Here is a 57671-nt window from a genome sequence, read left to right on the forward strand (position 1 = left end):
GGCCGCGAGTTAGCCGCCGTTGCGCATGCGCGAAGCGCGAGCAACGGTGGCTAACTCGCGGCCCTCCAGGGGCCGCGCTCGAGCGCGCCAGCGCTCCAAAAATACAGCCCAATACCCCCGTGGTGCACAAAACACCAAGGCAGTTCCACACGGCTGGAACCCCGCCGCACAGCGCCCCCAGAAACGGCAAAGGCCGGTAGCTCTAGCGCTACCGGCCTCCACCGTCGTTCAGGGCATGCTCACTGCCCGCCTAGGCATCAGTTCGTGCGAACCGCCAGGCCGGGGTTGTCCGACAGGACCACGCTCAGCGGCTGTGCGAAGAGCTGGGGGGTGTCGCCGGTGATGGCGCCGATGATGTTGGGGATTTCGCAGATCGGGTAGTCGGCGACCGACGAGGCGCTGGAGATGCCGAGGGCCATGCGGCCGGTGACGATCGCACCGCCGGAATCGCCGGGCAGCGCGCAGATGTTGGCGGAGAAGCTCTGGGTGAGCTGGCGATCGCCGACCTGCACGGTCTGGTCGACACCGTTGACGATGCCGCAGCTGAACCCGGTCCGCGAACCCGACTTGCACACGGGGGCGCCGACGACGGGCACACCGACGCCGTCGACGGCGATGGGTGCCGCGCCGGGGACGGTGACGAGGTTGTTCTCGAAGCGGGCGCGCGCGTTGTCGTTCACGCGGATGATCGAGTAGTCCTGCTCGCCGAGGATGGACTTCTGGAAGGTGCCGAGCTGGGCGCCCGCGCGGTCGCCGTTCATCTCGTAGACGGCGGCGGCGGAACCGGTGCCCGCCGACTCGAGGTCGGGGTTGCAGTGGCCCGCGGAGATGTTCACGACGTTGCCGGAGCGATCGGTGCCGTTGAAGCCGAACGAGCAGCGCAGCGAGCTGTTGCCCGCGATGGCGGCGTAGCCCTCGCCACCGGCGATCGGGCCGGTGCCGTTGCCCGCCACGGGAGTGGCTTCCAGGTCGACCTTCTCACCGGCCACGGGCGGCGCGGTGACGACGACGCGGGCCGGGTCGATGAAGCTGGGCAGCGGCAGCCCGGCCTGCTCGACGCGCACGGCGATCGCGTTGTTCACGGTGTCGATGACGACGCCACGCACCAGGTTGGCGATCTCCGGCGGCGCGGCGGCCAGCCAGTTCTCGAACGCGGTCTTCTCACCGCGCAGCATGGATTCGCTCTTGGCGACGTTGCGGACCTCGAAACCGGCCGATTCGGCGGCGGCACGGGCTTCGTCGGCACCGGGGCCCTGGGACAGCGCGACAACGGCGTTGCCCTGGTCGTTGAGCCAGGAGCCGGCGAACACCTGCGGGAACTGACGCTGGGCGGTGGTGGCGAACGCGGCGACCTGCTGGGCCTCGTCGGCACGGCGCAGGTATTCCTGCGGGGAAAGCTTCAGGTCACGGCTCACGGCCTCGATCAGCTGGGCAGGCAGATCGACCGCGGGTTCGGCGTCGGCCACTGCCATCGTGGGGCCGAACAGCAGAATCGCCGCCGAAGCGGCGATCACGGACTTGCGAGCTCGTCTCGAGCTTCGTGCGAGGGGGGCGCGACCCATACGTGGCAGGAGCATGATCGAACTATATGGGCTCGGACCGGTTATGCCTACTCGGACCGGGCAAGAGATTTCACTCACCCGGTCCGTTCGGTGATTCGTCCGGTACTAACCCGCGTTGGGGTTGGTACGCACCATGATTCCGCTGCCGAGACCGCCACCGGAATTGGCCTCGATATCGGCCAGGATCGGCCGGATCGGCACTCCGAGGGTGGCGGTGCCACCGAAGGGCGCGAGCTGGGTGTTGGCCTCGGTGCAGTTGGGTGCCTCGGCGGCATTGGAGCCGCTGGTGATGCCGAGCGCGAGGGTGCCCGACACGATCGCGCCGCCGCTGTCACCACCGAGGGTGCAGGCGCTGGTGGCGAAACCACGGATCGTCTTGCTGATGCCCTCGGCGGTGAACAACTGGGTTTCCACGTGATCGGCCGAGACGAAACCGCAGGTGAAGGTGGACGACTGACCAGTTTTGCAGACCGGCGCACCGGTCACCGGATCGGCGGTGCCGGTGATGGCGAGGGTGGTGCCGTTGGCGCCACGCACCCGGGCCTGGTCCATGCCCGCGTTCACCGCACGCTCGTTGAGCTTGATGACCGAGTAGTCCAGCGCGCCCGGTCCGCCGAGCACGGACATGGCGAACTGACCGACCTCGGGACTGTTGGGGATGTCGCGCACGTTCGGCACGTACACCTTGGCGGGCGTGCCGTGGTCGACATTCGGATTGCAGTGGCCCGCAGAGATGTTCAGCGCGTTGCCCGCCGCGTCGGTGCTGTTGAAACCGAACGAGCACACGTCGACACCGCGCAGGTCGGCATCGTGCAGGTCCTTGGCGGCGGTGATGTAGGTGTCGCCACCCATCGGCCGGTTCACCACCTCGCCACCGCCACCCGGCGTGATGACCACCTTGATGGTGGCGATCAGGGTCGGCAGGTTCAGCAGATGGCCGGTGCTGGAATTGGCGACGCTCAAAACGATCTGGCTGTTGAGCACGTCGATGGCGATCGAGCTGATCGGCGCGGAGATCTCGCGCGGCAGGCTCGAGATCCACTGACTCAATTGCAGCAGAGCGCCTTCCAGGCCGCTGGCCGAGATGGGCGCGAGGTGGGTCTGGTAGCCGTCGGCGGCGGCGAGGCGGCCGGTCTCGGCATCGGTCACCGCGACAACGGCTTTGCCCTCGGGCGTGAGCCAGGCACCGGCGAAGGTGTCGGGGTTCTCGGCGCGGAAGTCGGCGGCGTAGGCGCGCAGCTCCTGGGCGCGCGCGGCGCGGTCGAGGTATTCGTTCGGGGTCATGCCCAGATCGCGCGAGATGGCTGTCACCAGTTCGGCGGGTAGGGCGTCAGCCGAAAGCTGCTGCGGCGCAGCGGGTTGCGCGCTAGCGACACCGGAGCCGAGCAGAGGGGCGAGAAGAACGGTCGCGGCGAACCCGGCGGAGGCTGCCTTGACCGCGGCGCGACGCGCCACCAACTTGCGCATGAAATCCCTTCGTCACCGAACGAGTGACCGAGACCACCGCCGGCGGCGGGTATGTCGGTCAGCGCATCACTCTAAGGCACGCCCGGCGATGGGGTGCGGTTACCCGCTACCAGCTTCGGTTTTGCGCCAGCCGGGGATCTCGAGCGGCGGCGGTAGCTCGCCGGGCTCGCGGGGTTGGAACGGGAACGGCCGGGTGGTCGTGGTGCGACCGGGCGTCGTCGGCGTGGTGGTCGTCGGTGCCGGCGTGGTTGTGGTCGGAGCCTCGGTGGTGGTCGGCTCTTCGGTGGTGGTCGTCGGTTCCGGGGTGGTCGTGACGACCGGTTCCTCGGTGGTCGTCTCCGGCGGCGGCGGAGCGAGCACGGGAGTGGGAGCCGGTTGCTGGGTCGTTTCCGAGTGCGCGTCCGAGATGGTCGGCGGCTCGGTCGGCTCGGTGCCGCGCAGCAGCACCGACACCGCGATGCCACCGAGCACCAGGCCGATCAGCGCGGCCCCGGCGATCAACAGCGGCGTCTTGGTCCGAGCAGGCGCCGGTGTAGGGGCCGGGGCGGGCGACGGCACGGTGACAGCCATCGCCTTGGTCGGGTGTTGCACCGGAATCGCCGCCGAGTACGCCTGCGCGACCACGACCGGCGGTTCGACGGCGGGCATCACATCGGTCTTCACCAAAGAGTTCTCGGTGACGATCGGATCGGGCGGTGTCGCACCGGCCGGGGTCGCCAGCACCGCGACCAGCGCGGCCTCGGCGGCCGACGATGCGAACGCCTTGCCTGCATCGGCGCCCTCGGCGGGCTGGGGCAGCTCGTCCTCGCCGAGCAACGCCACCGATTTCAGACCCAGATAGTCCAGTGCCTCACGGACGCCGCGCACCACCTCCGGCGACCACTGCGCCGGATGCGTGGCGTAGAACTCGGCCGGGCCGCTCAGATGCTCGGTGGTGAGATCGATGAGGCAGAACATGGCCGTGGCCAGCAGATCCTCGGCCCGGTAGGCCTCGCCGCCGTCGACATCGACGCCGGCCGGATCGCCGATCGCGCGGACGAAACCGGAGATCGCGTGCGCGTGCCCGGACAGCGGTGCGTCGCCGAGGGCCGCGTCACCGTCGTCGGACATGTGCAGTACCGACGACCGCTCGACGAAATGCTTCGCCCCGTCGTCGGTGACCACCGCGGCGACACACTCGTCGTCGGCGATACGCAAGCCGACTCCAGTGGCCATCCGGTTACCTCGCTTCGACGTCCGTGGTGTTGGGCGGCGAGTCCGGCGGTCACACCAGGAGTGAGCCGTGTCCCATCGCGCGCAGCATCGACAATAATTCCGATCGTGAACGTGCGCCTATCCGGCGTCGGATACGCGCCACGTGATGCTCCACGGTCTTGGCGGAAATGTACAGCCGGGCGCCGATCTCCCGGTAGGTGAGACCGAGTAGCACCAGCTCGGCGACCTCGCGTTCACGGTCGCTCAGCGCGCGCTGCTCGATAGCGGGCTGCGGTGCCGAGGTCTCGTCGCCGTTCTTGGGCGCCTCGAGCCGGGCGGGGATGCGCACCGAACGGGCCAGCTTCAGCAGGGCGCTGGCGGCGGCGGGGTCGTCGATCATGCGCGCGGTGTCGCCGGCGAGGCGGGCGCCGTCGAAGGTGTGGCCCTGGTGGGCGAGGGCGAGGACCGCGCTGTGCACGGCGGGCAGGTCGACCTGACCGCGCAGCACCAGCAACCAGGTGCGGCCCGCGTCGGCCAGGACGGCGGCGTGCGGGTCGCCGTCGGCGGCGGCGTTCTTCAGTGCGTGCGCGTGCGGCAGCAACTGCTGGGGCGAGGACTTGGCGATCGCCGCCTGCACCCCGTACCAGTGGAAGGCGTTGGTCCAGGCGGGTGCGCGCCCGAGGCGGCGCAGCAGTGCGGTGGCGGCCTCGACGAGGGGCTGGATGCGGCCCTCGTCGCGCAATTGGATTCCGGCCAACCACAATTCGCCGATCGGGAGCAGGCTCAGCAGGTCGACGTCGACCTCGTCGAACAGCGGGAAGGCGGCGGTCCACGCGGCATGCAGCGCCTGCGCGTCACCGCTGCGGCGGGCCAGGCCGACCGCCAGGGCGTGCGCGAGCAAGCGATCGCGCGGGGCCAGGGACGCGATATCGATGCCGGTCATGGTCTCGGCGGCCTTGCATTCGTCACCGATGCGCAGCGCGGTCCAGGCCGCGAGCACGCCGAGCTGTTTGCCTTCGCCGTCGGCGGCGCGGATCGCGTCGTCGGCGCGGCGTGGTTCGCCCGCGCTCAGACTCAGCAGGGCGCCGACGGTCACCGCGCTGCACGGACTGGTGCCGGTTCCGTTGGTCCGCGCGGCCTGGACCAGGGCCGAGATCGCGGCCGCGGTGGCCGCGCCGTGTGGGTCGAGGGAGGTGAGCAGGGCGTTCGCGATCAGCCGGGCACCGGCACCCGCCTGGGTGGGCGGCCAGTGTTCGGCGTCGGCCGCAGCCTCCGCGGCGGCGGCGCTGTCACCGGCCAGGGCGTGCACGGTCGCCGCGATCGCCCAGTCGGCACCGACCCGGTTCGGGCCGAGCCAGCGGTAGAGGGCGGCGGCCCGGCTGACCAGGCCGCGCCGGGTGAGCGCGCTCGCGCAGACGCGGACGGCGGCCGCGAGTTCGGCGGTGTCGACATCGGTGCCGTCGAGCAGGGGTTCGGCCAGGCGCAGGGCGGTGTCGTCGTCGCCTGCCTTCGCGGCGGCCTCGGCCCAGGCCAGGGTGACGCGGCGCGGATCGGTGCCCGCCGCGACGGCTGCCGCGTAGTAGCGGGCGGCATCGGGACGCTGCTGTCGGGCTGCCGCGCAGAGGAATTCGGCGAGGCGATGGTCGCGCACACCGGACTCGGCCAGCAGCAGGCCGGTGTGGTCGCGCAGCAGGCCCGCCTCGAGCCGGGTGTCGAGGAGCCTGCGCTGCACCGCGACGAAGCGGCGATCGCCGAGCAGCAGCCGCAGTTGCGGTACGGCCGCGCTCAGCAACAGGTCGGCATCGGTGACCAGCGCGCTCGCCCGCGCCCGATCCAGCAGGTCATGGGCGACAGGCAATTCCACCCCGAGCACCTCGGCGAGCTCACCGGCGTCGAGGCCGGTTCCGGTCGCCGCGACGACGAGGGTGTCGAGCAGCGGGGGATCGAAAGCCGCCAATTGCGCACGGGCCCAAGCGGACAGGGCCGCGTCGACGGCAGGCAGGCCCGCGTCGAGCTTGGCCTGACCCGCCGCCCGCAGAGCCGCGACGACACCGCCGTGGATGCCCGCGGTCCTGGTGTGGATGTGGTTGACCAGCGGGCGCGGCACCGACACCCCGAGTTCGCGGGCGAAGGAACCGATCTCACCGCAACCGAGTGCGCGGATCTCGATCAGGCGGCCCTGCCTGCCGATCGCGTCGCACAGGGCGCGCAGTTCGGGATGCTGGGGGCGTGGCTGGGTGGCGCAGATCAGGGAGCGGGCGCCCGATTCCACCTCGGTGCGCAGGACATCGAGCTGGGCGGGGGTCATGTCGTGCAGGTCGTCGGCGATCACGACGGCGCCGTTGTCGGTGGGCTCGGGGGTCCGGCCGATCACGGCGACGCCCCGGCCGCGCAGCCGACGGCGCACAGCGTCGAGCAACACCGACTTGCCGGTACCGGAGCGACCCGTCAGCAACAGCACCACCGGCTGGTCGTCGGGATTGTCTACGGCTCGCAGAATCTCACGGGCGTGTGGGACTGTGTCGAGCGCGATGGGGCTCAATTGCCGCCTCCGAGTAGTTCACCGGGGAGTTTCGTGACGCCGCCGACGGTCCCTTCGACCACCTCGCCCGCGCCGTCGAGCACTTGGCCGGGTACGGCGCCGACATTCGGCACATTCGGAGCCTGGGGGACCGGCGGGGTGTAGGGCGCCGGTTGCTGTGGGGCGGGCTGTTGGGGAGCGGGCTGCTGGGGTGCCGGTTGCTGGGGGGCCGGCTGTTGGGGCGCGGGCTGTTGCGGTGCGGGTTGCTGCGGGGCAGGTGCTCCGCCGCCGGACTGGACCTGCTGCTGAGTCGCCGGGGACTGGGCGGTGCCGCCCGGCTGTGGTGTCCCGCCGGCGGAGTTCACCGGTGCGGCCGGGGTGACGGTGCCGGGGATCGGCTGACCCGTCGAGTCGAGCAGGGGAGCGCCCGGGACCGGCTGACCGTTCGCGTCGACGGTCGGCGTTCCGACCACCGGCTTGCCGTCGGCGTCGAACGTGGCGATCGGTGCGACCGCCTGTCCGGGGCCGCTGTTCTTCGGCGCGTTCTCGGTGGGGTTCACGGTGGACGCGTCGGGCTTGCTCGGCGTCGCGAACTGGGGTGACATGGCCAGAGTTCCCGCGGTGAGCGCGCCGAAGACGGCGACTGCCGCGCCGACGACCGCCAGGCGCTTGCCGGTGACGACCTTCTTCGCCGGGGCTTCGTCGTCGACGACGGGCAGGGCTTTCGCGAGTGAGACCGGGGCGATGTCCGTCGGCTCGTCGAACTCCTCGAGAGGAAGGACGAGCGGAGTGGACTCCGCCGCCCGCAGATCCGCGGCCAGCTCGGCCGCGCCCGCCGCGCTCGCGGTGGCCGGATCGGCACACGCGACGACGGGCAGCGCGAACTCCGCGGACACCAATTCCGCGACCAAGGGCATCTGCGCGCCGCCGCCGGTCAGCAGGACGGCGGTGATGTCGCCGAGCCGGACGCCCGCGCGCTCGACAGCCTCGCGCACCAGGGTGAGTGAATCCTGCACGCAGCCGCGCAGCAGGTCCTCGAGTTCGTGACGGACGAGACGAACGGTCGCGGCCTCGCCGAGGGCGCCGACCTCCACCACCGTCGCGGTGTCGAGTGACAGTTCTTCTCTGGCGAGGCGTGCGCGTTCGCGCAGGGCCGCGAGTTCGGTTTCCACGGCCGGATCGAACGGGTCGAATTCCCGGTCACCCAGCGCGTGCGACAGCACGTAGCGCATTGTCAGCAAATCGAATTCCGAGCCGGCGATCTCGGTGTCGTGCAGCGGGGTGGCCAGCAGGCCCGACTGCTCCCCGGTGCGGACCACCGAGACGGTCAGACCGCTCGCGCCGAGGTCGTAGACCACCAGCGCGCCTTCGTCGAACAGTCCGCGCTCGACCTCGTAGCGGCGGACCACCGCGACCGGTTCCGGGACGAGGACGACCGCGTTGGCGCCCGCGTTGTCGAGAGACGAACGCACCGCCTGCACTTGGTCATCCGTCCACCAGCCGGGGTGGCAGGACACCACCGTCGGCTCGCCCTCGACCCGGTCGCGGACCTCGTCGATCAGCTGAGTGGTCGCTGCGGCCACCAGATCGGCCGCGACATGCGACGAACCGTCCTCGGCGAGCATCCGCACCGGATCGCCGACCCGGGCCAGGAAGCCCTCGATCATTACCGCCGGGCCGGCCGTGGCTACTTCTACTGCACTGGGTCGCCGAACGACCGCGATCGGTTCACCACCGTCGATCGCCGTCGCTACGGCAACTGAACGGGATGCACCGACGGTGACGCCGAGCGCGAGACGGTCTGTCATGGGGAACCTCTGCAGATACGTGAGCGACGGAAATCATCGAGAGAGCTATCCCGATTGTCGGTTGCTGACGGTCTGCTGTTACCGGCGAACAGGCCGATAACGGGGCCGATCCCCTAACGGCCCTCGATCCCCTAACGGGCACCCCATGCGACGAATAGGGATTTGCCCCGTTACGAGGGGGTGCCCCTCGGCCATAGCTTCGAAACATCTTGCCGATCCCGGAGGAGCTGATTCCGATGACCACACCCTTGGAGAACGCGATCCTGCAGTTCATTCTCGATTTGCTGCGCGATCCTAAGGCCGCGGCGGCGTACTGCAACGCGCCGGACAAGGTCATCGAGGAGGCGCAGCTGTGCGCGACCCCCGAATACATCGCCGCCTGCGCGCCGATGGTGGCGCGCGGCGTGTGCGATGCGGGGAGTGCGCCGTTGCGAGGCATCGTCGGGTGCGGCGGGGGAGGTCATGGGTTCGGAGGTGGTGGTCATGGTGCCGGGTTCTATGGTGCCGGTGCCGGGCCGTCGATGTTCTTCGGGCCGGGGCGTTGGTTCGGGCCGGGGCAGGGTGGGTTCGGGCCCGGTGGAGGCGGTGGCCGTGGGGGTAACGGCGGTGGCGGGAACGGTGGGCCCGGCGGTGGTGGGCCCGGTGGGCCCGGCGGCGGTGGCGGGGGCGGCCGGCCCGGTGGTCCCGGTGGGCCGGGTGGGCCCGGAGGACCCGGCGGTGGTCCCGGTGGACCCGGAGGGCCCGGGGGACCTGGCGGAGGTACCGGCGGTAATACCACCAACAACAACAGTGGCAACACCACCAACACCAACAGTGGCAACACGACGAACAATCAGGGCAACGGGGACAACGAGATTTTCAGCCCCGACATTCTCACCGGCGATGTGCTCAACAATCCCGTGAGCAATGTGCTCAACGGTAATCCGCTCAGCAACGTGCTCAACGGGACAAATCTGGGCGGCGTGAATCTCGGTGATATCGCGAATGTCGGCAACGTGGGCGAGGTGCTGAGCAATGTCGGCAATCTCGGCGACACCCTGAGCAATATCGGCAGCCTCGGTGACACGCTCAACGACGTGGGCAACCTGACCAACTCGGTCGGCGACATCAGCGGTCTCGGCGACGTGACCAACACCGTCGGAAACCTCGGCGACATCACTGGGATCGGCGATGTGATCGGCGGCGGCAACACGATCGGCGATGTCACCAACCTCATCAGTGGTGCCAACGTCGGAGATCTGCTGAGCGGCAACACGGTCGGTGATGTCACCAACCTGGTCAGCGGTGCGAACATCGGCGATATCGCCAACGGCAGCACTCTCGGTGACATCACCGGCATCAACGCGCTCAACCAAGCTGCCCAAATCGCGACCGAAATGACCGACGCCTTCAACGCCGTGCAAATCGGCGACGCCTTCCTCGGCAACCTCAGCGCCCCCGTCACGGTGGTATCCGGTTCCCTCGGCGGCGTGAGCGGCGTCCTCAACGGCATCAGCCCGATCAGCAATATCTTCAACGATTTCAGTGATATCGGCGATGTGGGTCATGTGCTCGAGGAGCTGGCCATCGGCAATTTCGTTTCCGCGCTCAACAATGTGGGGAATGTGGGTGACGTGATCGGATCCGCCGGGGATATCAGCGGAATCGGTTCCGTGGGTGATGTGAGCAATGTGGTGGGGAATGTGGTCACCGATGTCGGTTCCGTCGGAGATGTGCTCGGTGATGTGACGAATACCGGTGATGTGGTCGGCGGCGTGCTCAACGGTGCCGGCTCGATCGGCGATGTGACCAATGTGGTGAATCAGGTTGTGGGCGACCAGAACCTGAGCAATGTGCTCAACGGGGCCGGGTCTGTGGGTGACGTGATCGGGGATGTCACGAATGTGGGGTCGGTGTCGGAGGTGCTGAACGAGGTGGGCTCGGTCGGCGAGGTGACCAACACGGTGGGTGATGTGAGCAATGTTGTCGGGTCGGTTGCGGGTGACATCGGGTCGATCGGTGAGGTGAGTGAGGTTGTCGGTGGGGTCGGCAACGTGAGCAACGTGGTCGGGGATCTCACCGAGGTGGGCAATATCGGCAGCGTGGTCGGCTCTGTCGGCGACGTCACCCAGAACATCGGTGATGTCACCGGGATCGGCGGGTCTGTGGGTGATGTGCTGTCCGACATCGGAAGTGTCGGCGGGGATGTGGGTTCCATCGGTGATGTGAGCACTGTGGTCGGTGACGTGGTCGGCGGGGATGTCGGCAACGTGATCGGCGGCGACGTGACCGACGTGGGCGGCGATGTGAGCAATGTCGTCAACGACGTGGTCGATGGCGATGTCCTCGGCTCCGTCGTTTCCGTGGGTGACGTGACCGATGTGGCCGGCTCTGTCATCGGCGGCGATGTGCTCGGTTCGGTCGGCGACATCGGTTCCGTCGGTGACGTTCTCGAGGGCGGCATCGGCAACGTGACCCAGTCGGTGGGCGACCTCACCGGCATCGCCGGTTCGGTCGGCGAGGTAACCGGCATCGCAGGCGACTTCACCGGTGTAGCAGGCGATCTCGTCGGTGGTGACGTCTCCGGTGTCGCCGGAGACGTGATCGGCTCGGTCGGTGATGTTTCCGGTATCGCCGGCGACGTGAGCGGTATCGCGGGCGACGTAACCGGCGTGGCCGGCGATGTCATCGGTACCGCGGGCGACATCGGATCGGTGAGCAATGTGGTCGGCGATGTCGTCGGCGGCGATGTGTCCGGCGTAGCGGGCGACCTCACCAACACTTTCGGCGACGTGACGAACACTGTTGGTTCCGTAGGTGACATCACCGGTGTCGCAGGCGATCTCGTCGGTTCCGTCAGCGAAGTGTCCGGCGTAGCCGGGGATGTGACCGGCGTGGCAGGCGATATCGGTTCCGTCGGCGACGTCGTCGGTGGTGATGTGATCGGCTCGATCGGCGACGTCACCGGCATCGGTTCGATCGGCGACCTGACCGGTGCGGCAGGCGACCTCACCAACACCGTCGGTTCCGTCGGCGACGTGACGAACGTGGTGGGCGACGTCGCTTCAGTCGGCGGCGACTTGACCAACACCATCGGCTCCGTCGGCGATCTCACCGACATCGGTTCGGTCGGCGATCTGACCGGCGTGGCAGGGGACCTCACCAACACAGTCGGTTCGATCAGCGAGGTCACCGGGGTAGCCGGCGATCTGACCGGCATCGCGGGCGATCTGACCGGCGTCGCTGGTGACGTGAGCGGTGTTGCCGGCGACCTGACGAATACGGTCGGCTTTGTCGGTGATGTGGCGAACAACCTGACCGGCGTCGCGGGCGACGTAACGGGTGTGGCGGGCGACCTCACCAACACGGTCGGCTCGGTCGGCGACGTCGCGAACGACTTCACCGGCGTTGCAGGCGATCTCACTCAGTCGATCGGCGACGTGAGCGGTGTGGCAGGCGACCTGTCCGGAGTGGCAGGTGACCTCACCGGGGTGGCCGGCGACTTCACCGGTATCGCGGGTGACCTCACCAACACCGTGGGCTCGGTCGGAGACCTGACCGGTGTGGCAGGCGACGTACTCGGCAACTCGGGCGACATCACCGGAGTCGCGGGCGATGTAGTCGGTTCGGTGGGCGACGTGACGCAGACCGTCGGCGACGTCTCGGGCATCGCGGGCGAGATCGGCGACGTAACCGGCGTCGGCGGCGACATCTTCGGCACCGTCGGCTCCATCAGCGACGTCACCAACACGGTCGGCGATATCTCCGGTGTAGCAGGCGATCTCACTTCGACCGTCGGTGATGTGACCGGTATGGCCGGCGATATCTCGGGTGTCGCAGGCGATCTTACGAACACCGTTGCCTCAGTCGGTGATTGGACGAACACCGTCGGTGACATCACCGGCGTCGGCGGTGACCTGCTCAGCGACGTGACCGGTACGGTCGGCTCCGTCGGCGACGTCACGGGTGTGGCGGGCGACTTGACCCAAACTGTCGGTGACGTGTCGGGCGTGGCGGGTGACCTTACGAACTCGGTCGGCGACATCACGGGTGTGGCAGGCGATCTCACCCAGTCCGTCGGCGGCGTGACCGGCGTGGCCGGCGACCTGACGAACACCGTTGGCTCGGTGGGCGATTGGACCAATACGATCGGTGATGTCACCGGCATCGCGGGCAGCGTGGTCGGCGATGTGACCGGCGTTGCAGGCGACCTCACTCAGAGCATCGGCGACGTGAGCGGAGTCGCCGGCGACCTCACCCAGACCGTGGGCGACGTGAGCGGCGTTGCGGGCGATGTGTCCGGCGTGGCGGGCGATCTGACTCAGACCGCGGGCGACGTAAGTGGAATCGCCGGAGACGTCACCGGCGTGGCAGGGGATCTCACCAACACTGTCGGCTCGGTCGGCGATCTCACCAGCACGGTCGGAGATCTGACCGGTGTGGCCGGAGACGTGTCGGGGGTCGCAGGCGATCTGACCGGCGTGGCAGGGGACCTGACGCAGACGGTCGGTTCTATCGGCGACCTCACCGGTGTCGCGGGGGACCTCACCAACACGATTGGCGATCTGACCGGCATCGCGGGTGATGTGTCCGGTGTCGCGGGCGACCTGACGAACACGGTCGGCGATGTGAGCGGCACCGTGGGCTCCGTCGGCGACTGGACCAACACCGTGGGCGACTTGACCGGTGTGGCCGGTGACCTCACCAACACCGTCGGCTCCGTCGGCGACCTGATCGGCTCGGTCGGCGACGTGAGCGGCGTGGCAGGCGATCTGACCAACACCGTAGGCAACATCAGCGACGTGACCGGTGTCGCTGGCGATCTCACCAACTCGGTAACCGGTGTCGCAGGGGATGCGGGCAGCGTGGTCGGTTCGGTCGGCGACGTCACCGGTGTCGCGGGCGACCTCACCAACACTGTTGGCTCCGTGGGTGATTGGACGAACACGGTCGGCAACCTCACCCAGTCCGTGGGCGACGTGACGGGCGTAGCGGGCGACCTCACTCAGTCGGTCGGCGACATCAGCGGGGTCACGGGAGACCTGACCGGAGTGGCGGGCGATCTCACCAACACCGTCGGATCCATCAGCGACGTGACGGGCGTCGCGGGCGACATCGTCGGCTCCGTGGGTGATGTGTCCGGTGTGGCGGGCGACCTGACGCAGACGGTCGGTTCCATCAGCGATGTGACCGGAGTCGCCGGCGACGTCGTCGGCTCGGTAGGCGACGTGAGCGGCGTAGCAGGTGACCTGACCGGAGTGGCGGGCGATCTGACCCAGACCGTCGGCAGCGTCGGTGACATCACCGGAGTGGCGGGTGACCTGACCGGAGTGGCCGGGGACCTGACGCAGACGGTCGGCAACATCAGCGATGTCACGGGCATCGCGGGTGGCCTCACCGGTGTCGCCGGGGATCTGACGAACACAGTCGGTTCGATCAGCGACGTGACCGGGGTCGCGGGTGATCTCACCAATACGGTCGGCTCGGTGGGTGACGTGACCGGTGTTGCGGGCGACCTCACGCAAACGGTAGGCGATGTGACCGGAACCGTTGGCTCCGTTGGTGATTGGACCAACACGGTCGGCAATCTGACCCAGTCGATCGGCGATGTCTCTGGGGTCGCGGGTGATCTGACCGGTGTGGCCGGTGACCTCACCAACACAGTCGGCTCGGTCGGCGATATCGCGGGTGTGGCCGGCGATCTGACGCAAAACGTCGGCGACATCACCGGTATGACCGGCGATCTCACCGGCGTCGCAGGGGATCTGACCCAGACCGTCGGCTCGGTCGGCGACGTGACCGGAGTGGCGGGCGATCTCGCGCAGACGGTCGGCAACATCGGTGACGTGACGGGTGTCGCCGGCGATGTCCTCGGCTCCGTCGGCGACGTGACCAATACGGTGGGCGACCTGACCGGCGTCGCGGGCGATCTCACCCAGACCGTCGGCAACATCAGCGACGTGACCGGCGTCGCCGGAGATCTCACGCAGACCGTTGGATCCGTCGGCGACGTGACGGGCGTGGCCGGCGATCTCACCAACACGATCAGCGATGTGACCGGCACCGTCGGATCCGTCGGCGACATCACCGGCGTGGCCGGAGATCTCACCGGCGTCGGCGGCGACCTACTCAGCGATATCACCGGCAACACAGGCGATCTCACCGGTGTGGCGGGCGACCTGACGCAGACGGTCGGTTCGATCAGCGACGTGACCGGTGTCGGTGGCGACCTCGTCGGGGACGTGACTGAAATCGCGGGCGATTTGACCGGCAACTCCGGTGACCTGACCGGCATTGCAGGTGACCTCACCGGGGTGGCGGGCGACCTGACCGGGACCGTCGGTTCGATCGGCAACGTGACCGGCGTCGGCGGCGACCTCCTCAGCGACCTCACCGGCAATTCGGGCGACCTGACCAACACGGTCGGCGACATCACCGGTGTCGCCGGTGATCTACTCACCAACTCGGGCGACATCAGCGGTGTTGCAGGCGATTTGACCAACACTGTCGGTGATGTGAACGGTGTCGCAGGTGGCTTGGTCAACAATGCCGGTGACATCACAGGCGTGGCGGGTGATCTGGTCGGCTCGGTCAGCGACATCACCGGCAATACAGGCGATTTGACTGGCATCGCTGGTGACATCACCGGCGTGGCGGGCGGTCTCGTCAACGGAGACGTGACGGGTGATCTGATCGACGGCACGGTCGGTGACATCACCGGCGGCCTGGTGAACGGGGACGTGACCGGCACCGCGGGCGATCTGACCGGCGTGGCGGGCGGCCTCGTCAACGGGGATGTGACCGGCGATCTCATCGACAACGCGGGCACCGTCACCGGCGTCGCGGGCGACCTGGTCAACACCGGCGATATCAGCGGAATCGCGGGCGATCTCGTCGGCTCGGTCGGCGACATCGGCAACAGCGGTGACCTGACCGGCGTCGCGGGCGACGTGATCGGCAACAGCGGCACCATCGCAGGCGACCTGGTCGACAACTCCGGCGACATCATCGGGACCGTCGGAGACATCTCCGGAGTCGCGGGGGATCTCACCGGCGTGGCGGGGGATCTCACCGGAAACACCGGGGACCTCACCGGCGTCGCCGGCGATCTGACCGGAGTGGCGGGCGGCCTGGTCAATGGCGACGTGACCGGCGATCTCATCGACAACACCGGCGATATCACCGGTGGTCTCATCAATGGTGACGTGACCGGCGACCTGATCGACGGCACCGTCGGCGACCTCACGAACGTCGGCAACATCAGCGACATCACCGGCGACCTCATGGACGTGACTGGCGTGGCGGGCGGCCTCGTCAACGGCGACGTGCTCAGCGACATCACCGGCAATACCGGTGACCTGACCGGCGTGGTCGGCGATATCACCGACAACGGCGACATCGGTGGCGTGATCGGTTCGGTCGGTGACATCACCGGCAACAGCGGCGACCTCACAGGCGATCTGCTGGACAACACGGGCGACATCGGCGGTGCGGTCGGTGACATCACCAACTCGGGTGACATCGGCGGCCTCATCGGCTCGGTAGGCGACATCACCAACAACGGCGATATCGCCGGCCTAGCAGGAGGACTCGTGAACAACACCGGAGACGTGGTCGGTGACATCACCGGCAACAGCGGAGATCTGACAGGCATCGCGGGCGGCTTGGTGAACGGCGACATCACCGGCGACCTGCTCGACAACTCGGGCACCGTGGTCGGCGATCTGGTCGACAACTCGGGCGCGATCGGCGGCGTCGTCGGCGACATCACCAACACGGGCGAGCTCATCGGGGACCTCACCGGCAACAGCGGTGACCTGACCGGCGTCGCGGGCGACCTGGTCGACAACTCCGGCGGGATCCTGAGCGACATCACGAACAACGGTGATATCGCCGGTGTCGCAGGAGGTTTGGTGAACGGCGACCTCACGGGTGTGGCCGGCGATCTCGCCGCAGGCCTGGTCAACGGCGATATCACCGGTGTAGCAGGCGATCTCACCGGCGACCTGCTCGACAACAGCGGTGACATCGGTGGCCTCATCGGCTCGGTCGGTGACATCACCGGTGCGGGCGATGTCACCGGAGTCGCGGGCGATCTGACCGGCGTGGCAGGCGGCCTGGTGAACAACACCGGTGACATCACCGGTGACCTGCTCGACAATTCGGGTGCCATCGGTGGCGTGGTCGGCGACCTCACGAACACGGGCGACCTCACTGGCGGCCTTGTCGACGGCGACCTCACCGGTGACCTGATCGACGGCGATTTCAATGGCGCTGCAAGCGATCTCATCGATAACACCGGTGACATCGGCAGCCTCATCGGCTCCGTCGGCGACATCACTGGCAACACGGGTGATCTCACCGGTGTGGCGGGCGACCTGACCGGCGGCCTTGTCAACGGCGATCTCACCGGCGATCTGGTCGACGGCGATCTGACAGGTATCGCCGGCGGCCTCGTCAACGGCGATGTGACGGGTGATCTGGTCGACGGCGACGTCACCGGCATCGCGGGCGGGCTGGTCTCGAACACCGGTGACATCACCGGCGGACTGGTGAACGGCGATCTGACCGGTGTTGCGGGTGACCTCACCGCAGGCCTGGTGAACGGGGATGTAACCGGCGATCTCGTCGACAACTCGGGCGCGATCGGCGGCCTGGTGGGTTCGATCACCGACAACGACATCACCGGCGGTTTGGTGGGTGGCGACGTGGTCGGCGACATCACCGGCGGCCTCGTGAACGGCGACATCACCAACGGTGACTTGACCGGCGTCGCAGGCGATCTCACCGCAGGGCTGGTCAATGGCGATCTCGTCGATGGTGATCTGACCGGTGTCGCGGGCGGAATCCTCAACGGGGACATCGGGGATGTGACCGGTGATCTGGTCGACGGTGACGTCACCGGCGGTCTGGTCAACGGCGACATCGTCAACAACATCAGCGACATCAGCGGTGCCGCAGGCGGACTCGTGAACGGCGATGTGGTCGGCGATATCGTCGACGCGGGCGACATCACCGGCGACCTCGTCGACGGCGATCTGACCGGCATCGCGGGCGGAATCGTCAACGGGGACATCGTCGGTGACATCACCGACAGCGACGTCCTCACCGGCGACTTCCTCAACGATCTGTCCGCGGTCACCGGTGGCGTGGTCAACGGGGATGTGCTCAGCGACATCACCGGTGCCGCGGGTGGCGTGGTGAACGGCGATATCACCGACAACGACATCGTCGACGGTCTGGTGAACGGCGACGTGCTCAGCGGCATCACCGACAACGACATCACCGGTGACCTGGCCGACAACGTGGGCAACGTGACCAACACCGGCGACGTAGCCAACCTGATCGGCCTCACCGGCTTGGCCGCCGCGGTCACCGGCATCGCGGGCGACGTCGGCACCGGCGACCTCATCGGCAACTTCGACCTCGCCGGCCTGGCGAGCGACCTCTTCGACAACTCCGGTGACATCACCGGCGTCGCAGGCGGTCTCGTCAATGGCGACGTTGTCGGTGACATCACCGACAACGGCCTGGTCGGCGGCATCCTCAACGGCGACATCACCAATACGGGCGACATCGGCGGCCTGGTCGGCGACGTCACCAACACAGGTGACATCGGTGGCCTGGTCGGCGACATCACGAACACCGGCGATCTGGTCGGCGACATCACCGACGTCGGCAACGTCACGGGCGAGCTCCTCGACGGAGATCTCACCGGCATCGGCGCCATCGGCGACGCGACCGGCGACCTCGTCGACGGCTCCCTCGGGGACGTGACCGGCGACCTGATCGACGGTTCGATCGGCGACCTGGTCGATGGCGGCCTGGTCGGCGACCTCACCGGAGTCGGCGCCATCGGTGATGTGACGGGCGACCTGATCGACGGTTCGGTCGGTGACATCACGGGTGATCTGGTCGATGGCGGCGTCGTCGGCGATCTGACGGACGTCGGCAACATCACCGGCGACCTGATCGACGGAGGCCTGGTCGGCGATCTGACGAACGTCGGTTCGATCGGCGATATCACCGGCGACCTGACCGATGTCGGTTCGGTCGGTGACATCACCGGCGATCTCATCGACGGCGACATCGTCGGCGACCTGACGGGAGTTGCCGGGGACCTCAACGGAATCGGTGACGTCACTGGCGATCTGGTCGACGGTTCGGTGGGCGACATCACCGGTGACCTCGTTGACGGCGGTGTGGTCGGTGACCTGACCGGAGTCGCGGGCGATCTCACGGGCATCGGCGACATTGCCGGTGACTTGGTCGACGGTGACATCGGCGGTGATCTCACCGGCGTCGCAGGCGACCTGACCGGTGTCGCAGGCGACATCACCGGCATCGGCGCCATCGGTGACGTGACGGGTGATCTGGTCGACGGTTCGGTCGGCGACATCACCGGCGGTCTCGTAGGCGACCTGACCGACGTGGGCAATGTCGGCGACGTGACCGGCGATCTGATCGACGGAAACCTGGTCGGCGATGTCACCGGCGTCGCCGGAGACCTCACGGGCGTCGGCGCCATCGGGGACATCACCGGCGACCTTGTAGACGGTGGCATCGTCGGCGACCTGATCGACGTCGGTTCTGTCGGTGACATCACCGGTGACTTGGTCGACGGCGGCATCACCGGTGACCTGATCGACGGTGACCTCACCAACATCGGGTCGATCGGTGACGTGACCGGTGACCTGATCGACGGTGACCTCACCAACATCGGATCGATCGGCGACGTGACGGGCGACCTCATCGACGGTGACGTCACAGGCGATCTGATCGACGGCGACCTCGTCGGCGATATCACCGGCGACCTGCTCGACGGCGATATCACGGGCGACCTCATCGACATCACCGACAACGACCTCATCTCCAACCTGACCGACATCGACGTGACCGGCATCGCCGGTGACCTGACCAGCACGGTGGGCGACATGACCGGACCTTTGAGCGGTAACGACATCTCGGGCACGATCGGCGACATCCTCAGCGGCAATGGCGGCGGGGGAGGTGGCGGCGGGACCGGTGACGTCACCTGGGTCGGCGACCTGGTGAGCATCACCGACTCGTTCAGCGATATCACGAATGTGTTCGGTGATTGGTCGAACATGATCGGCGACATCAGTGGCTCCTTCGGCGACCTGTCCGGCGCGTTCGAGAACCTGAACGTGAGCGACGTCTTCGGCGACGTGACCGGGGTCTCGGGCGACTGGTCCGCCATGATCGCCGGCATCAGCGACAACGCCCTCGAGATCACCGGCTTCGGCAGCGGCGTGGTGAGCGAGCTGGTGAACGTGTCCGGCGACTGGAACAACACGGTCGTGGGCATCTCCGGCAGCTTCGGCGACGTGGTCGGCATCGGCGGTGACGTGGTGAACGTCGGCGGCGACCTGGTCGGCTCGGTCGCGGGCGTGGGCGGTTCGGTCGGCGATATCACGGGCTCGCTCACCGGCATCGGCGGTTCGGTCGGCGACATCACGGGCTCGCTTACCGGCGTGGCGGGCGATCTCACCGGCGTGGCGGGCGACCTCACCGGCGTCGCGGGCAACCTCACCGGCATCGGCGGCAACCTGTCCGACGTGTTCGGCGACGTGACCGGCTCCTTCGGCGACCTCACCGGTTTCGGTGGAGACGTCACCGGTTTCGTCGCCGACCTGACCGGCATCGGCGGTGACCTGACCGGCTCGGTCGGCGACCTCACCGCCTTCTTCGGAGACTTCACCGGTATCGCCGGTGACGTGGCCGCTTTCACGGGCGACCTGACCGGCACCTTCATCGGTGTCGGTGGCGACCTGATCGGCTCGGTCGGTGACCTCACCGGCGTCGGCGTGACCGGCGTGGTCGGCGATGTGACCGGCTCGTTCGGTGACATCACCGGCGCGACCGGACTGATCGGTGATCTGGATCTGGCGAACACGATCGGCGACGTGACCGGCTCGGTCGACGTCGGCGATATCGGTGGTGATGTGACCGGCGTCTTCGGTGACATCGCGGGAGATGTGACCGGAGTCGTCGGCGCAGTCGGCGACGTGACCGGGGTGGTAGGCGACCTTGACCTTTCTGGAATTGGGGATGTGAGTGACATGGGTGACATCAATATCGGCGGCGAGAACAACATTTTCGGTGCGGGCCTCAACGATGTGAACGGCATCGGCGACAACTTCGGCGGCATCGCCGACAACTGGGAAGACGTGCAGATCCAGGGCATCGGCGGCCAGGTCGACGAATCGCTGAACAACTTCGGCGGCCTCGGCAACGGCGTGTTGGCAGGCGCTCTCGGCGAGGGCCTGGTCGGCGGCGACCTCACCGGAATCGGCGCCCACGATGTCACCGACGCGGTGGACGTGAACGACGTGTTCGACGGCGGTGTCGCCGGCGTGGCAGGCGGCCTCCTGAACGGCGAGGGCGGCCTGGCCGGCGCGGGCGGTCTGCTCAGCGGCAACGACGTCACCGATTTCGCCGACTTCACCGACATCACCACCAACGGCATCGGTGCCGCGATCGACGAGAGCTCTGTCCTCAACGACGTGGTCGACGGCGGCGTCGCCGGTGTGGCAGGCGGTGTCCTGAACGGCGAGGGCGGTCTGGCCGGTGCGGGCGGCGTCTTCAACGGCAACACCTTCGAAGACATCACCGCCAACGGCGTCGGCGCCGCGGTGGACGACGTGTCCGATGTGGTCGACGGTGGCATCCTGTCCGGCAACACCTTCGAGGACATCACCACCAGCGGCATCGGCGCGGCGATCGATGAGAGCTCGGTCCTCAACGACCTGGCGGCGGGCGGCGGTATCGGCAACGGCAACGTGGTCGGCGGCATCGTCGGCGCGGTGACCGGCGACGGCGACGGCGGCCTGCTCGGCACCGGCGGCGTGCTCAACGGCGACGGTGGACTGGCCGGTGCGGGCGGCGTGCTCAACGGCGACGGCGGCCTGCTCGGCGCGACAGGCGTCGGCAACGACCTGCTGGCAGCGGGCGGTGACGGCGGTCTGTTCGGCGGCGCCGAGGACACCACCATCAACGGCATCGGCGCGGCGATCGACGAAAGCGCGATCCTCAACAACGTGAACGTCGAGGACATCACCGGCATCGGCGGAAATGTCGACGACATGGGCGGCGTCCTCAACGGTGACGGCGGCCTGGCCGGCGCGGGCGGCGTCCTCAACGGCGGCCTGCTCGGCGGCGGTGACGGTGGCCTGCTCGGTGGTGTCACCAACACCGGCGACGTCACCGGTGTCGGCGATCTGGTCGACGGCGGCGTGGCCGGAGTGGACGACGGCATCCTCAACGGCGCGGTGTTCGAGGACATCACCACCAATGGCATCGGTGCCGCGATCGACGAGTCCAACGTGCTCAACAACATCAACGACGGTGGCATCGGCGGCCTCGTGAACGGTGACGGTGGGCTGGCCGGCGGTCTCGCCAACGACGCCGACGTGACCGGTCTGGCCGGCGGTGTGCTGAGCGGCGACTTCGAAGACATCACCACCAACGGCATCGGTGCGGCGATCGACGAGAGCCCGATTCTCAACGACGCGGTCGACGACGGTGTGGTGGACGTTCTCAACGGCGCCGCCTTCCAGGACATCACCGCGAACGGCATCGGCGCCGCGATCGACCAGAGCCCGATCGGCAACGACCTGGTCGACGGCCTGATCAACGGTTCCAACTTCGAGGACATCACCGGTGTCGGCGGCAATGTCGACAGTGTCGGCGGCGTCATGAACGGCATGACCGACGTGCTGAACCCGACCGCGGTGGCGGGCCTGTTCAGCAGCGGTCTGACGGGCAGCACCCACGAGAACACCGGTTCGACGAACTCCTCGCCGTACAGCAACGCCACCTCGGCGGCCTCGGACGGTGCGGCATCGGCAGCCAACGCGGCCAGCGCGTTCACCGGCGCGGCGGCCTCGACCGCGGGCCTGGCCGGCCTCAGCGACGATGACCTCGGCTTCGACCTGGGCAACACCTTCGACAACGCGGGCCTCACCGGCATCGCACCCGGTGAACCGAACCCCTCGGGCACCGGCCTGGAGACCGGCTTCGGCCCCCTCGACGCGGTGACCGGCGCGATCACCGGCGACGCGACCGGTGCCGGCCTCGACGACGCGACCGGCGGACTCCTCGGCGGAGTGCTCCCCGACGGCGACCCGGGCGAGGTCCTCCCCGGTGGCGACGTGGCAAACGACCTGGTCGACGAGGTGCTGCCGACCATGCACACCATGCCGTACGAGGACGGGAACCTGGTGGGCTCGGGCCTGGAGACCGGCTTCGGCGCGGTGGAAGGCCTCACCGGCGGCGGCCTCCTGGGCGACGTGCCCACCGAGGTGGTCGGTACGGGCGAACCGTTCGACACCCTCACCGGCGCCGGCTCGGCGGTCGGCGACGCGGTCGAAGCCCCGGTCCCCGGCTACGACTACACGCCGATGCCCACCACGGCACCGGACACCTCCGACACCACCGGCGCGGCGACGGGCGGCCTGTCCGACACCACCGAAGCGGCGACCGGCGGGGTCTACGACACCACCGAGGCGGCCACCGGCGGCGTCACCGAAACCCTGGACAGCGTGGATGTGGGCGGCGCCTTCGGCCCGGGCCTCGGTGCGACCGACACCGGCCTGCTGGGCGACTCGTCGAGCACGACCATCCCGGAGGCCGACGACGGTGGCCTCCTCGGCGGCGGCCTCCTCTGAGGATCGTCATGACGACTCCGGCGAAGACGTCGGCCGCACCGTCAGCAGCCACCCCGCTGCTGACGGTGCTCGGCGACACGATCGAGGCGGCGCGCGCCGCCGACCGCGACGACCTGGTCGTCCGGTTGGAGGCGGTCGCGCAACGGGTCAGGGATCCGCGCAGGCGGATCGTGGTGACCGGTCAGCTGGAACAGGGCAAGAGCCGTTTCGTCAACGCGCTGCTCGGGCTGGATGTGTGCCGGGTCGGCGACGACCAGACCACCACCATCCCCTTGCAGCTCGAGTACGGTACCGTCCCGCGCGCCGAGCTGGTGCTCACCGCGCCCGGCGCGAGCGACATTCGCGTGGAGGTGCCGTTCGACGAAATCGGTTCCCTCGACGCCCGCAGCCCGTACGCGCAGGGCCGCCAGATCGCGCGGATCGAGGCGGCGGTGCCGAATCAGTTGCTCGGCGAGGGCATCGTGTTGGTCGACACCCCCGGCGTCGGCGGCCACAGCAGCGCGTATTCGGCGGCCGTGCTCGGCATGGTTCCGGCCGCCGACGCGGTGCTGCTGCTGAGCGACGCCTCCACCGAACTCACTGAGCCCGAGCTGTCGTTCCTGCGGCAGGTGAAGGAACTGTGTCCGACGGTCGCGGTGCTGCTCACCAAGGTGGACATGTATCCGCATTGGCGTCAGGTCGCCGAGGCCGATCGCGGGCACATCGCGCGCTCGGGCCTCGATATCCCGATGCTTCCGGTGTCGTCGCTGCTGCGCGCGCACGCGTTGCGTACCAGCAATGCCCAGCTCGGTCGCGAGTCCGGTTTCGGTGCGCTGTTCGCGTTCCTGAAGGAACAGGTCGTCGCCCGCGACCAGGTGTCGACCAGGGCCGCGGTGGCACGCGAACTGCATTCGGCGGCCGAACATCTGGCCCTGGTCCTCGGCAGCGAACTGATCGCCCTGCGCGACCCGGAACGTTCCGACGGCGCGATCCGCGAACTGCAACGCGCCCGCACCGCCGCCGAGGACCTGCGCCGCAGCTCCGGCTACTGGCAGCAGACCCTGCAGGACGGCATCACCGACCTGATGAGCGATATCGACCACGACCTGCGCGAACGTCTGCGCGCGGTGGCCCACACGGCCGAGGACTGGATCGACGAACACGATCCGGGCAGGCACTGGCAGGCCATCGCCGAATGGCTCACCGGCACGGTCGACACCGCCCTCGGCGACAACCTCCTGTGGACGCACACCAGGGCCGAAACCCTGGCCGAGCGGGTCGCCGAGCATTTCGGCAAGGCCAGCGCCGTCGACCTGCCCGATGTGGACAACGCGATGGACGCCGAGGGCACGGGCGCGGCGGCGGGCACCCTGGCCGGTCTCGAACCCGATATCAGCGTCACCAGCAAGGTCCTCGTCGGATTGCGCGGCTCCTATGGTGGCGTGCTGATGGTCGGTCTCGCCTCCACTCTGGCCGGCCTGGCGCTGTTGAATCCGCTGTCGATCGGCGCGGGTGTGCTGGTCGGCGGCAAGGCCTACAAGGACGACAAACAGTTGCGCCTGGCTCGCAAACGCGCCGAGGCCAAGGCGGCGGTGCGGCGTTTCGTCGACGATGTGGCGTTCCAGGCGGGCAAGGAGGCCAAGGACCGCATGCACCGCATCCACCGGGCCCTGCGCGACCACTTCACCGGTGTCGCCGAACGCAGCCTGCGCTCGATCGACGCCTCACTGAAGGCCGCTCAGGATGCGGCGAATTCGGCGGTGAACAGCCGGTCGGGTCGGCGCGGCGAGCTCGAACACCAGCTGGTGCGGGTCGCCGAGTTGCGTCGCTACGCCGACGGCATGCTCGAGCTCACCTCGACGCCGGGCAGGCAGCGTTCGTATTCGGCGCCGTCGCCCGGTGTGCGGCCGGTGCCCGCCGAGGACGGACGCAGGTGAACGTCGTGTTCGCCCCGGCGCGCGAGGGTGTGTTTAAGTGAACGAATGATGCTCGCCGCGCCCGAAGTGGAGGCCGCGCGCCGATGAGACACTATCGGCCCGAATCCCCGCTTCCCGGCGGCGGACCCACCGCGTCCACGACCGGCGCGGGCGAGGCGCACCGGCTCGTCGAGGCCGCCGCGCGGGAACTGCGCGACCCCGGCGCCCGGCAGTTGATCGACGAATGCGCCGAGCGGTTGCGTCAGCCGTTGCGGGTCGCGCTGGCCGGTTCGATCAAGGCGGGCAAGTCGACGCTGCTCAACGCGCTGGTGGGGCAGAGCATCGCCCCCACCGACGCCACCGAGTGCACCCGCGTGGTCACCTGGTACCGCAGCGGAACCACCCCGACGGTGACGGCGTTCGCGGCGGACGGTGCGTCGGCGAACGTGGCGGTTCGTCGAGGTGCCGGCGCGCACGGTCTCACCTTCGAGCTGTCGGGTCTGCGCTGGCAGCCACCGGGTGCGCACGCTGTCGACCACCTGGAAGTGCGCTGGCCGACGGCCGAGTTGTCGCGCACCACCATCATCGACACGCCGGGCACGTCGTCGCTGTCGCACGAGGTGTCCGAGCGAACCATGCGCCTGCTCACCCCCGCCGATATCGAACCCGACGCCCTGCGCATCCCCGGCGCCGACGCCGTGGTCTACCTGCTGCGTCGCCTCGACGCCACCGACGTCCATTTTCTCGAGCAGATCGGTTCGGGCGGTCCGGCCGGTCCGCTCGGTGTGGTCGGGGTGGTGTCGCGAGCCGACGAGATCAGCGCCGGCCACATCAATGCCCTGAATTCGGCGCGCGATGTGGCGTCCCGCTTCGCCACCGAGCTGGAACGCACCGGGTTGTGCCAGGCGGTGATCCCCGTGGCGGGCCTGCTCGCTTTCGCCGCCGCCACCCTCACCCAGCCCGAGTACGCCGCGTTCGCAGCCCTGGCCGGGTTGCCTGCCGACACCCTCGAACTGGCCCTGCTCTCGGCCGACCGGTTCTCGCGCCCCGATATCGAGTTGCCGGTATCGCCGCTGGTCCGCGCCCAATTGCTGGACCGGTTCGGCATGTTCGGTGTGCGGATGGCCACCGAACTCGTGCGGACCGGCGTGCGCGACGCGGCGTCGCTGTCGGCCGAGCTCGGTGCCCGCAGCGGCATCGACGAGCTGCGCCGGGTCCTCGACGTGCAGTTCGGTCAGCGTGCCGAACAGCTCAAGGCCCATTCCGCGCTCACCACCCTCGACCGGGTCATCACCGCCCACCCCGGCACCCCCGCCGACGAACTGCTGCCGCGCGTGCGCACTCTGCTCGCCGACGTCCACGGTTTCGCCGAGTTGCGCCTGCTCGGCCGGTTGCGCGCCGACGAGTTGCCGCTGCCGCCCGACGACCTCGCCGAACTGTTCCGCCTGGTCGGCGGCGCCGGCGTCGCCCCGCATGTGCGCCTGGGCGTACCCGCCGACACCGACCCCGCGACGATGCGCGCCCACGCGCTCGAAGCGGCGCGCAAGTGGCGCACCAGATCCCGGCATCCGCTCATCGACAAGACGACAGTCGAGGCGTGTCTGACCGCCGTACGCAGTGTCGAGGGAGCACTCTCCCAGCTACCGGGCTGATCCTGTCTCCCAATTATTTCGCCGATCGATTGGGCTTGTCGCTGCTCGATACGGCATGATTCCGCCGTGACCACGACGATCGGCGACCCCGTCCGGGTATTGACGGACGCGCAATGGGCGCTGCTCGAAATGCTGCTGCCTACCTCGGCGGGCCGTGCCGGCCGTGACTTCGCCAACAACCGTCTCGTGATCGAGGGGATGCTGTTCTGGCTGCGTAGCGGGATCGTGTGGCGTGAGCTGCCCGCCGAATTCGGTCCGTGGCAGACGGTCTGGAAACGTCAGCGCCGCTACCAGGCCGACGGCACATGGGACCGTCTGCTCACCGCCTTGGCCGCCATGGCCGACGACGCGGGCAACCTCGCCTGGATGCGGCGAGATATTTAGGAGACACCGATTTTTCGGCTCCGAAAAGGTCACACTCTTCATCGGTAACGATTTCGTTGCGGAATCGGACTAGCTTTCCGAACACTCGCATGGCCAAGCGTGAAAAGCACCCACCGACAGACGAGTACGGATCGCAGCGCTTGCGCCGATCTGGAGGAGCTGACCCGAATGAACCCCACCGCGATCCTCGAGTTCATCCTGAACCTGCTGCGCGATCCCCAAGCCGCAGCAAACTATTGCGCCAACCCCGTCCACATCCTCTGCGAAGCCGACATCGCCGCCACCCCCGCCGAGATCGCGGCCGCCGCCCCCTCCATCGCCGCCACCCTCTCCACCGACTGCACCACCACCCTCACCGCCCTCAACACCGCCGCCGCCTCGGTGACCACCGCCGCCACCACCTCGGTAGCCGCCACCACCGCCGCAGCCGTTACCACGGCCGCCGACATCGAGACCGGCCTGGAAACGACCGTCGACCTCGGCGCCACCGTGGGCACCGGCCTGACTGCTGCCGCTGATGTGTCCGCCGGTCTCGGCGCGTCTGTGGGCGCCGGTCTGGGTGCTGTCGCTGATGTGTCTGCTGGTTTGGGCGCGTCTGTGGGGGCTGGTCTGGGTGCTGTCGCTGATGTGTCCGCCGGTCTCGACGCGACTCTGGGCGCCGGCCTGAGTGCCGCCACTGATGCGACCACCGGCCTCGGCGCGACCACGGACATCACCCTCGATGCGGCAACCGACGTAGCTGCAGGCCTCACAACGGGTCTGGACGCCACGGTGAACTCCGGCCTGACAGCCGCCACCGACATCGCCGCCGGTCTCGATTCCGCCCTCGAGTCGGTGGCCACCGTCGGTGCCGACCTTTCCGCAACGGCGGGAACCGCCGTCGATCTTGGAATCGGTGCCGCTGTGACAAGTGCACTCGGTGCCACCACGGGCGTGGCCGCCGGCCTCGGCACCACCGTGAGCGGCCTCACGTCAGCGACAACCGAGGCCGACCTCGCCGTCTCCGCGGCACTCGGCGCCACCAACTCCGCCGCCGTCCAGGCCGCAATGTCCGGCAGCGCAGCTGCGACTACCGGCCTCGAAACCGGCCTCACAACCGCAGGCTCCGTCGGCACGAGCGCCGCCGCCGACCTCGCCGCGAATGCCGCTGCGGGCTTGGAAGCCGCTGTGGGCGCGACTTCTGGTCTTTCCGCCGTCAGTGTGCTCGGCGCGGAAGCCACGGCCGACCTCGCCGCGAACGCCGCTGCCGACGTGGAATCCGCTGTGGGCTTCGGCGCGACTTCGAGTCTCGCCGCCGGGGGTGCGCTGGATACTGTCGCCGATCTGGCCGCCGACTCCACGGCGGGTCTGAACGCCGCCGCCCTGTCCGGTGTGGGTTTGTTGGGTTCGGGTTTCGATGCCACTGCTTCCGGTTTGACCGAAGGTGTTGTGGGGGTGGGCACTTCCGTCGGTGGTGCGTTCGAGACGGGTCTCGAAACAGGGCTTTCGGGGACGGGTGGGGTCGGGATGCAGGTCGGTGCGGCCGCGAATGCCGGTGCTGCTGCGGCGACTTCGCTGACCGGTGCGGTCGCCTCGACCACGCAGATCGGCCTCACCGGTGCGGGCGCCGATCTCTCCGCCGGTCTCACGGGCGCTGCGGCGACAGCGGACCTCGGCACGCAAATCGCGGCAGGCCTGTCCACCGGGGCAGCAGCAACTCTCGGTGCCCCCTTCACCGCCGCCCCGGCCACCGGCCTCGAAACCGCGCTCAGCACAGCCTTCAACACCGACCTTTCCGTAGCCTCGACCGTCGACACCGCGGCCGAACTCGTGTCCACCTCGGCCTTCGATACCGCCCTGGTCGGCGCTGCGAACACCACCACCGCACTCCAGTCGACTCTCACCGGCGCAGTAGCGAACTCGACCGGCATCGTCACCGGCCTCGGCGGCATTGCCACCGCCGGAGCCCACGCTTCCGCAGACGCCGCCGCCAACGCAGCCGCGTCTGCCGAGGCCGCAGCCGGCGCTACCGCGAACGCCGCAGGCGGTTTCTCTACGAATGCCGCAGCCGACGTCGGCGCGAACCTCACAGCCGGCATTGCCGCGAACGCAGCGGAAGGCGCAGCCGGTCTGATCGGCACCGCCGACGCCGCACTGGGCGCGGCAGCCACCGGTGCCGGAGCCACGGTCGCAGGCGCGGTCGACACCACCGCCGACGTAACAACTTCCACCACAACAGGTCTCGAACTCGGCCTCGGCACAACCCCCGACTGGTCAACCGAAACCGGCGTAGCCGCAGGCCTCGGCTCGACCATCCAGTCCGAGCCGCAACTCGATTCCACCTCCACCACAGCCACCGGCTCGGAATCCACCATCGGGGCGACCACCGGCTTCGAAACCGTGGCATCAACCGGCGTGGACACCGCCTTCACCTCGGAGACCTCCATGAATCTCACCGGCGAAGCCGCCGAACCCACCTCGACCATCGATTTCACCTCGGCCGCCGACACCTGGTCGACGGTCGACGTGGACAGCGCCTTCGGCCCGGCCCTCGACGATTCCCCGCTCTCCGGCGGAACGGGCCTGCTCGACAGCTCGTTCACCGCCCCGGAGACCCCGTTCGACGCCCCTGAAGCCCTGTAGTTCAGGCCGATGGATTCGTTGCTGTCGGTTCTCGACAACACCGTCGCGGCGGCTCGTGCCGCGGGTCGCGACGACCTGGTCGCCCGCCTGGAAACGGCGGCGGTCCGGGTGCGCGACCCGCGGCGGCGGATCGTCGTCGCGGGCCAGCTGGATCAGGGCAAGAGCCGTTTCATCAACGCGCTGCTCAATGTCGAGATCTGTCCCGTGGGCGACGACGTCACCACCCGTTTCCCGATGCAGATCGCCTACGCACCGCAGCCGCGCGCTGAATTGGTGCTGGCTGCAGCATCTTCCGAGGAGGAGCGCGTCGAGTTCCCGATCGCCGATCTGCCCTCGATCGACCACCGATCCGCGGCGGGCAAACAGATCCTTCGCATCGAGGTCCACCTCCCCGCCGACCTGCTCGCCGACGGCATCGTCCTCATCGACACCCCCGGCATCGGCGCCCGAACCACGGCCGGCACCCTCGGTGTCCTGGAAATGCTCCCCGCGGCCGACGCCGTCTTGGTGATTTCCGACGCCTCGACCGAACTCACCTCCCCGGAGCTCACCTTCCTGCGGCAAGCATCCGAACTATGCCCGGCCACAGCGGTTCTGATGTCGAAAACCGACCTCTACCCGCACTGGCGCCAGGTCTTCGAAGCCGACCGGGAGCACCTGCGCAAGGCGAACCTCGACCTCCCCCTGCTCCCGATCTCGGCCCTGCTCCGCTCCCACGCCCTGCGCCTGCAAGACGCCCAGCTGGGCGCCGAGTCCGGCTACGGGCAGCTCTATCAATTCCTGCGTGAGCAGGTGGTCGCTCGCGACGAAGCCGCGACCCGCGCCGCCATCGCTCGCGAGATGTCCTCGGCGGCCGAGCATCTGGCACTGGCTCTCGGCAGCGAGCTCGTCGCCCTGCGCGATCCGCGACAAGCCGCAGCTGCCGTCGGTGAGCTGCAGTCAGCCAAAGCCCGCGCACAGCAACTGCATCGCCGCACTGCCGCCTGGCAGCAAACCCTCGCCGACGGCATCACCGACCTGGCCGGTGACGTCGACCACGACCTGCGCGAACGTCTCCGCGAGATCGCCCGCACCGGCGAGGAGTGGATCGACGACCACGACCCCGGGCGCCACTGGGGTGCCATCACCGAATGGATCACGGGCACAGTCGATTCAGCCCTGGGCGACAACCTGCTCTGGGCGCACACGAGAGCGGAAACCTTGGCCGACAAGGTGGCCGAACACTTCCTCGAGCTGGGCGCCGTGGACCTCCCCGCCGCCTTGGACCCCTCCGGCTCCACTCACCGCACCGGCACCCTGGGCGACCTCGAACCCGATATCGGCGTCCTGTCGAAGGTCCTGGTCGGCATGCGCGGTTCCTACGGCGGTGTCCTGATGGTCGGTCTCGCAACGACTTTCGCGGGCCTGGCCCTGCTGAACCCCATCTCCCTCGGCGCAGGCGTGCTCGTTGGCGGCAAGGCGTACCGTGACGATAAGCAGGCCCGCCTCACCCGCCGCCGCACCGAGGCCAAGAATGCCGTCCGCCGCTTCCTCGACGACGTGGCCTTCCAAGCGGGCAAGGACTCCCGAGACCGCATCCACCGCATCCACCGCGCCCTGCGCGACCACTACGCGGGCATCGCCGAACGCAGCCTCCGCTCCATCGACGAGTCCCTCACCGCAGCCCAGGAAGCAGCCTCCGCCGAGGCCACCCACCGCACCCAGCGCACGGCAACCCTCCAACAACAACTCACCGCCGTAGCCGCCCTCCGCAACCACGCCACCGCCCTCGCGGCCCTCCCGAGGTAGCTGCCCGCGCCCGCGTGAGTCCGCTCTCTTCCCTGGCACGATCCAGCATCACCCGTCGCACCTGAGCCTCCTCCTAGCAAGAATGGCCGACGGGTGGGGAAGAATTTTTCGGGTGGCGGGAATGAATCGCCGCAGCTGCTGGTTGTGCAGATCAACGATGTTGAGCGTATGTCACTCAAGTTCGGGTTGACGCCCGGCGGAGCCGACAGGCAGGATTGAGCGCATCACGCTCAGCGTTGCTGGGAGTTGTCGTCAATTATCAGGAGGAACCCACTATGGCTCGTGCGGTCGGAATCGACCTCGGGACCACGAACTCTGTCGTCTCCGTGCTGGAAGGCGGCGAGCCGGTCGTCGTCGCGAACTCGGAAGGCTCGCGCACCACTCCGTCGATCGTCGCGTTCGCGAAGAACGGTGAGGTTCTCGTCGGTCAGCCTGCCAAGAACCAGGCCGTCACCAACGTCGACCGCACCATCCGCTCGGTCAAGCGCCACATCGGCACCGACTGGACCGTGGAGATCGACGGCAAGAAGTACACCCCGCAGGAAATCTCCGCGCGCACGCTGATGAAGCTGAAGCGCGACGCCGAGGCCTACCTCGGTGAGGAGATCACCGACGCGGTCATCACCGTCCCGGCCTACTTCGAGGACGCCCAGCGTCAGGCCACCAAGGAAGCCGGCCAGATCGCCGGTCTGAACGTGCTGCGCATCGTCAACGAGCCCACCGCGGCCGCGCTGGCGTACGGCCTGGACAAGGGCGACAAAGAGCAGACCATCCTGGTCTTCGACCTCGGTGGTGGCACCTTCGACGTCTCGCTGCTGGAAATCGGCGAGGGCGTCGTCGAGGTCCGCGCCACCTCCGGTGACAACCACCTCGGTGGTGACGACTGGGACGAGCGCATCGTCAACTGGCTCGTCGACAAGTTCAAGGCCAGCTCGGGCATCGACCTGACCAAGGACAAGATGGCCATGCAGCGTCTGCGCGAGGCTGCCGAGAAGGCGAAGATCGAGCTGTCCTCCAGCCAGAGCACCTCGATCAACCTGCCCTACATCACCGTCGACGCGGACAAGAACCCGCTGTTCCTCGACGAGCAGCTCACCCGCGCCGAGTTCCAGAAGATCACCTCCGATCTGCTGGACCGCACCCGCGCGCCGTTCCAGTCCGTCATCAAGGACGCCGGCATCAACGTGGCCGACATCGACCACGTCGTGCTCGTCGGTGGCTCCACCCGTATGCCCGCCGTCTCCGACCTGGTCAAGGAACTGACCGGTGGCCGTGAGCCGAACAAGGGCGTGAACCCGGACGAGGTCGTCGCCGTGGGCGCCGCCCTGCAGGCCGGTGTGCTCAAGGGTGAGGTCAAGGACGTCCTGCTGCTCGATGTCACCCCGCTGTCGCTGGGTATCGAGACCAAGGGTGGCGTGATGACCAAGCTCATCGAGCGCAACACCACCATCCCGACCAAGCGCTCGGAGACCTTCACCACGGCCGACGACAACCAGCCGTCGGTGCAGATCCAGGTGTTCCAGGGTGAGCGCGAGATCGCCTCGCACAACAAGCTGCTCGGCTCCTTCGAGCTGACCGGCCTGCCCCCGGCCCCGCGCGGCGTGCCGCAGATCGAGGTCACCTTCGACATCGACGCGAACGGCATCGTCCACGTCACCGCGAAGGACAAGGGCACCGGCAAGGAGAACAAGATCAAGATCCAGGACGGCTCCGGCCTGTCCAAGGAAGAGATCGACCGGATGGTCAAGGACGCCGAGGCGCACGCCGCCGAGGACAAGGCCCGCCGTGAGGAGGCCGAGACCCGCAACCAGGCCGAGTCGCTGGTGCACCAGACCGAGAAGTTCATCTCCGACAACGAGGACAAGGTCCCGGCCGACACCAAGTCGAAGGTCGAAGAGGCCATCGCCGAGGCCAAGAAGGCGCTCGAGGGCACCGATATCGCCGCCGTGAAGTCGGCGGTGGAGAAGCTGGCCACCGAGTCGCAGGCCCTGGGCCAGGCGCTCTACGAAGCCAGTGCGGCCGAAGGCCAGTCCACCGATGGCGCGGGCCCGAACACCGCGGCCGACGATCAGGTCGTCGACGCCGAGGTTGTCGACGAGCCGGTTGATACGGAGAAGAAGTGACCGAGGCCAACTCCGAACAGGAATTGATCGAGGACATCGTCGAGGAGCCGGACGCCGCTGAGGAGGCGGCGTCCGACACCGAGACCGAACCCGAGGCCGAGGCAGCCCCGGAGAGCGACGAGCTCGCCGAGCGCACCGCCGACCTGCAGCGGCTGACCGCGGAGTACGCGAACTACCGCCGCCGGGTCGAGCGCGATCGCCAGGCCAATATCGACGCGGCCAAGGCGAGCGTGGTCACCGAATTGCTCGGTGTGCTCGACGATCTGGACCGCGCCAGGGCGCACGGCGACCTGGATTCGGGCCCGTTGAAGTCGGTGGCCGACAAGCTCGAGACCGCGCTCACCAAGCAGGGCCTGGTCGAATTCGGTGCTGTCGGTGACCCGTTCGACCCGACGCTGCACGAGGCCGTGCAGCACGAGGGTTCGGGTTCGGAGCCGGTGATCGGCGTGGTCATGCGCAAGGGCTATCGGTTCGGCGATCGGGTGCTTCGGCACGCGATGGTCGGGGTAACCGATCCCGAGACCCCGGGGGCATCGGATTCGGATGCCGACGCCGATAACGAATAGCGTGAGAGGAGGAGATGCCCGGTGAGTCAACGGGAGTGGATCGAGAAGGACTTCTACAAGGAGCTGGGTGTCTCCTCCGGCGCGTCGCAGGACGAGATCAAGAAGGCCTACCGCAAGCTCGCGCGTGACCTGCACCCGGACTCCAACCCGGGTGACACGAAGGCCGAGGAGCGGTTCAAGGCCGTCAGCGAAGCGAACGCGGTGCTGTCGGATCCGGCCAAGCGCAAGGAGTACGACGAGACGCGGCGCCTGTTCGCCGGTGGTGGTGGGCGCGGCTACGGCGGCGGCTTCACTCCCGGTGCGGGCGGCGGATTCTCGCAGGACTTCAACCTGGGCGACATCTTCGGCCAGCCCGGCGCTGCCGGTGCAGGCGACGGTGGCCTCGGCGATCTGCTCGGCGGCCTGTTCAACCGGGGCGGGCGCGCGTCGAGCCGTCCGCGTCGCGGCGCCGATGTGGAAACCGAGACCACGCTCGGCTTCCGTGAGGCGGCCCAGGGTGTCACCGTTCCGCTGCGGATGACGAGTCCGTCACCGTGCACCACGTGTCACGGCAGCGGCGCCAAGCCGGGCACCAGCCCGCGCGTGTGCCCGCATTGCAACGGCGCGGGTGTGGTGAGCCGCAATCAGGGTGCGTTCGGTTTCAGTGAACCGTGCGACGACTGCCGCGGCACCGGCTCGATCATCGACGACCCGTGCACCGATTGCGCGGGCACCGGCATCCAGAACCGCACCCGCACCATCACCGTCCGCATCCCACCGGGTGTCAGCGACGGGCAGAAGATCCGGCTCGCCGGTCAGGGTGAGGCGGGCCTGCGTGGCGCGCCGTCGGGTGATCTGTATGTCACGGTGCACGTGAGTCAGGACAAGGTCTTCGGCCGTCAGGGCGACGACCTCACCCTTGTACTGCCGGTGAGCTATGCCGAATTGGTGCTCGGGACAACCGTTTCGGTGCCCACGCTGGACGGCCGGGTCGGTGTGAAGGTGCCCCCGGGTACTGCCGACGGGCGTATCCTGCGGGTACGTGGCCGGGGTGTGCCCAAGCGCGGTCCGGCCGGTGGTGCAGGTGACCTGCTGGTGACGGTGAAGGTCGCGGTTCCGCAGGCGCTCGATGCCGAGGCGACCGAGGCCCTGAAGCGGTACCAGGAGGCGGAGAAGGCGAGCGGTTTCGATCCGCGTGCAGGATGGGCAGGTGCTTGATGTCCGATGATCCGAAGTCTGTGGGTTCCTCGCGGGCCGAGTTCTTCATGATCTCGGTGGCGGCTCAGTTGGCGGGGATGCACGCGCAGACGTTGCGTACCTATGACCGGCTGGGTTTGGTCACCCCGCAACGCACTTCGGGTGGCGGACGCCGTTACTCGGCTCGCGATGTGGAGTTGTTGCGCGAAGTGCAGCGGCTGTCGCAGGACGAGGGCGTCAACCTGGCGGGCATCAAACGCATCATCGAACTCACCAATCAGGTGGAGGCTCTGCAGCAGCGGGTGGATGAGATGAGCGCGGAGCTGGAGCGGTTGCGGGCTGGTTACCGGCCCGATCTGTCTCCGCCGCAACGCAGTACCGCGCTCGTGGTGTGGCAGCCACGTCATCGCCGCTGAGGCACTCGTTTCACCGAGCCCCCGGTTCGCTTGTCCGCCACGGCGGTCGCGGATCGGGGGCTCGTTCGTGTGCTGGTCAACCCCCGGCGATCGGCTGGTGACTATCCAGCAACTCATTTATTTTCGATCTTGCCGTCCGGAAGTAGAAGCGCGCGGCGAGGACGTCCGAATTCCGGGCCCAATCGGTCACGTCCACGCCTCATTCACGGGCTCTAGGTCTGTTTCTTTGGCGCGCCACTGGGTCTGTATCCAGTTTTGTCAGAATTACATGCGTGATGTTTAAGAGTACGATTCCTAAGCTGGCAAACCTCGCCTAGACTTCTCGCATCGGCTGCTGACGAGTGTCCTCCCAGCCCGTCACTCGCCGGCGCGACAAGCGTTCGATGGCGAAACGAGGTTGTGACACATATGGATTCGCGGACTGTCGCTTTGATCCGTACCACGTTCAAGGCGGTTGCTGCGGAAGAGGGTGGGTCCGAGACGCTGGCGAGGTCGTTCTACTCGATCCTGTTCACGGACTACCCCGGTGTCCGCGATTTCTTCCCAGCCGCCATGGATGCCCAGCGCGACCGCCTCGTCCATGCGATCTCCTACGCGTTGGACCGGCTCGAGGAGCCCGACAAGCTGTTGCCGTTCCTCGCTCAGCTCGGGCGCGACCATCGCAAGTACGGCGTGCAACCGGCGCACTATGTGGCGGTGGCCAATTCGCTGAAGTCGGCGATCCGTTCGTGTGTGGGCGAGGAGATGTGGACCGACGAGGTCGCCGCCGCCTGGGACGAGGGCCTGGCCAATATCAGCGGCGCGATGATCGGTGCCGCCGACAAGGAAACCAGCCCCGCCGCGTGGACCGCCACCGTCGTCGAGTGCCGCGAAGTGTTGCGCAACCTGTCGATCGTCCGGGTCCAGCTCGAGCATCCGATGGAGTACGCGGCAGGCCAGTACATCAGTGTGCAGGTGCCTTCGCGTCCGCGTATGTGGCGTTACCTGTCACCCGCCAATCCCGCGAACAGCAACGGCGAGATCGAATTCCACATCCGCAGTGTGTTGGGCGGCTGGGTGAGTCCGGCGATCGTGTCGCACACCACCGTCGGCGACCAGTGGTTACTCGGTGCACCCCTCGGCGGTCTCGGCGTTCCGCGCAACACCAAGCGCAAGATGCTGATGATCGGTTGCGGCACCGGCATCGCCCCCTTGCGCGCCCAGATCATGGCGATGGCTCAGCGCCGGGTGAACCCGAAGGTCCACCTGTTCGTCGGCGGCCACCACCCCTGCGACCTCTACGACCTCCAGGTCCTGAGCCAACTGGCTGTCGCCAACAAATGGCTCACCGTCACCCCCGTCACCGAAAACGAAGAAAACCCCTGGTGGTACTACGATTCCGGCGAACCCCAGGTCGAACTCCCCGGCCTGGAACCCCGCATGACCGGCCAGATCGGCAAGGTAGTAGCCGCCTTCGGCCCCTGGGCCGACCGCGACGTCCAAATCGTCGGCTCCCCCTCCATGGTCCAAACCACCAAGTTCCGCCTCATGGCCGCAGGCACCCAAGCCAAATCCATCCGCCACGACCCCTTGTTCTGAGCCGATCTCAGGTCGTCAGGCGCACTGCGGCGACAACCTCGAAAAGGGTGATGTTCAAGCACCTTCGGAGGTGATGTTGGCTGGGGGTGTTCCGCCGGCGACGAGGCGGTCGGTGGTGGTGGCGACCATGGCGGGGGAGCCGCAGATCAGGACCTGGTGCTGGTCGAAGGGGCCGTGGGCGGCGGCTACGTCGGCGAGGGTGCCGTGCAGCATTTCCGAGGGGGCGAAGCCGATGTCGACGCGGGTCTGTTCGTGCCATTCGTCGCGGATCGGTGGGTCGTCGGGACTTTCGACCACGGGAATCACCGTGAGCCAGGGCAATTCACCCGACAGCAAATACAGCATGTCGGCGGCGTAGAGGTCGCGTGGGCTGCGACCACCGAAGAATAGGTAGGTGCGTGGCGGGGTTTCGCGCCGGGCGAGGTCGAGGATCTGGGCGCGCATCGGCGCCAGTCCGGTACCGCCGGCGATCATCACCACTTCGGCCGCGTCGGGATCGACGGCGAACACGGTGTGCGGTGTGTTGATTCGCCATTGATCGCCCGGCTGGGTGTCGGCCACGATCGACCCCGAGCACCACCCGCCCGGCACCGTCCGCACATGGAATTCGAGTTTGCCGTCCAGCGAGGGCGGCAGCGCGGGCGACAGCCGCCGCCGCACCCCCGGATGCTGCGGCACCTCCACCTCCACCGACCCGCCCGCGGCGAACGGGACGAAGTCACCGATCAACCGGATCACGGCCAGATCGTTGCGCAGCCGATGATGACCGACAACGGTCGCCGTCCAGGCGGGGTGGGGAAACTCGTTGCTCATCAGTCACTTTCGCGCGGTCAGCCGACGGGATCGGCCGCGATGATATCGGTCGGGGTGCCCGCCCGGATGAGGGCGCGGCGGGTGTCGTCGATCATCTTGGCGGATCCGGCGATCTGGATCTGCCGATCGGCCCAGGCGCCGAAACTGGTGACCACCGCACCGAGGTTCCCGGTGAGCCTGCGGTGCATGCCCGGCGGCGGCTCCGACGGGGTGGGCGGATACCACCACGGGTTGTCGGGCTCCTCGCACACCGGCACGATCGTGAGCCACGGATTCGATTGCGACAGCTGCCACATGTTGTTCACGTCGTACAGGTCGCCGGGGAAGCGTCCGCCGATGAAGAAGTGCACGCGCGGGTTGATGCCGCGCTGACTCATCTCGATCAGCTGCGCGCGCAGCGGTGCGATCCCGGTGCCCGAGCCGATCATCAGCACGTCACGCCCGGATTCGCGGTCCACCTGCAGCCCGCCGAGCGGTCCGGCGATCTTCCACCGGTCGCCCACCTTGGTGTCGTTCACGATGGCCGGGCTCACCCAGCCGCCGCTCACCCGCCGCACATGGAATTCGATCTCGCCGTACGGGTTGGCGGGGATGGCGGGCGAGAGGTAACGCCACATGTTCGGCCGTTGCGGCACCGCGATCGGCACGTACTGGCCCGCCTTGAACGGGATCGGGCTGTCGGCCTGCAGCCGGACGATCGCCAGATCGTCGAGCACCCGGCGATGACCGACCACCGTCGCTTCCCAGTACGGCTGCGATTTGTCCTGGTTGGCACCGATCGCCATGGCCGCCGAGATCACGATGGTGACATCGCGCCAGCCCTCGTCGAGTTCCCGGTTCCAGCGGTTGCCGTGGTAGGTGCGCAGCGCACCGAGCAACGCGAGCCCCGCCATGTCGTAGTGGTCGGCCTCGACCCCGTACTTGCGGTGGTCGCGCGCCAATTGCTCGAGGAACCGCTGAGCGCGGTCGAAGTCGTCGAGATGTTCGAGGACGAACTGCACCGCCGTGGTCAGCCGTTTGGGCTGCATGTCCATGGTGGGCGGAAAGAGATCACGCAACCTTGGGTCCTGTGCGAACAGGTGTCCGTAAAAAGCCCTGGTCAGCCGCTCGGGGCCGCCCGGTGCCTCCATCACTCCGCGAAAATCGGCGCGGACCAGCGCAAGCGAACGCGCATCCACGTCGTCAAGCTCCCTTTCCTAGAATTGTTGCCCGGTAGCCCCGCCCCCGCGGCGGACGCCGTCTCAAGTATCCCCCGAAAACGCCAGCTCGGTGCAGGGATGCTCATCACGCCTCGCGGATCGTATGCCCAGCGCTGCCGCGCGTCCGCGAGTTCGCGTCATCGATATGGGTCGGTGATCTTCCGTAGTTCCTCGAGCGCCCCGCGCAGCGCGGTCGACCGTCGCGGCCCGAGGTGGGCGAGCCATTCCGACTCCACCTGGCGCGCCGCCTGATTCGCGACCTCGACGGCCCGTGCCCCTTTGTCCGATGGTCGCAGCAGCCGCGCGCGGCCGTCGCTGGGGTCGGGTTCGCGTCGCAGGTACCCGGCGCGCACCAGCTGGTCGACGAGCACCCCCGCGGTCTGCTTGGTGACCTGCGCCTGGGCGGCCAGGTCGGTCAACCGCGACCCGTCCGGCCCGATCCGCGCGACCAGTCGCGCCTGGGCCTGGGTCAGGTCGTCGAAGCCGCCCTCGCTCAGCGCGTCGAGTACCCGCCGCTCCATCTCCCGGTACGGGATGAAGAGCAGAACTCCGAGATTGAGCTCGTCAGCGGACATGACACTCCTTGATTCGGTCAGTAACACTGACTATATTAGTCAGAAAGGCTGACTACAAGGAGCCGAGCATGGACCCCGACCAGTACTGGCGAACCATCACCGATCAGCGCCGCGCCATTGCCGGGCTCCTTGCTGAGCTCACTCCCGCTGATCTCGACGCCCCCTCGCTGTGCGCGGGCTGGCGCGTCCGCGATGTCGCCGCGCACGTCGCGCTGGCACCCCAGCCGCCCGGCCCGCTCGCCATGCTGCGCGAGGCCGCCCGCGCCCGCGGCAGCTTCCACCGCCTCAACCACGACCTGGCCGTCCGCTACGCCGACACCACACCCGACCTCGCCACCGCCCTCGCGAGGCTGGCCGATTCCCGCGACCTGCCCGTGGTCACCAACCATCGCAACATCCACTTCGACGTGATCGTCCACGCCCAGGACATCGCCCGCCCGCTCTCGCGCACGCTCGAAGTCGACGCGCAGGCGTGTGCGGTTGCCGCACAGCGTGTCTGGACGATGGGCTGGCCGTTTTGGGCCCGCCGCCGGCTACGCGGTGTGTCCCTCGTGGCCGACGACTCCGCATGGACCGTTGGGACCGGCCCCGAAATCCACGGCTCCACGCTGGATCTGCTCCTACTTCTCACCGGAAGACCGAGCGTTCTGCCCGCCCTGACGGGCGCAGGTGTGGAGTCGCTGACCGCACGATGAGAGGCCGGCTGCTGCCGGTTTGCTCACCCCTCGAGCCCGGTTCCGGGTCCGAGGCTCGTGCTAATCTCCCAGGTCAAAGCAGTGGACCGGCGAGAAGGGGTGGGGATGAAACGGGCGGGGATGGCGATAGTGCTCGCGGGTCTGGCGGTTGTCGGGGCGGCCGGATGCGAGGAGGGGACGTCGACGTCGAAGGGGACGACTACGACGGCCAAGCCGGTGTTGTGGAATCCGTGTACGGAGATTCCTGATGCGTTGTTGACGGAGGTGGGGGTCGACCCGGCGACGGAGGAGAAGGGGGTTGCGGGTGTTCCGCAATCGGGGTGGGAGATCTGTGGCTGGGAAGGCTCGAATTACTCACTCACCGTGTACACGACCAGTAAGAAGGTCGAGGAGTTCGAACAGAAGCCGGGGAACGTCGATTTCCGTGACGTGACCATTGCCGGTCGATCAGGCCGGGAGTTCCGGGTCGCTGGTGCCTCGAAGCACCTCGACTGTGACGTCGTCTTTCCGAGCTCGCAAGGTGTGGTCCAACTGCAGGTACTTGGCTCTCCATTGATCGACGACCTCGAGGACCCGTGCGCGACTCTGGCGGCTGTGGGCGAGGTTCTAGTGCCCACGTTCCCGAAGTAGGCAGGTCGCACGATGGCCGAAGCGAACCCGTACGACAACCTGCTGAGCCAAGCCAAGGCCGGTGCGGTCTATCTGAATGACGAAGCCGCCGCCTACCACATGTTCAAAGCCTGCGACGTGCGCCTGAACGACCTCCGCGGATTACGCGATTCTGTGCGACGAACACAGGCTGTGAGCGGCTTCGGTGATTTCCAGATCGCAAAGGACCTCGAAAGGAAGTTTCTCCTCCAAGCGACGGGGGAGGAGAACTCGATCGACAATGTCATCCTCAAAGACATCGAAGCCGTGCAGCGATTGCGCGAAGTCTTCGCCCTCTCGTTCAAACGTCTCACCGGAACCGACATCGAAAACGCCAACGCCATGGACTACATCTCCGAACAGGTGACCCCATGACCGGCATGCAGAGCATCAACGGCCTCGACCTCTACGGCAAGCTGCGCGACCTGGTCTCCTTCTCCGGTGACGACGGCGAACTCGACAGTTCCGAAATAGCCGACATCCAGGACGAATACAACGACCAGCGCGCAGTCACCCGGCAGCAGGCGAGCCAGCTCGGTTTCGACGGCGAATTCCGTCCGCGAACGGTCGTCGAGAACAACTTGTTCGCCGGTACCGTCGCCGAGCTTCGCGCCAAGGTCGACAAGATCGATCTCGATGCCGTCAACGATCTGATCGGCGCGTGGACCGAGATCTCCACCCGCAACGCCACCTCCCTCGACGAGTTCCGCAAGCAGATCTCGCGCGGGATGTCGCCCGATGTCTGGGCGGGTTCGGCCGCGAACGCCGCCGCCCAGACCGTCGCGGCCTACGACACCACGGGCAAACGGGTCACCACCGCGGCCGCCCTCACCAGCAACAAACTGGTCGAGTTGCGTACGGGCCTCGAACCGACGAAACGTCTTGTGCCCCATCAGCCCGAGCATCGCAGCGGGGTCGACAACTTCACCGGCCTGTTCACCGGCCGAGCGTGGCGCGATGACGATGTGGCGGAGGAGAATGCGCGGGTCGAGGCGGTGCGTGTACTCCAAACCGTCTATGCGCCGGTCGTCTACGAGTCCGACACGAATGTTCCGGTCATTCCGATCCCCAAGGCTGTGGACAACGCTGGGGATCCCGAAACCCCCGGTGGTGGTGCACGTCCCGGCGATCAAGGCTCGCCGACCGGTCAGCCCGCGGCGACACCGAGCACGCCCGCGGCTGTCACCCCGGCGACCGACCCCGGCGAAACGCCCGGCGACACCTCCGCCGACGACGAAGACCAGAATTCTTCCGAGGACGACACCCCACAAGCCACCGACCCCTCGTCGACCACCCCGGCCTCGACGACTCCCGCCGCGACCACCCCGCAATCGACGACTCCAGGATCTCCCGGAAGTCCGAGCAGCACAGGCCTTCCCGGTGGCGGCTCACCGGGCTCAGGCGTGCCGGGTGCCGGTTCGCCCGGCGCCAGTTCGCCGGGGGCGGGTGCGGCGGTACCCGGCAACCCCGCGTCGGCCGGTGCAGGGGCGAACCGTGGCGGCGGAGCGGGCGCTGCGGGCCGCTCCGGGATGCCCGGCATGATGGGCCCGGGCGCGGGGCGCGGCGGCGGCAAGGACGACGAGTCGACCAAGGACATCCCCGACTACCTCGTCACACAGGAGAACGGCGAGGGGCTCACCGGCCTGGACAGCCTGCCCAAGATGGTCCCGCCCGTCATCGGCGCCGACTGAGTGCCGATCTCGATGGAACAGAGTAGATTTCCCGTGCGCACCTGGCATCTCACCGCCCTCGACTTCCGCACCCTGTGGGAAGCCGCGGGGCGCGACGTCCTCCCGTACCCCTTACATCACCAGTACACCGACGTCGAGACCTACGCCGAGGTCCTGCGCCTGCGTCGCAAGGCCGCCGAGAACCTGATGGCCGAATTCGACTCCGACCTCGACCGCGCCATGGCCGCCCTGCTCGCACCGCACGCCCGCGTCGAGGTGGCGGGTGCGTCGCGCGGCGTGCGAACCATCCGCGCCCACGGCGGCACCCGCGACACCTACGCCTCCCTCGCCGTGCAGGCCCCCGGCGACACCCGCAACCCCGGCGACATCACCCTGCACTTGATGACCCCCAACGCCCTGGCCGCCGCCGTCCTCTCCACCCTCCCCAAAGTCTCACCCGGCCGCGGCCGCGAATTCCGCGTCACCGCAGCCGAACTCGCGGCCCCCCGCCCGCACACCCGCGACCGCTGGAACCCCACCCCCCGAGAACAGCTGGAAACCTTCCTCGCCAAACCCACCGACACTCTCACCCACATCGGCGTCTACCCCCACGCCAGCGTCGACAACCGCCACACCGAAGGCCGCGACGACTTCCAGCTCCACGACCTCCCCGGCGACGGCCGCTACGTCTTCTACGGCGAAACCACCTTCACCGTAAAACCCACCACCCCCACCCGAATCCACAGAACCCTCACCACCATCCTCGAATCCACCGCCACCAAAGCCCGCACCGGCACCTACCGCCCGGCCTGATCGTCGAGGGCGCCCGGTCGAGGTCGGCTGCAGCTCCGGCGGCTCGAGGCGGGTGGATCAGATGGCCAGCACGGTCTTTCCGCGTGCACTCCCCGCGCCGAGTACGGCGGGTGCGGCTTCCAGCGGCACCGTCATCTGGACCGGGACCACCACATCGCCTGCCGCCACGCGCCCGAGCAAACGGCTCAGTTCCGGACCGCGCCCTTTGGATTCGAAGTTGCCGCCGGTGATGCCGCGCTCGGTGAGTGCCTGTTCGTCGGCGGCCCAGACGGTGGAGTAGGCGTGGCCGCCGCGGCGAACGAGGGTGGCGTGGTCGGCGAAGGCCGGTGCGGTGCTGACCAGGTCGAACAGGACGTCGATGCCGTCGGGGTGGGTGAAGCGCACGGCGTCGACGATGTTCGAGTCGACCTGGGTGGAGGGGTCGTGCGGGTCGGGGCGGACCTGGGTGTAATCGACGGTTTCGGCGGCGCCGAGGCGGGCGACCTGGTCGGTGGCGTCGGCGCGGGCGGTCGCGATCACGTGGGCGCCGGCGATATTGGCCAGCTGCACCAGAAAGGAACCGACACCGCCGGTGGCGCCGACGATCAGCACGGTCTGGCCGGGCTGGATGTGGGCGGCGTCGACCAGGTCCTGGGCGGTGAGCCCGGCGATGGGCAGGGCGGCGGCGGCGACCGTGGTGATGCCGTCGGGGATCTTCACCAGTGTGGCGTCCTCGGGAACCGTCGCGTACTGGGCCCAGCTGCCGTGGCCGGCGGGGGCGGTCAGGAATTTGCCGACCACCTTGTCGCCCACGGCGAACGAGGTGACGCCCGATCCGACCGCCGACACGGTGCCCGCGCCGTCCACGCCGAGGATCATCGGGAAGTCGGTCGGCATTTTTCCTTCGAGCAGCCCGTCGGCCATCTTCAGGTCGAACGGGTTGACCCCCGCGGCGTCCAAGGCGACCTGCACTTCACCCGGACCGGGTTCGGGCACCGGCATATCGGCGAGTTCGGGAGTGGCACCGAACTTGTGAACCACGATGGCGCGCATGGTCGACAACTCCTCGTATCGGGGGTGATCCAGGCACCGCAATCCTAGGCTGAGGGGGCTCCGACATGCGGCGTAGCGTGAGGCGGCGTGGCGAACCGGCGAGAAAAAGATTAAGTTGAGCGGAACAGACTCAACTTTGCCGACGTTGAACAAGTCGATACCGGAATTACCCCGAGGAGACCAGTGGACTCGTTCAATCCCACCACCAAGACCCAGGCGGCCCTGACGGCCGCCCTGCAGGCCGCGTCGGCGGCGGGCAACCCGGAGATCCGTCCGGCGCACTTGCTGGTGGCGTTGCTGGATCAGACCGATGGCATCGCCGCCCCGCTGCTCAAGGCCATCGGTGTCGACCCCGCGACCGTCGAACGGGAAGCGGGCGACATCGTCGACCGGCTGCCGCGCGCCACCGGCGCCACGACCACACCGCAGCTCGGCCGCGAGGCGCTGGCCGCGATCACCGCCGCGCAAAGGCTGGCCACCGAACTCGGCGACGAATACGTCTCCACCGAGAACCTGCTGGTCGGCCTGGCCGACGGCAGCGGCGAGGTGGCCGAGCTGCTGCGCAGACACGGCGCCACTCCCGAAGCGTTGCGTGATGCCTTCACCACGGTGCGCGGCAGCGCGCGGGTCACCAATCCCGACCCCGAAGCCTCCTACCAGGCGCTCGAGAAGTACTCGACCGACCTCACCGAGGCCGCCCGCACCGGCAAGCTCGACCCGGTGATCGGGCGCGACACCGAGATCCGCCGTGTGGTGCAGGTACTTTCGCGGCGCACCAAGAACAACCCGGTGCTCATCGGCGAACCGGGCGTCGGCAAGACCGCCATCGTCGAGGGCCTCGCCAAGCGCATCGTCGACGGTGACGTGCCGGAGTCGTTGCGCGGCAAGAAGGTCGTCTCCCTCGACCTCGGCGCGATGGTCGCGGGCGCGAAGTATCGCGGCGAGTTCGAGGAGCGGCTCAAGGCCGTGCTCGACGACATCAAGAACAGCGCGGGCGAGATCATCACCTTCATCGACGAGCTGCACACCATCGTCGGCGCGGGCAGCACCGGCGACTCGTCGATGGACGCGGGCAACATGATCAAACCGCTGCTCGCGCGCGGTGAGCTGCGCCTGGTCGGCGCCACGACGCTCGACGAGTACCGCAAATACATCGAGAAGGACGCCGCACTGGAGCGCCGGTTCCAGCAGGTGCTGGTCGGCGAGCCGACGGTGGCCGACACCATCGGCATCCTGCGCGGCATCAAGGAACGCTACGAGGTGCACCACGGCGTGCGGATCACCGACTCCGCGCTGGTGGCGGCCGCGACGCTGTCGGACCGCTACATCACCTCCCGCTTCCTGCCCGACAAGGCGATCGACCTGATCGACGAGTCGGCGTCGCGGCTGCGGATGGAAATCGACTCGCGCCCGGTCGAAATCGACGAGGTGGAGCGCGCGGTGCGCCGACTCGAGATCGAGGAGGTCGCGCTCGAGAAGGAGACCGACGAGGCGTCCAAGCAGCGCCTGGAGAAACTGCGCCAGGAACTGGCCGACGACCGCGAGAAGCTCAACCAGCTCACCACCCGCTGGCAGAACGAGAAGAACGCCATCGACTCGGTGCGCGGGCTCAAGGAGGAGCTCGAGCGCCTGCGCGGCGAATCCGAACGCGCCGAACGCGACGGCGATCTCGGCAAGGCCGCCGAGCTGCGCTACGGCCGCATCCCGGCGCTGGAGAAGCAGCTGGCCGCGGCCGAAGAGGCCAGCGGTGCGGCCGCGAGCGGTGAGGTGATGCTCAACGAGGAGGTCACCCCGGACGACATCGCCGATGTGGTGTCCTCGTGGACCGGTGTGCCGGTGGGGCGGATGCTCGAAGGCGAAACCGCGAAACTGCTGCGGATGGAGACCGAGGTCGCCGGGCGTGTCGTCGGCCAGGAAGAGGCCGTGCAGGCGGTGTCCGACGCCGTGCGCCGCTCGCGTGCCGGGGTGGCCGACCCGAACCGGCCGACGGGCTCGTTCATGTTCGTCGGGCCGACCGGTGTCGGTAAGACCGAGCTGGCCAAGTCGCTGGCGGAATTCCTGTTCGCCGACGAACGCGCCATGGTCCGCATCGATATGAGCGAGTACAGCGAGAAGCACTCGGTGGCTCGCCTGGTCGGTGCGCCTCCCGGTTACGTCGGGTACGACCAGGGCGGTCAGCTCACCGAAGCGGTGCGCAGGCGGCCGTATTCGGTGGTGCTGTTCGACGAGATCGAGAAGGCACACCCGGACGTGTTCGACATCCTGCTGCAGGTGCTCGACGAGGGCAGGCTCACCGACAGCCAGGGCCGTACGGTCGATTTCCGCAACACCATCCTCATCCTCACCTCCAATTTGGGCGCCGGTGGCACCAAGGACCAGGTGATGGACGCGGTGCGCCGAGCGTTCAAGCCGGAGTTCCTCAACCGGCTCGACGACGTGGTGATGTTCCACGCGCTCGACGCGAAACAGCTGGAGTCGATCGTCGACATCAACCTGCGTCAGCTGCAGAAGCGGTTGTCACAGCGCAGGCTCACCCTCGATGTCACCGAGGAGGCCAAGCAGTGGCTCGCGGTGCGCGGTTACGACCCCGCCTACGGCGCGCGCCCGCTGCGCAGGCTGATCCAGCAGGCCATCGGCGACAGCCTGGCCAAGGAACTGCTCTCCGGCACGGTCACTGATGGCGACACGGTGTCGGTGAGTGTGGACGACGCCGCCGACAAGCTGGTCGTCGGCCGCGAAGTTGTCCACAGTTCATGATTTATCCACAGCCCGGTGCGTAGGACCCTCTCTACGCGCCGGGCTGACCTACGCTGGGGACATGACGAATCCGAACGATCCGTGGGGACAACGCCCGGAGGATTCGCCGACGGAACGGCTGGGTTCGCCAGGGAACGAAACCACACGGCCGTACGGCGGTGGGTTCGACGAGTGGGGCCAACCGTCGAACCCCACCCAGGCGTTACCGCCGCACGACGCTCAATGGGGACCGTATGAAAGTGGTTATCCCGCAGAGCAACCCGCACCCCAACCGGCCTACGGGCAGGGATATCCGCCCGCCCCGCCGCCGGGCTACGGGCCGCCGCAGCAGCCCGAATATCCACCGCGACCACAGGACGGCGACCAGGAACCGCCGAAGAAGCACACCGGCCTGTGGATCGCGCTCGGCCTGGCCGTCGTGGCGCTCATCGCCTTCGGCGGCATCCTGGCCGGTCTGATGCTCACCGGTGGCGGCGGTTCCGACGACGACACCGCCGCCGCACCACCCACCACCCAGACCCTGCAACCACCGACCAGACAGACCACCCCGACCGCGCCGCCGAACGCGAGCGGCCTGCCCGGCTTACCCGGCCTCGGCGGCACCGAAGACCTCGGCGCCACCATGGGCAGCATCACCGCCAACACCGGCTCCGAGATCACCATGAGCACCCTCGGCGGGTCGAGTGTGCGGGTGCTGATCGACGAGGCCACGCAGGTGATCTCGCTGAGCACCACCAAGGCGAGCGAACTTCCGGTCGGTGACATGGTTATGGTGCAGGGCGACAAGAACCCAGACGGGTCGATCCGCGCCAAGATCATCATCAGCACGGCGCTCCCGAGCGGCCCCCGATGAGCGACCCGCGCGTCGAATCCCCGGTGCTACCGGGCAATCACGGCGACGGCTGGATAGGCTAGGCGACGATGACGGCTATGTGGTTCGGCTTGGCGGCGATCGCACTCGTTGGTGCGGTCGTACTGCTGTATTTCGATCGGGTCCAGCGACAGCGCACCGGACACGCCCGCCAGGTGTGGGCGAAGTCCCAGGGCTATACCTATGTGTCGGTGGAGCCCGCCCTCGCCTCGACGTGGCGGCGCGGCGCGCTGACCAAGCTCGGGTACCTGTCCGCGGTCGACGTGGTCTCCGGCATCCGCAAGGGCGAGAAGTTCGTGCTCTTCGACCTGGAAGACGCCGCCACCCTGGTGGCCGTGCGCCGCCAGATCGGGTCCGAGATCGACGTCGACATGCGGCTCAAGACCGCGTCGCCGCCCAAGGACCACGATCTGGAACTGCTCGGCGCCATCGGCGACCGGGTCGTGTTCGCCACCGACCCCGAGATCGCCCGGCACGCCGTCGACCAGCGGATGGTCGGCTTCATCGAATCCCTGTCCGACACCGTGCAGATGCTGTGGAGCGAGGGCAACTGGACCCTCGGCATGCTCCCGGTCGGCAGCGGGTCCAAGGACTGGGAGACCGCGATCGACGCCGTGCTTCGCCTGTCGGGTCTGCTGCACGTGCTGCCGCCGGTGGCCGAGCCGAACGAATACACCCGTCCCCGTTCGGGAATCGGCGAACCCTCGCCCGGCGGGTTCCGCGACGAGTACGACGACGACTACGCTCCGGCCGCCCGCGTGCCCGATACCGACGGCCGCGCCCGCTTCCCCGGTCCCGACGACGAAACCGATGTCGACGACCACTACGGCCGCGCCGCCGAACCGCTGTTCCCCGCGCGCCCCGCCCAGGCACCCGACGACGACTACGACCGCCTGCCGCCGCGCAAACCCGCCTTCGCGGCCGACCCGGATTTCGATCCCGACCTCGACGACCCGGATTTCGAGGACCAGCCCGCACCCGGCCGCCGTCCGCTCGGCGAACCGCCGAAGCGCCCGTCGCTCGCCGTCGTCCCGGAACCGCGCCCGCGGGTGGAGCCGCCGCGCCCGCGCACGGAAGACCCGCGTCCGCGCGCGGACGAACAGCGTGCCGACGACGAGTCCGACCAGCCCGGCGGCCCCTTCCACCCCGGCTTCCGCCCCTACCAGGGCCCCGTCCCGAAGTGATCCCGATGCCGTGACACGGCATCATCCGTCGACCCGAATCGACCAGCTATGACCGATATTCCCGCGCGCCTGCCCGGTGCGTCCCGACCCGTCGCCCTGATCACCGGCCCCACCTCCGGCATCGGCCTCGGCTTCGCCCATCGCCTCGCCGCCCTCGGCTACGACCTGGTGCTCGTCGCCAGGAACGAGGTGCGGTTGCGTGGCCTCGCCGACGAACTCGGCCGCCGGTACGCCACCTCCGCCGAGGTCCTCGTCGCCGACCTCGCCGATGACGACGACCGCGCCCGCGTCGCCGAACGTGCCGAGGCCGGCCTCCAATTCCTGGTCAACAACGCCGGTTTCGCGCACTCGGGGGAGTTCTGGACCCTCGAGCACGCCGAGTTGCAGGCCCAGCTCGATGTGAACGTCACCTCGGTCGTGCAGCTCACCAGGGCCGCACTGCCCGCGATGATCGCGGCCGCGTCCGGTTCGATCGTCAATGTGGCCAGCGTGGCGGGGCTCGTGCCCGGCCGCGGATCCACCTATTCGGCGTCGAAGGCCTATGTCGTCGCCTTCACCGAAGGTCTCGCGGGCGGACTGTCCGGCACCGGTGTGCGCATCCAGGCCCTGTGCCCCGGCTTCGTGCACACCGAGTTCCACGAGCGCGCCGGAATCGAGATGAGTTCGCTGCCCAAGGCGCTGTGGCTCGAGGTGGACCAGGTGGTCGACGGCTGCCTGCACGACCTGGAAGCGGGCCGGGTCATCAGCGTTCCCGGTCTGCAGTACAAGGTCATCACCACGGTGGCGGGGATGGTTCCGCGCACCCTCATCACGCGGCTCAATCGCGGCCTGTTCAACGCACGCGGCAGGACCTAGGGCATGGCGTGGGCCCCGGCGGCGGCAGCGTAGCGTAATCGCGCAGGGCCCACGCAGATGACCGAAAGGAAACCGCATGATCGACCAGGCACGTCAGGCGCTCACCGAAGCCGATCGCGACCAGTTGGCCGCGCTCGTGCGCGAGCTCGCGGTCGTGCACGGCAAGGTGACACTGTCCTCGGGCAAGGAGGCCGACTACTACGTCGACCTGCGCCGCGCGACGCTGCACCACCAGGCCGCCCCGCTGATCGGGTCGCTGCTGCGTGAGCTGGTCGCCGACTGGGACTTCGACGCCGTCGGTGGGCTCACCATGGGCGCCGATCCCGTCGCGATGGCCGTCATGCACGCGCCCGGTCGTCCGATCGATGCTTTCGTCGTCCGCAAGGCCGCCAAGGCCCACGGCATGCAGCGCCAGATCGAGGGCCCCAATGTCGTCGGCAAGCGGGTGCTGGTGGTCGAGGACACCACAACCACGGGCAATTCGCCGCTCACCGCCGTGCGCGCGCTGCGTGACGCGGGCGCCATCGTGGTGGGTGTGGCCACCGTCGTGGACCGCGAAACCGGTGCTGACCAGGTGATCGCCGCCGAGGGGCTGGAATACCGGTCCATCCTCGGTCTCGACGACTTGGCTCTGAGTTAGCCTGAACATCGGAAGACTCGGACGGCGACGAAGCCGTCCGGCAGGTGAGAAGGACGTGTGAGTCACCCGTGGTGAGCATTGCAGTTAACAAAGGTCGCGACAATGTCGCGATGCTCGGGATCGGTGCCTACCGCCCGCAGCGCATCGTCAGCAATGCCGAGGTGTGTGAGGTTCTCGACTCGACGCCCGATTGGATCTTCGAACGCACCGGCATCCACAACCGGCGTTGGATCAGTGGCGACGAGACCATCCGCTCGATCGCGGCGGCCGCGGGCGAGCGCGCGCTGAAGAACAGCCCGGTCGACCGCGCCAAAATCGGCGCGGTCCTGCTGTGCACCTCGAGCTGGCTCAAGCTCACCCCGCACGGTGCGCCGTCGGTGGCCTACGACCTCGGCCTCAACGGTGTCGCCGCGTTCGACCTCACCTCCGGCTGCGGCGGTTTCGGCTACGGCCTCGGTGTCGCCGCCGACCTGATCCGCGCCGGTTCGGCCGAATACGTGCTGGTGATCGGCGCCGAGACGATGACCGTCGGCCTCGACCCGACCGACCGTGGCACCGCGATGATCTTCGGTGACGGCGCGGGCGCCGTCGTCGTCGGCCCGGCCGAGGAGAACGGCATCTCGCCGACCGTGTGGGGCAGCGACGGCGAGAACGCCGAGGCCATCGCCCAGGACGTCGACTTCCTCGCCTACATGAACAAGGCCCAGGCCATGCAGGGCACCGATCCCGAGGTGGAGCCGGTCGGCCGCATGTCGCTGCACATGGAGGGCCCCAAGGTCTTCCGGTGGGCCGCGGTCACCCTGCCGCGCGCCTTGTCGGCGGCGCTCGACGCCTCCGGTGTGGCCAAGGAGGACATCGAGGTGTTCATCCCGCACCAGGCCAATGCCCGCATCAACGAGCTGATGAAGAAGAACCTCGGCCTCGCCGAGAACATCCCCATGGCCAACGACATCGAGAACACCGGCAACACTTCGGCCGCCTCGATCCCGCTGGCGATGGAGGAGATGCTGGTGACCGGTAAGGCCAAGGGCGGTCAGCTGGCGCTGCTGCTCGGCTTCGGCGCGGGCCTGAGCTACGCGGGCCAGGTCGTCACCTTGCCGCCCGCCCCGAAGGAACCGAGCTTCTGACGATGCGTCCGTTGCGCGCGGGCTATCTCGCGGCGGCGGCGGTCACCGTTCTCGGTGCCGTCACCGGCCGCGAACGCCTGCAATGGGTGGCCAAGCCGCTGCTGATGCCGTTGCTCGCGGCCGACGCGGTGACCAGTGGCGCTGTCGACCCGGCCGAGCGTCGGATCTTGCTCGCCTCACTGGCCGCCGCCACCGTGGGCGACGTCCTGCTCATCGACCCGGACGACGACCGCCGCCTCATGGCGGGCGCGTCGTCGTTCGCGGTGATGCAAACGGGATACTCGCTGCTGTGGTGGCAGCGTGGGGCCCGTCCCCGTCCCGAGATCGCCGTGCCGCGTCTGCTCGCCTGGGCGGGCGCGGCCGCGCTGCTCCGCGCCAAGGCCCCGGCACTTGCTCTGCCGCTCACCGCGTACGGCGCGACGCTCGGAACCGCCGCGACCCTCGCCTCGGACCCTGCCCTGGCTCCCGATGCGAAAAACATTGCCGGACTGAACATTCCGAACGAGGACCCGCGCAGCCGCTACGGCTCGGGCGCGTTGCTGTTCACCGTCTCCGATGGCCTGATCGTCCTGCGCCGCCTCTTCGCGAAGTCCGAAAGATCCCGCCGCATCACCGAAGGCATCATCCTCGCCACCTACGCGGCGGCCCAGTACCACCTCACCGTCGCACCGCCGACCCGGGCTGCGACAGCCGCCGACCAGAAGGTGCGCTGAACGCGGCTCGAGTTGCACCCTGACTGCCGCGACGGCGACCAGGCGGCATGGGTGCACCAGGCCGCGAGCGTCGACACTCAGGCCGGGTCGACGCGTGCCGACCCGCCGGTCAGCTCACCGCGAGGAACGTCAGGACGGTCGCACCGATACGGATGATGTCACCATCGCCCAGCAAAGCCCCACTGTCGATGGGCAATTCGTTCACATAGACACCGTTGGCCGAATGCAGATCCTTGATCAGCAGGCCGGCGCGGCTGGGCATGATGTGGGCGTGGTAGCGGCTCGCCTTGGGGTCGTCGAGGACCAGTTCGTTGTCGGTCATGCGCCCGATTCGCAAGCCGCCGTGCGGAATCGGGATGGTGCGGCCGTCGGCGAAGCGCAGATTGCCGTTGCGGATCGAGCGCGGCACCTCGGTGACGGTCTCCGTCATCGCGGCGGCGACCTGCTCGGATCGCTTGAAGGCCTGCACATTCAGCGGTTCCTGGCGAAGGACGCGCTGCTCGAGTTCGATCAGCGCCGCGCCCGGGTCGATGCCGAGTTCCTCGGCGAGGACGGAACGAACCCGGCGGCACGCCTCGAGCGCGTCGGCCTGACGACCAGACAGGTACAGCGCGGTGATGAGCTGACCCCACAGCGGTTCACGCAGCGGGTTCTCGTTGGTCATGGTGACCAACTCACCGATCACCGAAGACGAACGCCCACAGGCGATTTCGGCATCGATGCGGGCAGAGGCGGCGAGCAGTCGCTCCTCGTTCATCGCGGTGGCGAAACCGTCGGCGAACTGCAGACCGGCCAGGTCGGCCAGCGCACGCCCCGACCACTCCCGCAGCGCCGCGCCGAACAGGTTGGCCGCACCGGGGTGGTCACCGGCGTCGAGGCAGCGCGAACCGGCCTCGCGTGCGTTCTCGAAGCGGCCCAGATCGCAAGCGGTGTCGGGGATTTCGAGCCGATATCCGGCGCCCTCGGTGCGCAGCACCTGTGCGGAGTCGATTCCGGCGTTGCGCAGCGCCTTGCGGATATTGGAGACGAACACCTGCAGGCTCGCGGCGTAGGAGTCGGGCGGATCCTCGTTCCACACCATCTCGGCGAGCACAGCCGACGACACCGCGCGCCGCCGGTTGACGGTGAGCGCGGCAAGCAGCGCGCGCGGCTTGGGCCCGCCGACCGCTACCGGCTCACCGCCGACGAGCAGTCGAACGGGCCCGAGCACACGGACATCAAGACTCATGAGCTCGGGCCCCGTTTGTTCGATACCGAATTCAGGAACCGCTGACGGAGCGACCGGCCGACTTGAGGTCGTTGCAGGCCTCGAGCACGCGCGCGGCCATCGAGGACTCGGCCTTCTTCAGGTAGCTGCGCGGGTCGTAGGTCTTCTTGTTGCCGACCTCGCCGTCGATCTTGAGCACACCGTCGTAGTTGGTGAACATGTGCCCGGCGACGGGGCGGGTGAAGGCGTACTGGGTGTCGGTGTCGACGTTCATCTTCACCACGCCGTAGCGCAGCGAGTCCTCGATCTCGGACTTCAGCGAGCCCGAACCGCCGTGGAAGACGAAGTCGAACGGCTGCGCGTCGGCGTCGAGGCCGAGCTTGGCGGCCGCCACGCGCTGGCCCTCGGCCAGCACCTCGGGCTTGAGCACCACGTTGCCCGGCTTGTAAACACCGTGCACGTTGCCGAAGGTGGCGGCGAGCAGGTACTTGCCGTTCTCGCCGGCGCCGAGCGCGTCGATGGTCTTCTCGAAGTCCTCGGGCGAGGTGTAGAGCTTGTCGTTGATCTCGGCCTCGACACCGTCCTCTTCACCGCCGACGACGCCGATCTCGACCTCGAGGATGATGTTGGCGGCCTTCGAGAGCTTGAGCAGCTCCTTGGCGATCTCGAGGTTCTCGTCGATCGGGATGGCCGAGCCGTCCCACATGTGCGACTGGAACAGCGGGTTGAGGCCGTTGTTCACGCGCTCCTGGGAGATGGCGAGCAGCGGACGCACGTAGGTGTCCAGCTTGTCCTTGGGGCAGTGGTCGGTGTGCAGCGCGATCGTCACGTCGTATTTCGCGGCGACCACGTGCGCGAACTCGGCCAGCGCCACCGCGCCGGTGACCATGTCCTTCACACCCTGGCCCGAAGCGAACTCGGCGCCGCCGGTGGAGAACTGGATGATGCCGTCGCTCCCGGCCTCCGCGAAGCCCTTGATGGCGGCGTTGATCGTCTCCGACGAAGTGCAGTTGATAGCCGGGAATGCGAACGAGTGCGCCTTGGCCCGGCCGAGCATCTCGGCGTAGACCTCCGGAGTCGCGATAGGCACAGCAGTGACCTCCGTCTGTGGGGAGCAAAAAACCAATTCTGTCAGGCCACACCCTAGGTTAGGAAGTGATCGATGAGTTCACCGGCTGGTTTCCACCTCCTCGCCCACACCCATCCACTTCACAGCCGCGACCGGTACTGTGGGGCCCGTGACTTTGCTGGCGGTTTCCGATGTGATGACGCACAACCTCGCGTTGACCCAGTTGCTGGACCCGATGTATCTGCTCCAGGACACGTGGCTGAAGAACGCGGTGCTACCCGCCATCCTGGCGATTGTCTTCATCGAGACCGGTCTGCTGTTCCCGTTGCTGCCCGGTGACTCGCTGCTGTTCACCGGTGGCATGCTGGCCGCGCAGGGCAGCCCGAACATCTGGGTGCTCGTCCCGCTGGTGATCGCGACCGCGTTCGCGGGCGACCAGTGCGCGTACTGGATCGGGCGAAAAATCGGGCCCGCGATCTTCCGCAAGGAAGACAGCCGCTTCTTCAAGAAGCAATACGTCGTCGAGACCCACGAGTTCTTCGAGAAGCACGGCCCCAAGACGATCATCCTGGCCAGGTTCGTGCCGATCGTCCGCACGTTCATGCCGGTGCTCGCCGGTGTGTCGAAGATGAGCTACCGCAAGTACGTGGCGTTCGACATCGTCGGCGCCGTGCTGTGGGGCGGCGGTGTGACGATCATCGGTTACTTCCTCGGCAATGTGCCCTTCATTCGCGACCATGTGGAAGCGATCTTCCTGCTGATCGTGTTCGTCTCGATCCTGCCCGCCATCATCACCGTCGGTAAGAAGGTCGTGCTCGCGCGTCGCGCTGTCCCGGTTGTCCCCGTGGTGCCCGCCGAGCCTGCCGAACTGGCCGTCTCGACGAACAAGACGCTCTGATCGACGTGACAGCGGGACCATCCACCTACGCCGTCGGCAGCTTCGATCCGCTGGTTTCGGCCGGGCCCGCTGTGGTCTGCACGGTCGTGCTGGTGTTCGTGTTCCTGGAATGCGCGTTCATCATCGGGCTGTTCCTGCCCGGCGATTCGATGCTGATCACTGCGGGTATCGTGCTCGCCTCCCACGCCAACGGTGAAGCGCAGGTGTGGGGGCTTTCCGTCGGCACCATGCTGGCGGCGATCGCCGGGAACCAGGTGGGATACCTGGTCGGCCAGCGCACCGGCCATCGTGTGGTCGCGCGCAAGAACGGCCGCTACATCAATACCGAGAACCTGGCGAAGGTGACGCATCTGCTCGAACGGCACGGGTTCTTCGCGGTGATGATCGCCCGCTGGATCCCGTGGGTGCGCACGCTGTGCCCGATGGTCGCGGGCGCGGCCGGGATGGACCACCGCAAGTACACGATCGCCAGCACCATCGGCGCGATCATCTGGGCGCCGGTGCTGCTGCTCATCGGCTATTACGCGGGTGAGTTCCTCGAGCGGGTGTCGTGGTTGATGCCCGCGGTGATCGGCACCCTCGTCGTCGGCCTGATCATCGGCACGGTGATCGGCATCCGGCACTACCGCCAGGAAATGGCCAAGCCCGCCGAGGACTACGAAGTCGAGTGCGAGGCGGGTGTCGGCGAGCGCTAGAGGCCCGCGGCGCTCACCTGGTAGGCGGCTTCCATCAGCATCCAGCCCGACAGCTGCACCGACAGATCGCGTTCGGGAACCACCGACGCGGTCACCGAACCACCCGCGGTGAACTTGCCCGCGCCCGCCGAACCGCCCGGCAGGCGGGCCGGTTTGCTCCAGTCGTAGCCGAACAGCGGTTCGCCCTCCACCTCGAGGCGGTTGCTCCAGGCTGCGGTGGCCGAGGTCTTCACGATGGCCGCGGCGATGCGGCGCGCGGCCTCGGGGCGTTTGCCCTCGCCCGGCAGCATCAGCGCGACGACGGCCAGGTAGCGGGCGAGGATGCCGTTGAACAGGCCGCCGTCGCCCCCGCCACCGCCGGAGATCACCAGTCGATGGGTCATGTGGTCTTCCACCGCGTCGACCAGGTCGACGGCGCGGTCGATGTGGCGGTCGTCGTCGGTGTGCACCGCCAGCTCGGCTTCCAGGCCGAGCACCACACCCTGGCAGTAGGTGAACGTGGGCCGTTCGATCTCGCCGGAGGGCAGGTGGATGCCGTCGAGGACGAGACCGGTCGCCGGGTCGCGCAGGGTGTCGTGCAGCCAGTCGGCCATCTGCTGGGCGCGTTCGACCTGGCCGAGTCGCAGCAGGGCGATGCCCGCGGGGCCGTTCGCCGGTGCGTTGTAGAAGTCGGACCGCACCCGCCACGGGATGCCGCCGCCGACCCCCGGGTTCCACGAGCTGTAGAGCTGCTGTTCCAGGGCGAGCAGACCGCCACGCGCCGCGCTGAGTTCCTGGGTGCGTTCGGCG

At 68.1% G+C, this 57671-nt stretch carries 37 protein-coding genes (1 of these 37 running past the window's edge); 25 read left to right on the forward strand and 12 right to left on the reverse strand.

Annotated features, from left to right (window positions below; translation table 11 throughout):
- Nucleotides 1-257: 257 nt before the first annotated feature.
- The 5 genes from LDL21_RS00005 to LDL21_RS00025 all read right to left on the reverse strand — a co-directional run bounded on the left by LDL21_RS00005 (nt 258) and on the right by LDL21_RS00025 (nt 8552).
- Nucleotides 258-1577: a S1 family peptidase gene (locus LDL21_RS00005; protein ID WP_225278288.1), complete on the reverse strand. Its 1320-nt coding sequence runs from the start codon at nt 1575-1577 to the stop codon at nt 258-260.
- A gap of 90 nt (nt 1578-1667) precedes the next feature.
- A complete protein-coding gene (locus tag LDL21_RS00010; protein WP_181701383.1) occupies nt 1668-3029 on the reverse strand; it encodes a S1 family peptidase in 1362 nt (453 codons plus the stop codon).
- 99 nt (nt 3030-3128) lie between these two features.
- Complete coding sequence (locus LDL21_RS00015; RefSeq protein WP_225278289.1) at nt 3129-4244, reverse strand: hypothetical protein; 1116 nt, start codon at nt 4242-4244, stop codon at nt 3129-3131.
- A gap of 49 nt (nt 4245-4293) precedes the next feature.
- Nucleotides 4294-6765, reverse strand: coding sequence for a LuxR C-terminal-related transcriptional regulator (locus tag LDL21_RS00020; RefSeq protein WP_225278290.1), 2472 nt, complete (start codon nt 6763-6765; stop codon nt 4294-4296).
- The gene (locus LDL21_RS00025) at nt 6762-8552 is read right to left on the reverse strand and encodes an Hsp70 family protein (RefSeq protein WP_225278291.1); all 1791 of its coding nucleotides are present in this window, start codon (nt 8550-8552) and stop codon (nt 6762-6764) included. Before LDL21_RS00025 ends, LDL21_RS00020 begins: the two co-directional genes overlap by 4 nt.
- A 236-nt stretch (nt 8553-8788) precedes the next feature.
- Between LDL21_RS00025 and LDL21_RS00030 the strand changes: the two genes are divergently transcribed.
- The 11 genes from LDL21_RS00030 to LDL21_RS00080 all read left to right on the forward strand — a co-directional run bounded on the left by LDL21_RS00030 (nt 8789) and on the right by LDL21_RS00080 (nt 37421).
- A complete protein-coding gene (locus tag LDL21_RS00030; RefSeq protein WP_225279258.1) occupies nt 8789-23221 on the forward strand; it encodes a hypothetical protein in 14433 nt (4810 codons plus the stop codon).
- Nucleotides 23222-23229: 8 nt separating this feature from the next.
- The gene (locus LDL21_RS00035) at nt 23230-25137 is read left to right on the forward strand and encodes a dynamin family protein (protein WP_225278292.1); all 1908 of its coding nucleotides are present in this window, start codon (nt 23230-23232) and stop codon (nt 25135-25137) included.
- 83 nt (nt 25138-25220) lie between these two features.
- Nucleotides 25221-26768, forward strand: a complete 1548-nt coding sequence (locus LDL21_RS00040; RefSeq protein WP_225278293.1) for a dynamin family protein — start codon at nt 25221-25223, stop codon at nt 26766-26768.
- A 66-nt stretch (nt 26769-26834) separates the two neighbouring features.
- Nucleotides 26835-27152, forward strand: a complete 318-nt coding sequence (locus LDL21_RS00045; RefSeq protein ID WP_181699875.1) for a transposase — start codon at nt 26835-26837, stop codon at nt 27150-27152.
- 168 nt (nt 27153-27320) lie between these two features.
- Nucleotides 27321-29774: an IniB N-terminal domain-containing protein gene (locus LDL21_RS00050; protein ID WP_225278294.1), complete on the forward strand. Its 2454-nt coding sequence runs from the start codon at nt 27321-27323 to the stop codon at nt 29772-29774.
- Between the two features lie 9 nt (nt 29775-29783).
- A complete protein-coding gene (locus LDL21_RS00055; RefSeq protein WP_225278295.1) occupies nt 29784-31562 on the forward strand; it encodes a dynamin family protein in 1779 nt (592 codons plus the stop codon).
- 275 nt (nt 31563-31837) lie between these two features.
- On the forward strand, nt 31838-33685 hold the full coding sequence (gene dnaK, locus LDL21_RS00060) for a molecular chaperone DnaK (RefSeq protein ID WP_225278296.1): 1848 nt from the start codon (nt 31838-31840) through the stop codon (nt 33683-33685).
- Nucleotides 33682-34251, forward strand: coding sequence for a nucleotide exchange factor GrpE (gene grpE, locus LDL21_RS00065; protein WP_308017104.1), 570 nt, complete (start codon nt 33682-33684; stop codon nt 34249-34251). The genes dnaK and grpE overlap by 4 nt, the downstream gene beginning before the upstream one ends.
- A 21-nt stretch (nt 34252-34272) precedes the next feature.
- The gene (gene dnaJ, locus LDL21_RS00070) at nt 34273-35448 is read left to right on the forward strand and encodes a molecular chaperone DnaJ (RefSeq protein WP_181699886.1); all 1176 of its coding nucleotides are present in this window, start codon (nt 34273-34275) and stop codon (nt 35446-35448) included.
- The gene (locus LDL21_RS00075) at nt 35448-35843 is read left to right on the forward strand and encodes a heat shock protein transcriptional repressor HspR (RefSeq protein ID WP_225278297.1); all 396 of its coding nucleotides are present in this window, start codon (nt 35448-35450) and stop codon (nt 35841-35843) included. The genes dnaJ and LDL21_RS00075 overlap by 1 nt, the downstream gene beginning before the upstream one ends.
- A gap of 408 nt (nt 35844-36251) precedes the next feature.
- Nucleotides 36252-37421: a globin domain-containing protein gene (locus LDL21_RS00080; RefSeq protein WP_181699889.1), complete on the forward strand. Its 1170-nt coding sequence runs from the start codon at nt 36252-36254 to the stop codon at nt 37419-37421.
- 54 nt (nt 37422-37475) lie between these two features.
- Here LDL21_RS00080 and LDL21_RS00085 read toward each other — a convergent pair whose 3' ends face one another.
- The 3 genes from LDL21_RS00085 to LDL21_RS00095 form a co-directional block, all read right to left on the reverse strand.
- Nucleotides 37476-38234, reverse strand: coding sequence for an FAD-binding oxidoreductase (locus tag LDL21_RS00085; protein WP_225278298.1), 759 nt, complete (start codon nt 38232-38234; stop codon nt 37476-37478).
- A 17-nt stretch (nt 38235-38251) separates the two neighbouring features.
- On the reverse strand, nt 38252-39412 hold the full coding sequence (locus LDL21_RS00090) for an FAD-binding oxidoreductase (RefSeq protein ID WP_181699895.1): 1161 nt from the start codon (nt 39410-39412) through the stop codon (nt 38252-38254).
- 158 nt (nt 39413-39570) lie between these two features.
- Nucleotides 39571-40008: a MarR family winged helix-turn-helix transcriptional regulator gene (locus LDL21_RS00095; RefSeq protein ID WP_225278299.1), complete on the reverse strand. Its 438-nt coding sequence runs from the start codon at nt 40006-40008 to the stop codon at nt 39571-39573.
- Nucleotides 40009-40076: 68 nt separating this feature from the next.
- On the opposite strand from LDL21_RS00095, the gene LDL21_RS00100 reads away from it, so the two are divergent.
- The 5 genes from LDL21_RS00100 (at nt 40077) to LDL21_RS00120 (ending at nt 43834) form a co-directional block, all read left to right on the forward strand.
- Nucleotides 40077-40703 carry a maleylpyruvate isomerase family mycothiol-dependent enzyme gene (locus LDL21_RS00100; RefSeq protein WP_225278300.1) on the forward strand — a complete coding sequence of 209 codons (627 nt, stop codon included), beginning with the start codon at nt 40077-40079 and terminating at the stop codon, nt 40701-40703.
- Nucleotides 40704-40823: 120 nt separating this feature from the next.
- Entirely contained in the window at nt 40824-41333 is a 510-nt protein-coding gene (locus tag LDL21_RS00105; protein WP_225278301.1) for a DUF3558 domain-containing protein, read from the forward strand.
- Between the two features lie 12 nt (nt 41334-41345).
- Nucleotides 41346-41726 carry a hypothetical protein gene (locus tag LDL21_RS00110; RefSeq protein ID WP_181699904.1) on the forward strand — a complete coding sequence of 127 codons (381 nt, stop codon included), beginning with the start codon at nt 41346-41348 and terminating at the stop codon, nt 41724-41726.
- Nucleotides 41723-43042, forward strand: coding sequence for a hypothetical protein (locus tag LDL21_RS00115; protein WP_225278302.1), 1320 nt, complete (start codon nt 41723-41725; stop codon nt 43040-43042). Before LDL21_RS00110 ends, LDL21_RS00115 begins: the two co-directional genes overlap by 4 nt.
- A 12-nt stretch (nt 43043-43054) precedes the next feature.
- A complete protein-coding gene (locus LDL21_RS00120; protein WP_225278303.1) occupies nt 43055-43834 on the forward strand; it encodes an ESX secretion-associated protein EspG in 780 nt (259 codons plus the stop codon).
- Between the two features lie 57 nt (nt 43835-43891).
- Here the strand turns inward: LDL21_RS00120 and LDL21_RS00125 are convergent, their stop codons facing one another.
- Nucleotides 43892-44866: an NADP-dependent oxidoreductase gene (locus LDL21_RS00125; RefSeq protein WP_225278304.1), complete on the reverse strand. Its 975-nt coding sequence runs from the start codon at nt 44864-44866 to the stop codon at nt 43892-43894.
- 183 nt (nt 44867-45049) lie between these two features.
- Between LDL21_RS00125 and clpB the strand changes: the two genes are divergently transcribed.
- From clpB to LDL21_RS00160, 7 genes are all read left to right on the forward strand, one after another.
- Nucleotides 45050-47623 carry an ATP-dependent chaperone ClpB gene (gene clpB, locus LDL21_RS00130; protein ID WP_181699912.1) on the forward strand — a complete coding sequence of 858 codons (2574 nt, stop codon included), beginning with the start codon at nt 45050-45052 and terminating at the stop codon, nt 47621-47623.
- 61 nt (nt 47624-47684) lie between these two features.
- Nucleotides 47685-48476 (forward strand): DUF5666 domain-containing protein, encoded by a 792-nt coding sequence (locus tag LDL21_RS00135; RefSeq protein WP_181699914.1) that lies wholly within the window; start codon nt 47685-47687, stop codon nt 48474-48476.
- A gap of 68 nt (nt 48477-48544) precedes the next feature.
- Entirely contained in the window at nt 48545-49678 is a 1134-nt protein-coding gene (locus LDL21_RS00140; protein WP_225278305.1) for a TtfA family protein, read from the forward strand.
- 48 nt (nt 49679-49726) lie between these two features.
- The gene (locus tag LDL21_RS00145) at nt 49727-50533 is read left to right on the forward strand and encodes an SDR family NAD(P)-dependent oxidoreductase (protein WP_225278306.1); all 807 of its coding nucleotides are present in this window, start codon (nt 49727-49729) and stop codon (nt 50531-50533) included.
- Between the two features lie 76 nt (nt 50534-50609).
- Complete coding sequence (gene pyrE, locus LDL21_RS00150; protein ID WP_067484319.1) at nt 50610-51173, forward strand: orotate phosphoribosyltransferase; 564 nt, start codon at nt 50610-50612, stop codon at nt 51171-51173.
- 68 nt (nt 51174-51241) lie between these two features.
- Nucleotides 51242-52300 carry a beta-ketoacyl-ACP synthase 3 gene (locus LDL21_RS00155; RefSeq protein WP_181699918.1) on the forward strand — a complete coding sequence of 353 codons (1059 nt, stop codon included), beginning with the start codon at nt 51242-51244 and terminating at the stop codon, nt 52298-52300.
- A gap of 2 nt (nt 52301-52302) precedes the next feature.
- Nucleotides 52303-53013: a lysoplasmalogenase gene (locus LDL21_RS00160; RefSeq protein ID WP_225278307.1), complete on the forward strand. Its 711-nt coding sequence runs from the start codon at nt 52303-52305 to the stop codon at nt 53011-53013.
- A 109-nt stretch (nt 53014-53122) separates the two neighbouring features.
- Here the strand turns inward: LDL21_RS00160 and LDL21_RS00165 are convergent, their stop codons facing one another.
- Both LDL21_RS00165 and fbaA read right to left on the reverse strand, forming a co-directional pair.
- The gene (locus LDL21_RS00165; protein WP_181699922.1) at nt 53123-54241 is read right to left on the reverse strand and encodes a BTAD domain-containing putative transcriptional regulator; all 1119 of its coding nucleotides are present in this window, start codon (nt 54239-54241) and stop codon (nt 53123-53125) included.
- A gap of 31 nt (nt 54242-54272) precedes the next feature.
- A complete protein-coding gene (gene fbaA, locus LDL21_RS00170; protein WP_181699924.1) occupies nt 54273-55310 on the reverse strand; it encodes a class II fructose-bisphosphate aldolase in 1038 nt (345 codons plus the stop codon).
- A 172-nt stretch (nt 55311-55482) separates the two neighbouring features.
- On the opposite strand from fbaA, the gene LDL21_RS00175 reads away from it, so the two are divergent.
- Nucleotides 55483-56187: a DedA family protein gene (locus LDL21_RS00175; RefSeq protein WP_370465850.1), complete on the forward strand. Its 705-nt coding sequence runs from the start codon at nt 55483-55485 to the stop codon at nt 56185-56187.
- A 5-nt stretch (nt 56188-56192) separates the two neighbouring features.
- Nucleotides 56193-56882 (forward strand): DedA family protein, encoded by a 690-nt coding sequence (locus tag LDL21_RS00180; RefSeq protein WP_181699926.1) that lies wholly within the window; start codon nt 56193-56195, stop codon nt 56880-56882.
- Here LDL21_RS00180 and LDL21_RS00185 read toward each other — a convergent pair.
- Nucleotides 56879-57671, reverse strand: partial view of a glycoside hydrolase family 76 protein gene (locus LDL21_RS00185; protein ID WP_225279184.1) — the 3' portion only. 296 nt of this gene lie beyond the right edge of the window; only the last 793 of its 1089 coding nucleotides appear in the window; its start codon lies off the right edge, out of view; it ends in the stop codon at nt 56879-56881. The two genes, LDL21_RS00180 and LDL21_RS00185, sit on opposite strands and share 4 nt — an antisense overlap.

The organism is Nocardia rosealba, assembly GCF_020216065.1.
GTDB classification, from domain to species: Bacteria; Actinomycetota; Actinomycetes; order Mycobacteriales; family Mycobacteriaceae; genus Nocardia; species Nocardia rosealba.

What these genes read in the sequence shown, in the direction of transcription:
- LDL21_RS00005 (WP_225278288.1), bottom strand. Translation starts at nt 1,577, where the DNA reads ATGCTCCTGCCACGTATGGGTCGCGCCCCCCTCGCACGAAGCTCGAGA.
- LDL21_RS00010 (WP_181701383.1), bottom strand. Translation starts at nt 3,029, where the DNA reads ATGCGCAAGTTGGTGGCGCGTCGCGCCGCGGTCAAGGCAGCCTCCGCC.
- LDL21_RS00015 (WP_225278289.1), bottom strand. Translation starts at nt 4,244, where the DNA reads ATGGCCACTGGAGTCGGCTTGCGTATCGCCGACGACGAGTGTGTCGCC.
- LDL21_RS00025 (WP_225278291.1), bottom strand. Translation starts at nt 8,552, where the DNA reads ATGACAGACCGTCTCGCGCTCGGCGTCACCGTCGGTGCATCCCGTTCA.
- LDL21_RS00030 (WP_225279258.1), top strand. Translation starts at nt 8,789, where the DNA reads ATGACCACACCCTTGGAGAACGCGATCCTGCAGTTCATTCTCGATTTG.
- LDL21_RS00035 (WP_225278292.1), top strand. Translation starts at nt 23,230, where the DNA reads ATGACGACTCCGGCGAAGACGTCGGCCGCACCGTCAGCAGCCACCCCG.
- LDL21_RS00040 (WP_225278293.1), top strand. Translation starts at nt 25,221, where the DNA reads ATGAGACACTATCGGCCCGAATCCCCGCTTCCCGGCGGCGGACCCACC.
- LDL21_RS00050 (WP_225278294.1), top strand. Translation starts at nt 27,321, where the DNA reads ATGAACCCCACCGCGATCCTCGAGTTCATCCTGAACCTGCTGCGCGAT.
- LDL21_RS00055 (WP_225278295.1), top strand. Translation starts at nt 29,784, where the DNA reads ATGGATTCGTTGCTGTCGGTTCTCGACAACACCGTCGCGGCGGCTCGT.
- dnaK (WP_225278296.1), top strand. Translation starts at nt 31,838, where the DNA reads ATGGCTCGTGCGGTCGGAATCGACCTCGGGACCACGAACTCTGTCGTC.
- LDL21_RS00075 (WP_225278297.1), top strand. Translation starts at nt 35,448, where the DNA reads ATGTCCGATGATCCGAAGTCTGTGGGTTCCTCGCGGGCCGAGTTCTTC.
- LDL21_RS00080 (WP_181699889.1), top strand. Translation starts at nt 36,252, where the DNA reads ATGGATTCGCGGACTGTCGCTTTGATCCGTACCACGTTCAAGGCGGTT.
- LDL21_RS00085 (WP_225278298.1), bottom strand. Translation starts at nt 38,234, where the DNA reads ATGAGCAACGAGTTTCCCCACCCCGCCTGGACGGCGACCGTTGTCGGT.
- LDL21_RS00095 (WP_225278299.1), bottom strand. Translation starts at nt 40,008, where the DNA reads ATGTCCGCTGACGAGCTCAATCTCGGAGTTCTGCTCTTCATCCCGTAC.
- LDL21_RS00100 (WP_225278300.1), top strand. Translation starts at nt 40,077, where the DNA reads ATGGACCCCGACCAGTACTGGCGAACCATCACCGATCAGCGCCGCGCC.
- LDL21_RS00105 (WP_225278301.1), top strand. Translation starts at nt 40,824, where the DNA reads ATGGCGATAGTGCTCGCGGGTCTGGCGGTTGTCGGGGCGGCCGGATGC.
- LDL21_RS00110 (WP_181699904.1), top strand. Translation starts at nt 41,346, where the DNA reads ATGGCCGAAGCGAACCCGTACGACAACCTGCTGAGCCAAGCCAAGGCC.
- LDL21_RS00115 (WP_225278302.1), top strand. Translation starts at nt 41,723, where the DNA reads ATGACCGGCATGCAGAGCATCAACGGCCTCGACCTCTACGGCAAGCTG.
- LDL21_RS00120 (WP_225278303.1), top strand. Translation starts at nt 43,055, where the DNA reads ATGGAACAGAGTAGATTTCCCGTGCGCACCTGGCATCTCACCGCCCTC.
- LDL21_RS00125 (WP_225278304.1), bottom strand. Translation starts at nt 44,866, where the DNA reads ATGCGCGCCATCGTGGTTCACAAGTTCGGTGCCACTCCCGAACTCGCC.
- LDL21_RS00135 (WP_181699914.1), top strand. Translation starts at nt 47,685, where the DNA reads ATGACGAATCCGAACGATCCGTGGGGACAACGCCCGGAGGATTCGCCG.
- LDL21_RS00140 (WP_225278305.1), top strand. Translation starts at nt 48,545, where the DNA reads ATGACGGCTATGTGGTTCGGCTTGGCGGCGATCGCACTCGTTGGTGCG.
- LDL21_RS00145 (WP_225278306.1), top strand. Translation starts at nt 49,727, where the DNA reads ATGACCGATATTCCCGCGCGCCTGCCCGGTGCGTCCCGACCCGTCGCC.
- pyrE (WP_067484319.1), top strand. Translation starts at nt 50,610, where the DNA reads ATGATCGACCAGGCACGTCAGGCGCTCACCGAAGCCGATCGCGACCAG.
- LDL21_RS00160 (WP_225278307.1), top strand. Translation starts at nt 52,303, where the DNA reads ATGCGTCCGTTGCGCGCGGGCTATCTCGCGGCGGCGGCGGTCACCGTT.
- LDL21_RS00165 (WP_181699922.1), bottom strand. Translation starts at nt 54,241, where the DNA reads ATGAGTCTTGATGTCCGTGTGCTCGGGCCCGTTCGACTGCTCGTCGGC.